This window comes from Coriobacteriia bacterium (genome assembly GCA_034370385.1).
Classification (GTDB): domain Bacteria; phylum Actinomycetota; class Coriobacteriia; order Anaerosomatales; family PHET01; genus JAXMKZ01.
Map to the genome: position 1 here is coordinate 1 of JAXMKZ010000005.1, position 54849 is coordinate 54849.

Here is a 54849-nt window from a genome sequence, read left to right on the forward strand (position 1 = left end):
GCCACGTCAGGCGGTCCATCTTGTCCTTGGTCACTGTCTCCTCCTTGGTTCGGGTCTTGGTCGACCTCAAGGATGGAGCAGTGGCCGCCTGTTTGTCAGGCGACCCTCGGGAACTCGTACACCACTACCGGGGACGTTAGCGGTGTACGGGACAACGAAATCCGGGCGGAACCCTCGCTGCTGAAGGGCTCGTCTAGCAACGGGGGGATCGTAGGTCTCGTTCTTCACGAGCAGACTGGGGGCCACCTGAGCCACCTCTGCTTCCGAGGCGCCGGAGAAGTAGAGGCGAATCCGCGACTCGAGTCTCGCGCGGTCGATGTCGACAAGTGCGTCGTCGCGCGCAGTAATGACACCGGAATACAGGGTTGGCATCAGTTCGGGTAGCCGCGGCCATGAGAAGTACTCCGCGTTAGCGGTCTGCGGCAACAGCGTCAGCCCTAGATCCACCGAGGGCTCGAGCGTCTGGTATTCAGGTCCGGGGGCTTCGGCCGCGTCATCGAGATTCCGCAGTTTGTCGATGCCCCAGAAGTCACGGTACTGAACGACTGCTTCGCTGTCATGGGGCGCGCCCCGCCTAGTCAGAAGCGAGATAGCTGTACCGACTTGGATGCCTTCGCGGTTCTTAGGCGTTGAGAAGATGCTCGGATCGGGAGCCCCCTCCGGAGTGACCTTACCGGGAGCTGGGCTGGTGCTGCCAGCGTCGGACTATTCGCTCGACCTCCTGCGCAGCTGCTTCAGCTTCCACGCCATGCGCGGACTCGCGATGGCGGCGTCCAAAGCCTCGGACGAATGCACCAAGAGCAGCTCCGGGCGGTAGATGTTCTCCTGGGATACGAGCCAGCTTCAGGGCATCTGAGGCCCATCTCGAGGCGTCAGCCCTTCCGCGCGATGCTCAATCTCACGAACTGAGAGTAGGCCCCCGAATCCTTGCGCGCTCCGTTCGCACACGGTGGTTTCCCCTCGTAGCAGGTCAGGGTATGTTCACCGTGTTCGACATCTCTCATGGGGGGAGATCATCATGAATCCTGAGTCCGAAATTCCCGTTCCCGAGCAACCTCTCCAAACTCCGCCTCAGTACCAGCAGCCCCTGCCCGCGCCCGCCAAGAAGCGTCCCGTCGGTCTCATCATCGGAATCGTGGTCGCGCTCGTGCTGCTCCTGGTCGGCGCAGGAATCGCGGTGGCGGTGGCCCGAAATGGCCTCGCCGCCCGCAGCTCCGCAGGCGAAGCAATCAAAGCCGCCGAGAAGACCTGGGACGAAGCCCAGATCGCCGTCGAGCCTGGCAGCCGAGAGGCCGACGAGAGCGAGCAGTCGAAAGCCGCCCTGTCGGAGGCCAAATCGCTCTACCGTACCGGCTTCTTCGTTCTGGCGTCGAAGTATGAGGCCGCCCAATCCGAAGCCCAACGTGCCGAGAAGTTGGCGCTCGCCATCTCGAACCGAGTGGCAGAGCTGACTGCCGAAGCCGAGAAGTCGAGCGGGAGCGAGGCCATCTCGCTGTACTTCGACATCCGCGAGCGCTACCCGCGCACTCCGGCGGGCGCCGAAGCGATCGACAAAGCGGCTGATGTGCTGGTCAACGGCTCTTTCAGCTCAGACCGAAACTGCCTAGACCGTGTGAGCACGTTCATGACCGGATGCCCGGATCAGGTCCCTGAATCGGTGAAGTCACTAGCCAAGACACGCGTGAAATCCGCTGCGAGCACCTCGTTGAACAGGCAGAACTCCCAAGTGAAGGACCATCTCAAGTGGGCCAAGGACATGCGTTCAGGCAAGAGGGTCAGCATGGCGCTGGTGCTCACCAGTGGAGCTTCCGCCTCCGATCTCGATGCCATCATCAAGCGCCTCGAGAGCGTCGAGTGCTCCGAGTATCGGACTGCATTGAACCACCTCCGAGCTGCGGCCAAAACCGACGAGAAGGTACGCAAGGCGGCCTCGTCCCCTTTCCGGAGATCGGGTGGCGTGAGCTACTTCAACAGCTCGCAGATCTCGAAGATCGAGAAGCTCTCCAAGGAGATGCAGTCAACACTGAAGAAGGCGAAGACGGCGCTGGACAAGACCTGATCCAGGGCTCTGTCGCCTTCAGATCGGGTCTTCCTGCGGCGCGAAGCCGATCGGGTTACGTGGTGGTGCGGGAACCATCATCAACTGGCGGATCGCGTCGAAAATCACACTGAACTGCGCCGCAGGAGTCGGCACCTAGAGACCGAAGATGTCCGCCGCAGTTATGGCGACGACGCCCTCCGGCACTCGCCTCAGGTGATCACGCGCGCACACGGCGTAAGCCCTGTTCGCTGCGGCGTTGGGAACGGCGTCCGCTTTGCGGGCCAGCCCGCCCAGAAGGGTCACGGCATCTGCTTCCCGGGCCCACTTCGCTTCGCCGAACAGTGTCGGGATACGGGACCTCCCCACGAGCCCAACGGCATCGATCTCGACCGAACTCGACTCATTCCACCAGGGGCCGAGCGCGCTGACCTCAGGCAGCTCGTCTCCCCTCCCGACCATGCGGACGAGGTGATGCCTGAACGCCTCCTCCCACGGCGTCCCCATGGCGTCATCAATCGCGGACTCGAGCAGTGCGGCGACCGGGCCTCCTAGGCCGCGTTCTATCTGCGAGCGATAGCGCTCAACATACCCCAGCCAAAACGCGAGGAAGTTGTCGGCGATGCGGTAGGTCTTGCGCCGGGTTCGCTGCGGAGACTCCGTAACCGGCACCAGCTGTTCCACCAGCCTGAGTTCGATGAGACGCTCAAGCAGCCGAGAAGGCTCAACTCCAACAGCATCCTTGATCTGGTTGTGCTTGGTGCGCTTGGCCGCGATAGCGTGCAGAGCGATGCCGGACAGACCCGTCAGATCGGCCTCGGTCGCGAGCACCAACTGACCTTCATTGAGCAGCGGTGCCGCCGGTGTGCAGAAGAGCTGCTCGATGTTGTCGCGAATCGAGGCGCCTTGGTCCCACCATTGCAGGTACAGCGGGATACCACCCACGATGCCCCATACGACGGCCCGATCCGAAGGACCCAGATCCGGCAGCATGAGCGCAGCTTCGTGCGGCTCGAACGGATGCACCTGCAGCGACAAGCCGAAGCGTCCGTACAGCGGAGCGCGTTCTTGCTGCACCGCCTCCATCGTCCTGACCGCTGAGCCGCACAGCAGGATTCTCAGCTGCGTGGCACCCGCCGCCCGATCGAGCAGGGCTCGCAAAACGCCCTCCAACTCCGGCGAGTTCGACTTGAGCTCGGGAAACTCATCGAACACAAGCAGCAGCGGCTCAGACGCTGCTGCGACTGCGAGGAACTCCAGCGCGTCATCCCATGTCGTGAACGGACGTGCCTCGAGGTCTCTTATCCCCGGTACCTGGGCCGCCGCGACCGACTGGGACAGAAGTGACAGCTCATCGGTGACCGGCCGTCCCGCTCCCGTGTGAAACACGACACGCTTGTCTGCCGAGAAGCGCTGGAGCAGCATCGTCTTGCCCACTCGGCGCCGACCCCACACTATCGCCAGCGAAGAGGCGTCGCCGGAGTACCAGCGCTCCAGCCGATGCAGTTCGTTGACTCTGTTGACGAAAGTAGGCACCCGCGTATCATACTCACACTTGATGTTACTAACAAGCCATGTTAGTAACGAGCGCCGTAGCCCACTGTCGAAACTGCATGCCGCGAGCTGAGCGGACGCGATACCCGACAGCAAGGATGGCATCGAAGCTGTAGTGCTCGATGGATCGGCTGACCGAGCGTGACCCCTCGGTTCGAACTGTCCGGAACTTCCGGACAGTTGCGTTTGAGTCGTGCTCGCCCTCGCCGCACACGTTCAACAGATGCTCGCTCACGGTCTTAACCGAGCTTGCGGCGCTCAGACTGCGGTGGCGCCTCGATTCGATTTCCCCGGCAGCTGAGTGCTTGGTCTCAATCGCATGCTGGCCCGTGCCCCGAACGGGAATAGCCTCACGAGACGCCCATTCGCGAGGAGGAACACCGTGGCTGACTTCATCGAACTCACGAGCACCGACGGCTTCGAGTCGGGCACCATGCACGAGGTCGAAGCCGAGGGCCACCACCTGCTGGTGTCTCGGGTCGGCGACGACTACTACGTCACCGATGCCCGCTGCCCACACCTCGGCGGACATCTCGCAAAGAACGCGCTCGAGGGCACCGTCGTCACCTGTCCGCTCCACCACTCGCAGTTCGACGTCGCTGATGGAAGCTGCCTGCGTTGGACCGACTGGAAGGGCGCGGTTCTCACGATCGCCGAACTCGCTCGCCATCCCCGCCCCCTGCGCGCCTATGAGAGCAAGGTCGAGGACGGCACGATCTTCGTCGGGCCACAGAAGCCGCCAGGCCGCGTGCCGGAGTAGACCCGGACGCGCGCGGAATCGTGATCGGGGCCTTTCGAGGCGATCGCGACACTATCGATTACTCATGCGCAGCGGTTGCAGCTGTCGTAGCGAACGGCCATCGAAGGCGGGAGTCGATGGTGGGCGATGCTATTCACATCAAACCTAATGACATTCACTATTTGACTTGGAATAACCTAAGGTTTACTTTGAATACATGAGACCCACGCACACGATAGAGACACTCTTGGGAAGCCGCAGCAAGTTGTCGGTCCTTAGAGTGCTGCACGGCGTCGCCGTCCCGCTCAACGCCTCGCAGCTCGCCCGTCGAACCGGGCTCAGCTGGACCGCCGTCTCGACCGTGCTGGACGAACTTGCTGGGATGGGCGTGATCAACAGCAGCTCCGCTGGCCGCGCAAACATCCACTCTCTCAACCGTGAGAACGTCTATGTCACCGACCTCATCGATCCGCTCTTTGCCGCCGAGGAGCGAATCCCCGACAGAATGCTTGCCGACCTCACCGGGACGTTCGAGTCACAGGCAGTGGCAATGGTGATCTTCGGCAGCTACGCGCGCGGCGAACAGGTTTCTGAAAGCGACATCGATGTAGTCATCGTGGCCGCTGACACCAAGGCGAAAGACCTCGCTGAGGAGACGGTGGACGGCTACCAGGCGCACTTCTTGTCAAGATATGGCGCGCCGCTTTCCGCAATCGTGTATGACGCAAGGGAGGCCTCGGCGCTCCCAAAGACGGCGCCATCATTCGCCGCCCAGCTTGTTGACGATGCGCTCGTCGTGTTCGGCCCGAATCCTCGCGACTGGAGTGACCTGTGGCAAGGTGAACGACGCTGCGAACGTGCCTCGCGGCGAGGCGCGGACGGCACTCGCTTGACGACGTAGCGCATGCACGCGCTCGATAGCTGGTCCGCATCTCGGATATCCGAGTTCTCGCACAAAGAGCCGGCTTGGAGCGAGACGAGCGATTGCGACACCATCGACTACTCATTTGCACAGCGGTTACAGCTCACGATCGCCGAGCTCGACCGCCAGGCCGCGTGCCGGAGTAGACCCGGACGCGCTGTCTACGACGTCGCGACCGCGCGGATCGTGTCCTCCGAGCAATTGCGCTCGCCAGCGTTAGTCGTTATCATGTGATTACGCTTACGAATAGGGAGGGGACGTGGTTGAACGTGACCAAGTCGCCTTGTTCTTGCGGCTTCTCCGAGATTGCGCTGCCTGCCAGTTCCGCTTCGAGAGGCGCCCCGAGAACATGGCGACGCTTGCTCGGTTGGGTCTCACCGTTCGCGATGCCAAGCAGCGCATTCTGGCACTGACGCCGGCGGACTATGTGTCTGGACCGACCCCTCGATCCGAGGGCTCATCCCAGGAGGCCTGGGTGTTCGGAATCACCGTGAACGGGGCGCTCGTATATGTGAAGGTCAGCGTCCGCACCGAGCCCGCACGCTGCCTATGTGTCTCGTTCCATGACGCGCAGCATCCGTTGCACCTGCCCTACCGCGATGCCAGACCAAAGGAGGACGACAAGCCGTGACGCACCTTGAATGCTTCGAGTGCGGCGCTACCGTCGAGCCGCGAATCGATGAACGCAACGAGATTCTCCCTGTGCGCGGAGAAGATACCGAGGTGCTCGCCAAGGTCGCAGTCTGCCCGAAGTGCGGCGCTGACATGTCAGTCGAGGAGTTGGACGACGCCACGCTGATCGCAGCGTTCAACATCTACCGCGAGCGACACGGGCTCATGAGCCCCGACGAGATGCGCGAGCTGCGCGGCCGATACGGTCTGGGCGTGAAGCCGTTCGCGCTCCTGCTCGGATGGGGCGAGATCACGCTACACCGATACGAATCGGGCTCGCTCCAGGATGCGGCACACGAGGCGACGCTGCGCCTGGCTCAGGACCCAGGGAACATCCCCACCCTACTTTCGGCAAACGGTCACAAGCTGACTGCTCGGCAGCGGGCACGCCTCGAGGTGAGTCTCGCGGACATCGAAGCCGGTACCCTCGTAGCCGAGGCAGATGAATTCCGAGATGCGTTCGTCGTGCGGGAGGAACCGGGCTCCTACGCGGACTACCATCGCGTCGTGCGTGTCCGAGGAACCGCCCGATATCCGGTCGAGCAGGCGATCGACTCCGTCACTGAAGCCATCCATGCTCGCATGGCGGAGCTGGGGCTCACCCGCACCGATCTTGCCGCGCGTCTTGACGTCCCGCCCGCTCGAATCACGAACCTCCTGCGCGGCCGCAGCGACTTTGCACTGGCATTGCTCACCGAAGTCGCGGCTGCTCTCGAGTGCGACTTGGTGGTCACCTTCGTGCCAGGCGCGGCAGACACGTCGGCCATTCAGGGGCAGCCGGGTGACGGACCCGTGAAGAGCTCGCCCTAGACTCGCGGCAGCGACCGTAGCCATCTCGATCTCGGCGTCGGTCGGCGTCGGTCGGCGCCCGCGGCCCACGGTGGCAATCGCACCCGGTGTGGTACGAACCCCACAAGGCGGCTCACGAAAGGGCACTTCATGCGGACATGGCCGAAGTGGCTCAAGGTGATCGGCTGGGTGGTGGGCGGACTGTCGGCCCTCGCTCTGCTGCTCGTGGCCGTCCTCGCAATCAGCGTCGCGGTCGATCGCCGTGGCGGCGACGAGCGGCTCGCCGAGGTCTCCAACGGCTCCATCCCCGGTCTTGCCGGCCCTGCCGTACCGGCCTACGTCGCCACTCCCGAAGGTGCCGGGCCGCACCCGGTGGTCATCATCGTCCACGAGTTCTGGGGGCTGAATCCCGACATCGTCAGCAAAGCGGACCTGCTCGCAGCCGGGGGTCGACCCCTCCCGTGTCGGCATCACCGGATTCTGCTTCGGGGGACGAACCTCACTGCTCTATAGCCTTCACAACCCGACCCTCCAGGCCACGTCCGTGTTCTACGGACAACCCGTGACCGATGCGGCTCGGCTCGGTACGCTCACAAGCCCTGTGCTGGGCATCTTCGGCGGTGCTGACCAGTCCATCCCGCTCGAGGACGTGCGTGCGTTCGAGGCGGGACTCAAGACCGCCGGCGTGGAATCGACGGTGACGGTCTATCCCGACCAGCCTCACGCCTTCGTGAAGAACGCCGAGGGCATCGCGACCGACCCCGTGCAACAGGCGGCCTGGGACCAGATGGTGGCGTTCTTCTCGGGCACACTCAGAGGAACCGTGGACGCGTCGACGGCGCCCGCATCGCTAGCGCCCGTCACCGACTTCTACGGCTGGGCACCCATCATGCGGTTGGGGCTGGGCCATCTGGGACACCCGAGCCCCTGGCAGTCGACGGACGCAGCCGCCCACCACTAGGCGCGTCGCTTTCGCGACTCGATCCAGGTCATGATCGCAGAGAGCAACAGCCCCGTCGCCCCCACCGCGATCGCAATGCCCCACTCGGCCGGCCCGAGCGGGTCGGTGCCGATGATCAGGTCGGTCGCAGGACTTGAGACGGCGACCCACTGCAGCGCGAGACCCGCGAGCAGCCCAACCACCAGACTTCGGTTGGTGAAGACGCCAAGCTTCGTGAGCGGCACGTTCCAGGAGCGGCAACCGATCGCTTGCGCCCACTCGAAGGCGACCAGCGTGGTGAACGCCATGGTCTGGGCGTGGACGACGCTGGAGTCCTGCAGGTAGTAGCCGAAGACGGCGAGCATACCGACTGCTTTGAGCACCGCGCCCGTCCCGATACGCCAGCTGGCGCGGCGATCGACGATGTCGGCTGCGGGGTCACGGGGCGGCTCGGCGAGGACGTTGTCGTGCTTCGGCTCGATGCCCAGCGGGATGGTCAGGGTGCTTGCTACCACCAGGTTCGCCCACAGCACCATCACCGGGGTGATGGGCAGCGGCCAGCCCAGCACCAGGCTTGCCGCAATCGCCATGACCTGCCCCAGCGCCACCATGACGAGAAACGCCACCACGCGCTGCAGGTTGCCGTAGATGACGCGCCCCTCTTCGACTGCTGAGACGATGGTCGCAAAGTCGTCGTCGGCAAGCACCATATCGGCGGCCTCCTTCGAGACCTCGGTTCCGGTGATGCCCATCGCCACGCCGATGTCGGCACGCTTGAGCGCGGGCGCGTCGTTCACCCCGTCACCCGTCATCGAGACGACTTCACCCAGTTGCTGAAGCGCCTCGACGATACGCATCTTGTGACGGGGCTCGACCCGCGAGAAGACCGCGATCTCGCGCACCCGCTTCTTGAGCGCGCTGTCGTCGAGCTGGTCGAGTTCGACTCCCGTGATCACCGCGCTCTCGGGTGCGTCCTCGGGCAGTATTCCTACGCGCTTCGCAATCGCCGAGCCGGTCAACACATGGTCGCCCGTGATCATCTTGACGGCGATGCCTGCCCGCTGGGCGGCCGCAACCGCCTGCGCGGCTTCGGCCCTCGGCGGGTCCATCAGTCCCCACAGGCCGGCGAAGATGCAGCCGTGCTCGGCGTCGGCACGCTCCGCCTTTGTGGCGCCCGTCGGCATCTCGCGATACGCAGCCGCAATCACGCGCAGGGCGTCAGCCGCGAAGTCGGCCTGGGCCTGACGCACCGCGGTTCGGAGCTCCTCGGTGAGCTCGACGACACGGCCGTCAAGAAGCATCCGATCGCAGTAGCCCAGCACGCGGTCGGGCGCGCCTTTCACGTGCAGTCGGCGCCCGCCTCCTTCGCGGCCATCGAGCGTAGCCATGTACTTGAACGAACTCGAGAAGGGAATCTCGTCGATGCGTGAGGCATCGCAGCGCGCACCGCTCGGGCGCATCCCGCCTTTCGACGCAGCCACGAGCACCGCACCGTCAGTGGGGTTGCCTTCGATGCGCCACTGGCCGGCCTCGTCCTCCTCAAGCAGTGCGTTGTTCGCAGTGCATCCCACCTCTAGCAGCAGCTCGACATCGGACCAGACCACCTCGGTCTGGCCGGGGTCGGGCACGATCTCGCCCTCAGGCGCATAGCCGTCCCCGGTCACGTCGAAGCGCTCGCCACCCGCCCACAGCCGCGTGACCGTCATCTCGTTTCGCGTCAACGTACCGGTCTTGTCGGTGCACACGACGGTGCAGCCGCCCAGCGTTTCGACGGCCGCGATCCGCCTCACGAGCGCCCGACGCTTAGCCATGCGCTGCACGCCGAGGGCAAGCGACACGCTGACCGCGGTGGGCAGGCCCTCCGGGATAGCCGAGACCGCGGCCGCCACGGCAAACAGCAACATGTCGATGACGGCCTCGCCGCGCGCCACACCCAACGCGAAGATGACCGTGGCTGCGACGACCGAGAGAATCCCGAGCCGCGTCGAGAGCCTGGCGAGCCGCCTCTGAAGCGGCGTCTCCTGGCGACCGGTCGCCCTGACCTCGCCGGCGATCTCGCCCACGATCGTGCTCATGCCGGTGGCGGTCACGACCGCCGTCGCTCGCCCTGCGACCACAGGCGTCGACGAGAAGACGAGACACGTGCGATCGGCAAGCACGGTGTCCGCCGGGAGTTCCGCCAGCTCCTTCTCGATCGGTTCGGACTCACCGGTGAGCGCCGACTCATCGATGCGCAGGTCAGACTCAGTGAGCAGACGCGCGTCGGCGGCCACCCTGTCACCGGTCTCGATCACGAGCACGTCGCCCACGACCACCTCGGTGGCGTCGATTACCCGCACATCGCCGTCGCGTAGAACGCGCGCGCGGGGGCTCGAGAGCCGCTTCAGCGCATCAAGGGCGCTTTCGGCGCGGTACTCCTGCGACACGCCGATGATGACGTTGGCGACCACGATGAGCGCGATTACGCCAGCGTCGAAGGGGCCTTTCGCTACGAGCGAAACGACAGCGGCCGCCGCCAGCAGGTAGACCATCGGGTTTGCAACCTGCTCGAGTATGAGTCTGCCGAGCGAGGTGCCGGCTTCGGCCTCAAGCGCGTTCGGACCGTTCTCGCTCAACCGACGAGCGGCGTCTTCAGACGTGAGTCCATTCGAAGCGGAGGTCTCGAGACGCTCGGCGGCGGACCCCGGTGACAGCGCGTGCCATGGCTCGGCAGCCTGTGCGGGCTGGTTGGCGAGAACGGCGGGGTCGCTCACGGTTGATTGGCCTCTCGGTAGGGTTCGAGAAGTAGATACCATACCCAAGGGCTGGCCAGAGCGATATGCCCGCCGCCGCGGCCGCCGCCTTCTTCCTTCACATCTTGAGGAAGTGCATCAGGTCATAGACCACGAATCCGGGCCAGAAGAACGCCTTGAAGAACCCGACCAGCCCGTCGAAGAAGCCGGTGGCCGTCTGTATGTAGTAGATGACCGCGCCGAACCAACCGAACGCGTATACCGCCCCGGCCCCTGCAGCTGCGCCGCTGTCACTTCTCGTCATGCCGCTCCCCTCGTCGTGGACTCCTTCGTACCGAGAGGCTTCTACCCGAAGTCGAAGCCTGTATCCTGTGTGCGAACTCCACACACTCTCGGCAGTGCCGTTTCGGCTTCTAAGCGAGGATGACGTGACACAGCAGCCAGATGACCGCGATGACGCCTCCCGTCTAGGCTTGGGTAACGACTCTCGCCTCGTGCGCTACGACAACCTCTTGGACGCATGCGGCGATGTCAACCACCCCACGCCCATCGTGCGACTCAACCGAGTGCTCTCGAACCCCGACATCGCGCTCTACGTGAAGTGCGAGTGGGTCAACCCCTTCGGGTCGATCAAGGACCGTACGGCGAAGTGGCTGATCAACGGGCTCATCGAGCGCGGCGAACTCGACGACAAGACGGTTCTCGAGGCGACATCGGGCAACACCGGCATCGCACTCGCAGCCATCACTGCACTTCTCGGCAAGAAGATGGTCGCAACCGCGCCGCACGTTCTGTCTCCCGAGAAGACCGCGCTGCTGCGCGCATTCGGGGCCGAGGTTCGGCTCACGTCACCTGACGACGACTCGGGCCTTCACCCCATGGACATCGCATTCAGGCTCGCTGAGCACACCAGCGCCGAGAACCCCGGCGAGTACGTGATGCCCAACCAGTACGACAACGCCGACAACGCACGGGCACACTACGAATCGACCGGCCCCGAGATATGGCGGCAGACCGAGGGCCGCGTGAAGTACTTCTTCGCTGGGCTGGGCACGTGCGGGACGGTGGTGGGCACGGGGCGCTACTTGAAGGAGATGAACCCGGAGATCCAGATCATCGGCATCGAACCGGTAGAGGGGCACCACATCTCGGGACTGAAGAACATGGTTGAAACAGCAGTGCCCGGCAACCTGGACCGTTCGGTCATCGATGAGATCGTGATGGTCGACGACGAGATGACCGACGAATGCGCCCGGCGGCTGTACCGGGAGGAAGCGCTCATGGTGGGGCCATCCGCTGCCGCAATCACCGCCGGCGCGCTCAAGTACCTGAGGGAGGCCGGCCGCCGGGGAATCGCGGTCTCCATTGCGCCCGACAGCGGGCAGAAGGCCACGACCTACCTGAACGAGATCCTGGGGTAAGCAGGTTCGATAACTTGCGCGCCATGTATATCTTCTACGTTATACTAGCGGCATGACATCTCCGCTCGATATCGGACAGCAGCTGGTTGCGACTCGCATCGCAACCGGCGTCACCCAGCGCGAACTCGCCCGGCGTGTGGGCGTGAAGCAACCGCAGATAGCGCGCTGGGAGGCAAACGCCTACCGTTCGGCAGCGCTCGAGCGTGTTGACGACGTGGCCCGCGCCCTGGGCGTGGACATCGGCGTGACGCTGCCGCTCGCTGCGGAAGCGCCCGCGACCTACAACGCGCCCTCTCTCGCCGATACGGGCGCCCGCGCGCTGGCTCGCCTGGGCGTCGCCCCCGAGACCGTCGCGGCGTTCTGCCGTCTGCATGGTGTTCGCGAACTCGCGCTCTTCGGCTCGAGCGTGCGCACGGATTTTGAGCCGGAGAGCGATGTCGATGTGCTGGTGACGTGGGCCGAGGACGCCGAACCCCTGGACTTTGGGACGCTCGACGATCTCAGCATCGAGCTTCGCGGCATCTTCCGCCGCGATGTCGACCTCGTCGACCGCGAGAGCGTAGAGCGGTCCGAGAACTACATCCGCAAGTCCCGGATCCTGGACGGTGCGCGGAGCGTCTATGTGGCGCGATGACGCGAGCCTTCTCGACATGCTCATCTGGGCGCGGCGGGCCCATGATTTCACGGCGCAGCTCAAGCAAGACGCGTTCGAAGCCGACCAACTCGTGCAGAGTGCGACCGTCCGCTGCCTTGAGGTGATCGGCGAAGCGGCGAGCCGCGTGTCCCCAGCCTTCCGAGAGGGCCATCCCGAGATCCCGTGGCGCGAGATCATGGGAATGCGCAAACGCCTCGCTCACGAGTATGGCCACGTGGATCTGGCCGAAGTCTGGCGCGCGGCCACACGCGACTGTCCGCAGCTCATCAGTCAGCTTGAGCCGCTGGTTCCCGCGGATTCGCTGCCGCTGCCCGATGAATGGGAGTTCCTCTAGGGCGCCCACCGTCCCGAGCCGTTTGCCTCGTTCTTCCGCACAAGTAGGGTCACACTCACGCAGGGCGCATAATCCCGTGTAGGCTACGTACTCCTCGGACTCCCGACTGAAAAGCGGTTCCCATGATCGACATCGACCTGAAGCGCCAGTTCGCCAAGCTCAACAAGCCAAGCCCCCTCGCGCCGTGCTTCGCTAAGGTGCCGAATACGCGCTTCCTGATGCTCGATGGGTTGGGTGACATCGGCGGGCCCACGTTTCAGGACGCCGTGAAGTCTCTCTACGGCCTGGCCTACCCGGTGAAGTTCGCAGCCAAGAAGCGGCTGTCCGTGCGCTATCCGGTCATGCCGCTCGAGGGGCTGTACTGGGACCCGGACGGAGAGGTCGAGTTCACGCCCGCCACAAGGGAGTCCTTCGCGTGGCGGCTCATGATCATGCTCCCGAACGAGGTCACCTCGGACTTCGTCGATGAGGTCAGGGAGTCAGTCGCGCAGAAGAAGGAGTTGGCGCGGCTCGCCGACATACGCGTGGCCACGTTCTCCGAGGGGCTGAGCATCCAGATCATGCACCTGGGCCCCTACGCCGACGAGAAGCCCGCCATCGAGAGCCTCTTCGCGTACGCGGACGAGACCGGCGTCGAGGTCACCGGCCGCCATCACGAGATCTACCTGGGCAAGCCCGACCGCGCGGACCAGAGCAAGCTCAAGACCGTCATCCGCTACGGAATCCGCAAGCCGAAGAAGGGGCCACAGCGATGAAGCGGATCGGTGTTCTGGGCGGCATGAGCTGGGAGTCCTCGGTCGAGTACGAGCGCACGATGAACACCGCCGTGCGAGAACGACTGGGCAGCGCGCACTCCGCCGACCTGCTCGTGCGCAGCTACGACTTCGCGACGATCGAGGCGCTTCAGAAGGCTGGCGACTGGGACACGCTCGCCGCGCTGCTGGCCGAGGATGCCCGCGTGCTCGAGGCTGGCGGCGCGCAGCTGCTGATCATCGCGACGAACACCATGCACCTGGTCGCGCCGCAGGTCGAGGCGGCGGTCACGATCCCGCTGATCCACATCGCCGACGCCGTGGCCGAGGCGGTCACCGCCGCGGGGCTCGACACCGTTGCGCTCCTCGGCTCGCGCTACACGATGGAGCTGCCGTTCCTGCGCGAACGCCTCGAAGGCCACGGCATCACCGTGCTTGTGCCAGGCGAGCCCGACCGCACGATGGTGAACGACGTCATCTACGACGAACTCGTGCGCGGAGTCGTGTCGGACCTGTCGCGGGAGCGTTACCTGCGCGCAATCGATACGCTGCTCGAGACGGGCGCCCAAGGCGTGATCGCGGGGTGCACGGAGATCGAACTGCTGATACGACCGCAGGACCTCGACTGCCCACTCTTCCCCACCGCTCGTCTGCACGCACTTGCGGCCGTCGATGCCGCCCTCTCGAAGGAGCCCCGATGATCTCTCCGGATGCGACCCCCGCCGAACTGCTTACCGCCTACCGCGAGGGCCCCGAGCTGCTGCGCCAGGCGATCGAGGGGCTCGACGCCGATGCCCTGCGGGCACGCCCCATCGCCAGGAAGATGAGTTCGCTTGAGGTGGTGTGCCACATCGTGGATTCGGACCAGTTCATGTGCGACCGCATCAAACGGACCATCGCCACCGACAAGCCTCTGATCATGGGTGTCGAATCGGCGGACTATCCGGGTCCGCTCGCCTACCACGAGCGCGACCTCGAACTGGACCTGCGCCTGCTCGAGATCCAGCGCGAGCAGTTGGCGGCCGACCTCGCGCGCCTCACCCCGGAGGCTTGGCAGCGCACCGCGGTCCACTCCGAGGGCGGCACCGTGACCGTCTACGACCTCTTCTACCACGCCGTCGAGCACCTCGAAGCACACCTTGCCGCAATCGCCGACAAGCGCGCGGCGCTGGGAATCTGAGGACGGTCTCGCTGCGTACTTTCGCCCCTCGGTGGAATGAACCCCTTATCGCGGCGTGCGCATAAGATGCCGCCGCTGTCTTCTGGGGAGGCACCACATGAGAGAAATGCTACGCGTCAACATGGCCAACCTGTCGGTTACGACGGAGCCGATTCCTGAAAAGTGGGCGAACTACGGCGGTCGGGCGCTCACTGACGCCATCATCTACAAGGAAGTCCCCGCGGACTCCGACGCGCTCGGTCCCGCGAACAAGCTCGTCTTCGCGCCTGGCACGCTCGGCGGAACCACCGCCCCCAACGGAGGCCGCCTCTCCGTCGGAGCGAAGAGTCCGCTCACGGGCGGCATCAAGGAGTCGAACTCCGGCGGCCAGGCCGCGCACGCGATGGCGCGCATCGGCTTCTCAGCCGTCGTCGTTGAGGGCATCCCATCCGACCCGGCCGCGCGCTACGTACTGGTGATCGAAGCGGACCGCTCGGCCAAGCTCGAGCGGGTCGACGACTGGGCCGGTCTGGGCAACTACGAGGTCGCGGACAAGATCGCCGCGATGCGCCCCAGCGGCGACAAGTTCGCAACGATCTCGATCGGGGCGGCCGGCGAGGCGCTCGCCAAGGCCGCGGGAATCGCCGTGTCAGATCCTAAGGGCTACCCGAACCGGTTCGCCGGTCGCGGCGGTCTGGGCGCGGTCATGGGAAGCAAGGGGCTCAAGGGCATCGTCATCTCGTACGCTGGCACATCGTCGCTTGAGCACGCTGACAAGGAAGCGTTCACAGCGGCCAGCAGGCGGTTCACCGCTGCGCTCAAAGAGCACGCGGTCTCTGGCACCGGACTTCCCACGTACGGCACGAACGTCCTCACGAACATCTTGAACGAGGCCGGCGGCCTGCCCACGCGCAACTTCTCAGCGGGCAGCTTCGAGTTCGCCGATGCCATCGGTGGCGAGACCCAGCGGGACACGATCCTGGCGCGCGGCGGCAACGCGAGCCACGGCTGCCACAGCGGGTGTGTCATCCAGTGCTCACGGTACTGGATGGACAAAGACGGCCATTACAAGACCAAGGGCCCGGAGTATGAAACCGCATGGGCGTTCGGTGCCGACTGTGGCATCGGTGACCTCGACGGGATCGCGGAGCTTGACCGCACGTGCGGCGACCTCGGTCTCGACACCATCGAGATGGGCGCGACCATGGGCGTCTACATGGCGTCAGGCGCGATTGAGTTCGGTGATGCTGAGGGTGCCCTCGTGGCGCTGAAAGCCGGCCTCGACCCCTCAAGCGAACTCCGCGTCCTGTGGGACGGCGCTGAGGCCACCGGCATCAAGTTCGGCGTGGCGAACATCCCGGTCGTGAAGCATCAGGCACTCCCTGCCTACGACCCGCGTCCAATCCAGGGGATCGGCGTCACCTACGCGACCTCGACCATGGGCGCCGACCACACCGCCGGCTACACGATCACGGCCAACATCCTCGCCGTCGGCGGCACCGTCGACCCGCTCGGAACCGAGGGCCAAGCCGAGCTCTCCAAGAACCTGCAGATCGCAACGGCGATGCTCGACTCGCTCGGGCTGTGCATCTTCGTCGCGTTCCCGGTCCTCGACATCCCGGACGCCTTCGTGGCCATTCACGACATGGTCCAAGCACACACCGGCGAGAAGTGGGACGCGAACGATCTGATGCAGCTTGGTCGCGAGACGCTCACCATGGAGCGGATGTACAACGCCAAGGCCGGCTTCACTGCAGCCGACGATCGGCTTCCCAAGTTCTTCTTGGAGGAGAAGCTCCCTCCGCACAACGTGGTGTTCACCGTCACGGACGCGGAACTCGACGCCGTCTTCGACTTCGTGGATGAGACCGCAGTTCAGATGGGGCTTTCGTAGCACTCGGGCCACCTCGCCCGCGCCACCGCCGCAATCCGGCGTGGCGCGGGCGATTCGGCTCGCGGATCCAGTCGCAAGGACAACCGGCATGAACGTCCACCTGGCACTCTTCGCGAACCTGTCGCAGTACCAACCTGATGGCCAGGGCGGGCGGAGTTCGCGCGTTCTCGCACTCGCGAACGGCTCCACGGTCGGAAGCGTGGTCGCGCTGCTCGGACTGCCGGACGATCCACGCATCATCTTCGTGAACGGGCGTCACGCCGAGGAGGACCGTGTCCTTGACGAAGGCGACCGGCTCGCGATCTTCCCGCCGGTCGCAGGGGGCTAGCATGACGGATGTCCGCAAGCCGGTCGGCCCAACCGACGACCCGGCGGTCCGAGCGCGATTGGCCGCATGTCACGTCGCGGTGGTGGGCTGCGGGGGGCTCGGCAGCAACGCCGCCCAGATGCTCGTCCGCGCAGGCGTGCGAGAGCTGACGCTCATCGATTTCGACGTGGTGGACGAGAGCAACCTGAACCGCCAGCTGTTCTTCCGCGACCAGCTGGGCAGGTTCAAGACCGAGGCGCTCGCGGAGACTCTGGGGAGAATAGCGGAGGACCTGACGTTGCACCTCCATACGCTGTGCGCCACCTCGGATTCGCTCGTCGGCTTGGTCTGCGGCTGCGACGTCATCATCGAGGCCGTGGACGGGGCCGAGACCAAAGCGATGATCGCCAACGTGGTCACGGGCGAGTTGCCCGACACGCCGCTCGTGGGGGCATCAGGCCTCGCGGGCTTCGGCTCGGCCAACGAAATCGTCACTGAGCGAATCGCCGACAACTACTACCTGGCGGGGGACTTCGAGAGCGACGTGCGCGACTGCCTGCCACTTCTCGCCTCGCGCGTCATGGTCGCGGCCGCACATCAGGCCCACGCCGCGATTCGAATTCTGCTCGGGCACCCGGAACCGTAGCGCTTCATCTTTGAGCGCCAAAGGCTAAGCGTCGTCGTCTCTGCCCGCGTTGAACAACCCCAGGAAGAAGCGGTGCGGACCCGGCGTGTCGTTCGGGCAGAACGCGATGCGGTCCCCCGGCATGATCCGGACACCCAGCCCGTGAACCACGTGGTTCACGAACACGCCTTCCGTGCGATCAAGGGGTAAGCCGAACTCGGTGACGAGCTGACGTGCAACCACGCCGTCGGCGGGCACAGCGTGCGAGAACTCGTAGGGCAGTCCACGGTCGGTGCGAAAGGGACGCAAGCTGCCCAAGACGCGGACATCCACCTGGGGAAGAGCACGATCACTCGGGTTCATCGCCAACCCATCTCCTTCACGCCCACTCGCCGAGACAGTGAGGTCACGCCCGCTGCAGATGGAACTGCGCCCTCGCCTGTATCTTCCCCGTTGACCTGGGTCAACGCGTCGCCCGGCCGCAAGCGCTACCTTATGTCCATGCGACACATCGCTCGACATCTTCTTCTGGCTTGCGGGTGGCTGGCCCTCGGGCTCGGGGTCGTGGGCATGTTCATCCCGGTGCTGCCCACCGCTCCGTTCATTCTGTTGGCTGCGGCTTGCTTCATGCGCAGCTCGAAGAGACTCCACGGCTGGCTCGTGACGCACCCGACCCTGGGGTGTCACATCGAGGACTACCAAGCGGGTCGCGGCCTGCAGGCGCGGACCAAGCTCGTCGCGCTGACGACGCTGTGGGCAAGCGTGCTGTTCAGCGCGTACTTCTTCGTCCCGCTACTGGCCGCCGACGTGGGCCTAGTCGTCATCGCCGGCGCGATGACCGTCTACATCCTGCGCCTGCCTACGTGCGCGGCACCCGGCAGCAAACGAGAAGGCCCGGGGTCCTGAGTGCGGGGGCACTCAGCAGTCGCAGCTCGGTTCCGAGCCGGTCAGCCAGCCGTTGATGATCGCAGCAGCGCACCCGACGCCGGGCTCAAGTGAGATCGCTCCCTGAGCACAGTTGCGCGAGCACGCTCCGCACTCCATGCAGCGGTTGCGGTCGACGACCGCGGCGCGCTTGTCTCGCATCCTGAACACCCCGTGGGGGCACACGAGCGTGCACTGGGTGCAGCCGTTGCAGCGCGAGACGTCGAGCTCGAGCGTGACGACGTCGTCGATGTAGCGCATCTCGGTCATCTCATCCCACCTGACCCATCACGAGGGACACCACGAACAGCGCGAACCCGACGGACGCCGCCGCGATCTGCAGGGGAATGGCGCGCCGCATCTCCCACTCGACGCCCGACGGCGAGGTGTACGTCGAGGACCCCGTGAAGTTCATGCCGACGAACGAGGCGAGTGCGGTGCCCACCGACAGCAGCCCCCACGCCCACAGCTCGAGAGGCGCACCAACCGTGACAGCGAGCAGCACCGCCAGCAGCAGGGCGCCTGCGATCGCACCCTTGAGCGCGAATGTGCGACCGGGAAGCCACGGCAGAAGCAGCGGCATCACGACGGCACCCGCGAGGACCGCGAGCACACCGACGGCCATGGTGAGCAGCCAGATCTCGCCGGACAGCGAGGTAAGGCGAGGCAGGATGAAGGCGGCGGCAACGAGCACGCCTATCGCGATGACCGACCTGCGGCTCCAGAGAACCGAGGCTTCCACGCCAACAAGCCGTGCGCGGTCCTTGAGCTCAAAGTGCACGCGGCGCATCGCCGGGGTCGCCTTCATTCCGGCGTCGAGGAAGGCGGGCAGGTCGCCCGCGCGAACGGGTCCCCAGACGGCCGAGAACCCGGTGGCGGCGCGGACCTCGTGGGCCGCAACGCCCGTCGCACCGAGCTGCGGCAGCACCACTCGCGTATGGCTCACTGTCTGCTCGAGCCTGGCGTCACGGATGCCGCGTACCACTTCGGCGGTCGAGAAGACGCCCTTGCCCGCGGCGCACCACACGTTCACCCCGCGCGAGTCGATGACAAGGAGCCACACATCACGCCCGCCGAGTTCGCCACGCAACGTGTCGAAGGTGAGCTTGTAGTTGCCGGTCACGAGCACCGGCGAGGTGTCGTCCGGCGCCCCGATGGCGTAGAGGGCCGGCCGGACGCGGTAGTCGTTGCGCGCGATAGCCAGGCGCACGCGCAGCGCTCCGAGTCGATCCTCTGAGGAGAGCTCTGTCGTGACTCGTTTGACCGGTCCGGCGAACGTGTCGACGGTACCGTCGACATAGGGCTCGGGCCCGTACTCGTACTCCAGTGCCGGAGTGCCACCGCAGCAGGGCTGGGAGGGTCCGCAACACTCACTCATCGGCTTCCCACTCCTTCGCAGTGCAGCAGGGACCCGCGACTGACTCGCTGCTGCGGTTCGCCAGCGCATTGAGCGAGCTCGCCAGCCCCGCGAGCTTGTCGGGGTCGAGCCGGCAGTGCAGCCATGCGCCCCGTCGATCCGTGAGCACCAGGCCCGCCGCCCGCAGCTTCTTCACGTGGTGCGAGGCAAGAGCGCTTGAGATGTCGAGCGCATCTGATACGTCGCACAGGCATTTCTCGCCGTCGGCTAGGAGCTCGACGATAGCCAGGCGACGTTCATCAGCAAGTGCCTCAAGGGTGATAACGTCCATGGTGTGCAGGTTACTCAAACGCACATTTGAGTGTCAAGTACTCGTTTGAATGCCGTACGCCCGACGTCGGGTTATCATCGGACTCAGGAATCGGGGCGATGGTGCAACCGGAGGCGTCGTGCGACTCGGAGTGACCAGTGCGAATCCCCTCATCTGGGCCCTGGCGGCCGTCGGCTGGCTGCCGTCACCACTGCTCGTCGCGTTCTGGGGCATGGAGTCGAGCCGCGCGCTGATCGTCGCGAGCGAGGTGGGGCTGTTCGACGCCCTCGCGAGCGGCCCGCGCACTGCGGACGAACTGGCGGCGGCTACCGAATGCGACCCCCACGGCGTCCAGACGCTCGCGAACGCGCTCACCGGCTTTGGCTACCTCAAGCGGCGCAACGGCTCCTACCGGCTTCGCCGCGGTGCGCGCCGCTGGCTGCTCTCAGACTCCCGCGTCTCGCTCAAGCGACCGATGGGGCTTCTCGACGTGATGTGGGACGAGCTGGGAGACCTCGAGACACGCGTGCGAGAGGGCGGGTCTCGTGACTTCCACCGTCCTGAACGCGACGCCGCTTTCTGGGCACGCTACCTTGAGGGCCTGGGTGCGGCTGCGGCGCTGACCGCCCCTTTGGTGGTCCGCTCGATCGACGTCGGCCGCGGCCGGCGTCTCCTCGACGTCGGCGGTGGCCACGGGGCGTTCTCGGTGGCGATGTGTCGGCGTCACCCGGGTCTGCACGCAACGGTGCTCGATCTCGAACCCGCCACCGTGGTCGGTCGACGTCTCGTCGCTGAAGCGGGGCTCACGGACCGCATCGACTTCTCAGCGGGCGACCTGACAGACGCCGAGTGGGGCGAGAACCACGACGTGGTGCTGCTGTTCAACCTGCTTCACATCTTCGACACCGCCACGGCAGCTGCGGTCGTACGGCGAGCCCACGACGCGCTCGCACCGGGCGGCACCGTTGCCATCCTCGACGCATCGCACAAGGAATCCCGCGGGGGTGTGAGCGCAGTCGGAGGCGGGAGCGAGCTGCTCTTCTTCGCCATCAATGACACCCAGGCCTACCCCGAGGCGACCCTCGTGCGCTGGGTCGAAGAGGCCGGATTCGCCGATGTGCGCGTGCGCCACACCCTGGGCATGCCTGAAGTGCTCATCACCGCACGCCGTTGCGTCATAAACACCTGAAGGTCGGCGAGTAGCCCGCAGCGGTCCGCCAGATGACGAACGCGGCGTCCCGGGCGGTCAGCCCCGGCGTAGTCTTCACCAGCCGCACGATGGCAGCATCGAGGAGCATGTCCGTCTCTTCTGCCGCCACCTGGCGCCCGAGCACTTCGGAGAAGTAGTCTGCCAGCCACGGTGCGCCTGCGGCGTCGAACTCCGCCACCGACTGCATGAGGCGCGCCTCTCCCGCTGCGGCGATACCGCGGGTGGCCTTCACTACCGCTGCGATCGCGTCACGCTTCTCCGGATCGCGCGCATCGGCTTTCGTCAGCACTCCCGCCTCGGCGAGTCCGCGGCACAGGTCGACAACGACCCGCGCTCTGGTGAGGTCGGGGCAACCGAGCGCCTTGGTGTCGCTGCCGAACACGTCGCTCGCAAGCTTCGCGTCCGTGACGCCCTTCAAGCCCGCGACGAGGTCTGTGGTGGTGAACTTCGCCGCGTATGCGGTGGGGCGCCATGACTTGGACGCACCGTATGCGGTGAGCGAACAGACCGGTCCGGTGGCCGTGAGGCGCCCCCGCTGCACGAAGACGGCGTCGACGACGCAGAGCACGAGGTTGGGGTAGCCGGCCTCGGGAAGCGGCACCGACGCGGATATCTTCTCCGCCTTCTTGCCAGCCTTATCGGACTTCGCGTCTTTGCCTTTCTTGTCCGACTTCGCGGCCTTCTTGCTCGCCTTGTCGGACTTCTTGCCCTTCGACTTCTTGCCCTTCGACTTCTTGCTGGGCTCCTCTCCCTTGTCCGCCTTCAGCTCCTTCGCATCGGTTGACGGCTTCGCGAGTGGTTTTGCGCCGAGTGCAGAGAGCCTCTCCGCGATGGCTTTTGTGTCGTTCGTGTCGGCCATGTTCGCCCCTTCCCTGTCGGGGGTCGTCAGATACGCTACTACTGGTTTACCACTCCTCGACGGATTGCGCGAGCATTGCCGCAGCTCAGGTGACATGTCTGTGAAGTGCGTGTGAAACTCAACACGGGCGCCACTACACGCTTGAGAGCTCCGGTGTCTGCTTTCCGCCAACGCCGCTGACAGCGTTGCCACCGGACGCGCAGTCGCCGGGACCCGTCGGCTCCTTCAGCTGCTCGAACACCTCATCCCACGAGTAGAGGAGGGCGTTCTCGCGCGCGGCCGCGCTCAGGCTACGGTGCGTTTCGCTACCTTCGCGCACGCCTTGAACGAGGCTTGCGATCGCCTCGGCCCAGGTCACCGCGCTCTGATCGCCCACGATGAAGCCGCTGCGTCCGGGCACGATGACCTGCTTGGGCCCGCCCGAGGCACTCACGAGCGCCGGCAGACCGCTCGCCTGGGCCTCGAGCACCGCCATGCCGAAGGTGTCGGTGACGCTAGGGAAGACAAGGAAGTCGACCGCCGCGTAGAGCCTCGCCAGTTCGGCCTGGTCGAGACGACCCGTCAGCACCACGCCGGGCGTACTCAGAGCGCGGTCCGCGAGGTGATCGGCGTGGGGTCCATCACCGGCCAACACGAGTGTCGCATCGGGCACTTCGCGTGCCACGAGCGCATGGGCGTCAACGAGGAGGTCAAGGTCCTTGTCCTTCGAGAGCCGGCCCGCGTACAGGTAGATCGGCCCGTCGCCGAGCCCGTGAAAGCGGCGCACCATCCGGCGCGCGTGCGGGCGCGGTGCGAAGCGTCGCGTGTCGACCCCGCGACGGAACAGCCCGATCCTCTCCGCCGGAATACCCCTGTCCCGCAGGAGGCTTGCGTACTCCGACGACGTGGCGAGCACCTCGTCGAACTGGTTGTAGAACCACGTCACATACGCGTCGACGAGTGCGACGGGGGCATCATCGCCACCGATGCGCGCGAGTTGGGCGCCGAAGTCGGTGTGGAACACCGCGCGGCAGGGCACGTCGAGAAGACGCGCGGCGAGCAGCCCCGTGAGGCCTACCGGCCCCGGCGTCGACACGACGATCTCATCCGGTTCGTACTCCTGGATCAGGCGCAACGCGCCCAGGACAGAGGGAACCCGCACCTTCTGGTGCTCGTAGAACGACAGGCCCGTCTCCATCATCCACGGAAGGGCGAGAACGCCGGCGTCATCGGCACCCGGGCCCAGGCAACCCACGAGCTCCAAGCTCCTGCCGCGCGACCGCGCTTGATGCGACAGTTGGCGCAGCGTCACCGAGACACCGTTGAGGTCGTCGAGCGTGTCCGAGAACCACAGCGTGCGACGGTCCCGCTGCAATCGCCCCACGGCGAACCGCTCGCGAATCGCGTCCGCCAGTGCCCGTCCTCGATGAAGCGCGTTCATCGTGGTCAGGAACGGCGCGGCGACGAACGCCGCCGGCAGAGCCGCAGAGACATCTCGGACCAAGGCAAGCACATCACCCTGCTCGATGTGCCGCTTCGCCGACTCCAGAAGCATGAGCACGAGCTCGTCGGCGACAAGAGCCATGCGGTCGTAGGCGAGATCGAGGCGCTCGTCGAGTGACGAGGCGCGCTGACTCCGAAGGGCCTCGATGAGGTCGGCCACGGCGGCACCCAGAGGCGTCGTGCGCATGCGCATCACCGCTACGCGCTCCTTGAGCGACAGCCCCGGAACCTTCGCGGGCGCCTCGGCGAAGAGCGTCTGGGAAACGGTCGACATGAGCGAACGCGCGGCAGGCGTGCGCCCCGCCTGCGAGAAGTCGCAAGCGATCTTGTAGACGGAGAAGGCGAGCGTCCGATAGTCGTTGTGTCGACCCTCGGCCCGGGTCTCGCGCGCCCCGACGCGGGCGAGGAACTCCTCGGGCGAGGACGCGGGAGCCTCGGTCCAGGTGCGGCCGATGAGGAGCCCCGCATGGTCGTCCGACCCGCCGGTGAACCCCTTGATCCACGGACGCTCGCCGAACGGCTCGATATGATGCTCACGCGCGAGGCGAGCCATGCTCTCGGGCGTGAGACTGCTCAGCGCGCGGCACCACAGATCGTTCTGGCGCTGCGTCCGCGCTCCGTTGACCACCTCGAAGCAGTCGAACAGCACGACGAGTTTCTCAAGATGGTGCACGGTGAGGCGCTCATTCACCGCGAAGGTGGCATGCGCGACCGAGTGTGCCAAGCTCTGCGCCCGCAGGTAGTCCCGCAGCGCATACGCATCCTCGCGCAGCTCTTGGACACGGTCGAACTGCGCCTCGTCGAGCCCCCAGATCAGCAGATGGAACTTGCAGCCGTCTTCGGGAAAGTAGACGGTCGACTCGACCCCCACGAATACGTCGTGAGGGTGTGCCCGTTTCAGCGCGACCGCCCCGTTGATGCTGTTGTGGTCAGTGAGGGTGACGAAGTCCATCCCCCGGGCCTTGGCGGCGGCGTACACCACCTCGGGCTCCGTGTAGGACTCGGCGGCGCCGATGCGCTTGAGGAACCACTCAGACGGGCGGTCCGAGTGCCGGGAGTGAACGTGCAGATCCGTTCTCGCCACGTGCCAGCCCCTTTCTCGCAGTCGAAAGAGGCGCATCGCGCCCACTCGTAGTACACACGAATCCACGGCAGCCGTGGTTGCACGGACATGAGGTGGCGGTTAGGAATCAGTGACACGCTCGTGAACGGTAGGTGAATCCGCTAACGCGGTGTATCAAATCGGCATCAGGATTGTTTCTTGTTCCGAAGAGGGGTTCCCCTTGGAGCCGTGGCGTTGAAGAATGCCCGTGAAGACGTTGCAGCATGAGACGCAGCCGTGGGAACCGAACGTCTATCGGCACCTTCGTCGAAGGAGAGCGCTCATGCTGACCGCCACCGCTGTCACCCCCGCACTCAGGCCACCCGTACTGCCCGAACATGCGGTCCCCCAACTGGCCATAGAGCTGTTCGAGCACCTGGCACCACTTCACGGTCTCGACCCGCGCCACGCCGCGACCGCTGAGCGCGCCGCATTCGGACTGCCCTGTATTCGCGCGTTCGACGTATGGGGCTCTTGCTCGCGGGTGCTGTTCTATGTCGGACTCGATGACAACGACCCGGAAGGGGGCATCGTTGCTGAAGCGGCGGCGTGGTACGCGTGCGACCTTGCGCCCGACCCCGCCATGTGGGAGATGCTCGATTCTGCCTCTCAGGCGCGTGTGATGTGGATCGCCGCCGTGCTTCGCGTCGCCGAAGCGGTCGTGCTGGCTGCCCGCGGTGCGGTCTCGGGCGTCCACGTGGCGTGGACCGACACGGTCCTCCACCTTGAGTTCGACGGCGTCGATCCCACCCGCGACGTAGCGCGCGCGATCAACCACGCGGCCGCACTCGAGATGGTCACGGGCCGCCAAGTGCTGCTTACCTCATCGGTCCGGCGCCGCAGCTGGTTCGCCGCCTAGGGATGATTCCGCGCAGGCTGAGCGCGCATCGCCCATGAGCGTCACAATGGGGCCACGAGCGAACATCGAGAGGATTTGAGCCTGTGGCCAAACGACCCGACTTGCCGATGCCCGAGGACATGCAGCAGGCCCTGGAGGCAGCGTCGCTGCTCAATGCCTTCGCCCTCAGGCCCGATAACCAACGCAACGGCTATGTCTCCTGGATACAGGAGTCCCGCCGCGAGATCACGCGCCGCAAGCGCATCCGCCAGATGCTTGAGGAGCTCTACGCGGGCGACGTGTACCGCGGCGCGGCGTGGGGCACGAGTTGCGCGCGCCCCAAAAAGCACTAGGCTCGGCGGAGCTGGGGCCCGACCACCCTCAGGAGGGGCGACCGTCGCGAGCAAGAGCGGCATTCTTGTAGCGCCCGTCATCGGTCACATCCGCGTCGAACCACCCCGGAGGCTCGAACGCGCGTGCCCTGTCGAGCGAGACGAACTCGACCTCAGCCACGGCAAGCCCGGCAAGCGGTCCATCGTACAGGTCGACTTCCGCAACCAGGTCCCCGGGCAGCGGCACCGCGTGACGCCGCTTCTCGATGCGGCGGCCCTCGGTCGCCGGCCACAACGATGCGAACTGCTCGCGCGAAAGAGCGATCTCGTACTCGCCGCGCCGGATGCCCGCGCCCGACTTGACCGTCAGGGTATACGCGTCATCGGCCTGACGGATCCGCGCCTCCTCCTGCGTGCCCACCACCAGATAGCCCTGGCGCACTGACACTCCAGGCGCGGCGAGCACCTCCTCGGGCACGTTTAACAGCAGGAACTTGCGCTCGATCTCCACGCCCGTGGGCGGCGATGCTGCATCGTGGCTGTTCATCATGGGCGCGGCCTCTTTCCCTTTCGTGGTCATGACTACGGTGTAGCACGCCTCCGACGTGCGCGCGAGCCCTGCAGCCTGCGTCGCACCCCTTTTGCCAGTGCCCGAAACGGTCCACAGACGCGCACGGGCTTGCGCTACAATCGAAACGGTTGGGTCACGCAGAGGGGGCGGCGAAGCATGGCGAAACAGGGAACGAGCACCAAAGAGGCCGCGGCGGCACTCGGCGTATCCACCAAGTGGATCCGGGCGCGCATCGCCGAGGGCGCCATCGCACCGAGCCGCGCAGGCGGCAAGCGAAGCGGCTACGTGCTGTCCGACGCGGATATCGAGACCCTGCGCGCGCTCCACGCAGTCAAGACCGCGGCCGCCGAACCGGCGGGGCTGCCGGAGTTGGCGCCCGAGGACGGCAACGTGCCGTCGAACGCCGTGCTCGCCCGAGTGAGTCGGCTCGAGGCCGACCGCGCCAACCTGCTCGCCCAAGTGGCATGGGAGCGCGCTATCGCCCAGGAGCAGCAGAAGACGCTTGAAGTCGAACGCGCTCGGGCCGACCGGTTGGCTGACGAGCTCGACTCACAGCGTACGCGGATCGAGCAACTGAAAGCGCTCAGCGCATGGGACCACGTGCGCGGGCGCCACAAGTCGATCTAGCGCCACGGCACCCTCCCCGCCCCCGGCTAGGGGATTCACCTGCAACACGGTGTTTCCCCAGAAGTACGCGGGGCCTTACGGGGTTGATACACGCCTTTCACCAACCGTCGTCGGGGAAGGCATAGGCTAGGCGCTCACGCTGATCATCAACGGCTTGGAGCGCGCATGGGAGCAATCATCGAGTTCATCCACACGTGGGAATGGACGCTGTTGGTGGCGGTCATCGTCCTCGAAATCAGCATCCTCGTGAATGCCGTTCGCGAAGGTAAGGAACGAAACCACCTCGTGCGCGAGATGGAAACGACACGGGTGGAGCTGGGCCGAGAGTCCTATGTGGCCATGAAGCGCAGTGCGCTACTGGAAGCCGGCCGTCGTCTCGACTTCATCAGCAGGACGGCCAACTCGGACCTTGAGACGATCGGCAACAACGGGACTGAACACCTCTACAAGCCCAGCGTGCGGTACCGGTGCATCACGGCCACCGACCCGAGTCTGCTGCGCGCTGTGTTCCAACTGCACCTGAACGGCGTCGAAGTGCGCGTGAGCTCTTCTGTCGTCCTGTCGACGTTTCGATTCCACACGTGGGATGACCGCGGCGCGGTGATGGGGCTTTCAGCGGAAGCCGAGGAGCACGAGGTTCGAGGAATCGAAGCCATCAACCCCCACTTCAGCCGGGTGCTTCGCCAACACTTCGACCGCATCTGGGAGAACTCCGTACCTTGGCAGGAATGGGCCGCTGCCCTCCTCATCGATGCCCAAGGGTTCGAGGATATGGAGCCCATCGCCGAGCTGGCAGCGCAGTGGTCGCTCAACGAATCAGACGCAAGCAGCCTCGAACGCGCACTGGCAGGGGCGAGCAACTAGCTCAAGGCCGCGACAACGATGCAGCATACGAGCATCACCGTGATCACGGGTACCCAGATTCGCCGCTCGCCTTTGCTCGGGGTGATGAGGTTCATCACGAGGCCAACCCCGAGCAGCGCTGCGACTGTCCAAGCGATCCACGTGGGCGTTGCGCCCCAGGGCGCTGCGTAGACCCCGGCAACCGAGAGGATCGCAAGCGCAGCGACCCCGAGAATGACCGCCTGGACCGCGGCCGCAACCCGCATGGCGGGCGGGAACCTGCCGGGGAACGCACCGCCCATCGCAAGAGCACCCCAGGGAGCGCCGAACGCCAGCGCCAGCTGAAAGGTCACAACAACTAAAGTGGCAAGCGCGAACACGATGGCGAAGATCTCTGTGCTACTCACTCCGTGCTCCTCACGAGTGTGACCCCTCAGCCCGGCTTCTCTCCCTACACCGGCACCTGCTCAGCCCACGCCTTGATCGCGTTCCAGTCGCGTCCATCGCCTTCGATATCCCCGCCGAACGTCCGGAACATCGTACGCGTGAACCAGTTCGATTCGGCGTCGTTCGGACCGACGCCGACGAAGTAGCCCTCGGCCACGGGCTTCACGGTCTCGCGCACCTTGTCGAGGTACGCCTGCCGGCGGGCGACCTTCTTCGCCTCCGGTCCGGTGTTCATCGCGTGGACGCAGAAAAGCGCGACAGGCACCTTGCCCAGAGGGTCGCCGTTGGCCACCACGAAGGCTTCAGCCTCGGGCAGCCAATGCCCCCCGTTGACCGCGCTACCCAGTATGACCGCCTCGTAGCCATCGAGCGATGGCTGATCCTTCATCGGCTTCACATCGACGTCGAACCCACGCTTGCCCAGCGTCTCGCCGATCATCTCCGCGACGCCCACGGTCGACCCGGTCCCTGTGGCGTACCCGACGAACACTCGCTTACTCACCGACAGACCTCCTCCGTAACTCGTTGATGGCGTAGGCACCAGCGCGCTGTCCTGCTCCACGCTCGCAGCGCAACCCGTCAGGCCACCCGCCGCAGCCGCCGCTCCCAGCACCGCAGTGGTGGTCACAAACTCTCTGCGAGTCATCTGTGTGGGCATCAGCAATCTCCTCCGCTGCCACCCTCGCGTTGGGGCGACTGTGTTAACCTAACGCCGTTAGACTAGCTGGATGCAGTATCACACCTAACACTGTTAGGGTCAAGTGCCGTACGGTGATTCCCCGCTCGCATCGCGATGCCGGGAGGGAGGCGTCGAACATGGTTGCTCCCCGGAAGCGGACCGTGCCGCTCACATCCGATGAGCTCTACGCGACCGCGCTCAGAATCGTCGATGCCGACGGTCTCGAAGCGCTCACGATGCGTCGGCTCGCTGGCGAAGTCGGTGTCGAAGCCGCGTCCCTCTACCACCACATCCCGAACAAGGACGCCCTCATCAGCGGGATGCTCGTGAAGATGCGTTCTGAGGTGCAGCTGCCCGACCCGTTGCCTGAGGACTGGACCGACCTCTTCGTAATGATCTTTGCCGAGTACCGCCGCGTCCTTTCGGCACACCCGAACCTGGTTATCTATGCCGGGCGTCGCGTGGAGTCCGACCCCTCCCCGGACGGGTTGCAGGGTCTGGTTCAGCTGGGGCTGAGCGAAGACGACGCGGTGGGTTTGTGGCAATCGATGATCGCGTTCGTGACCGGCTTCTCGCTCTTCAGCTCCCGCGCTGCCGAGACGGACACAAGTAACCAGCCTCCGGAACTTGACACTCGCCTTGCCGAGTGGCGCGACGAGACCGCGGACAAGACGATCCGGGCCATCATCGAGGGCTACGCTGGCGGCCGATAGCCGCGATCCGGCGGGGTTGCTCGTGCGGCCCCCGCACTACGCAAGAAGTTAACCGCCGATTCTCGGCTCGCGTCTTGACTCGGTCGTCCCGTGAACGTACGTTCTGAGCGAGTGATCCACCGAACCTGATGTGCACGCTGAGAATCAGCCGAACGACTTTGGAAGGGAAGGACGGGCAGCCGCCTTCGCATCCCCCGGCCCTCAACGCGAGATTGGTGAACTCCTCGCCGTGCCCTTCCGGGCGCTGTTCACTCCGCACCGCAGCGACGCTGCAGCCGTGGTTCTCTCTCCCTTCTGGAACCGCCCGAGTTCTGACAGCATCGGCGTGCTCGCGGGCAAGCTCGGCGCACACTGTGCCCACCACCGCTTCGGTCGCCTCGGCCACCTTCGGCACATCCAGCTCAACATCTGGCGCATCGGCGTCAAGGGCTCCGGACGCAATGTGCGCGTGCCCCTCGTGAGGCTCAGCAGCGTGACGCGACTCATGGCGTGGGCGCTTCAGTCTGCGTCACGCCGCCCAGAGGGTCCCTCCGCGCGAACGAGCGCGAGGCCGTCCGTTTTGGAGGTGCGGTGATCAGCCACTCCGTCCCCAAGCCACGCGCACGTTCACACCTCAAGGCGAAGCATCGCGCCGTTGCGCGCCCGCGGCGGGGCGGCCATCGCCCCCGGCGCGGCAGTCCCTGTGAACCGCTCGCTATCGATTACAGCGGACGGTAGCGCCCTAGTCCCTCGGATCAGTTCGGCACGTCACCAGCGCGTAGACCACCCTGTCGATGATCTCACCGTCCTTGAAGATGCTCGCGCGAGCCACTCCCTCGCGAGAGAACCCGCACTTCTCCAGCACGCGCATCGACCCGGGGTTCCAGGCGAAGACCGAGGCCTCAAGACGGCACCGGTCGAAACGCTGCATCGCGTAGGGAGCCACCTGGTGCACCGCAGCGGTGGTGATGCCTCGCCCCCAGAGGGGTTCAGCGAGCCAGTACCCGATGCCGGCCGTACGCACGGAGACGCCCTCGCCCAGCTCGAGCCCGATACCACCCACCGCCTGTCCCCCGACCTCGATCGCCCAGTGGGTGGGTTCACGCATGCCGGCGAGCAGGGCGAACCACGCATCAGCCTCAGGCTCGCCATAGGGGTGCGGGAACATGTCGGTCATGTTGCGCCAGATGCTGCGGTTGTCGGCGGCGCTGATGAGCGCGTCCTTGTCACTGGGTGACCAGTCGCGCACGACACACTGCGAACACTCGAGTCTCAACACTCCCAACCTCCCAGGATGTGGCTGCTCAACCCCTACTCTGCTTCGACGAGCGGTCGCGCTGTTTCGCTCAGCAGGCGATGACCCTGCATCGTCATAGTGGTGAGCGTGAGATTGGGAAGGGTGTGGCTCATCGCCTGCTGCCACGTCTCGCCTCGCAGCAGTCCGTGGAACTGAAGTAGGAACACCTCGTGCGAGACGATCAGCACCGTACGCCCCGCGAACTGAGACATCACGTACGCCCTGAAGCGTGCTGCCCGCTTCCTCAGCGCAGGCAGCGTCTCGCCACCCGGCGGGTTCAGGGAGTGGAAGTCACCGCCGATCCTGAAGTACTTGATCACGGGCCTGAGAGCCTCAGTCTCGCCCGACGCCAGACCCTGCATGGCGCCGAAGTCCCGCTCCTTGCACAGCTCGCTCGTGACGATATCTCGCGCACCGCCGGTAAGCAGGCGCGCGGTCTCTACGGCCCGGCACAGCGTCGAACTGACCACCACGTCGACCGATAGACCAAGCTGCTGTGACGCCCGCGCTGCGTCCGCTAGGCCCTCAGCGTTGAGAGGCACGTCCAAGAAGCCGGCGTAGCGTTTCTGTCGGTTGAAGTCAGTAGCACCGTGCCTGACGGTCACGAGGATGGTCGGCTCACCCATGCCCGACCCCCGTGAGTCTCAGAATGTGGTTGAGCCTGATCACGGACGAGTAGTCTGAGAACAGCGGACCGATCTTGATGTAGGGCACGTTTCGCTCGCACGTCACATCGCATACGAAGGTGGATTCGGTGCTGATCGAGCGGTGTGACGTGATCACCGTCAACCCTCCGGCTTGGGCCGTCTCGATCGCGCCGACCGTGGCCGACACCGTCCCGGCCTGATTCGGCTTGACGATCGCAGCCGTGCTGTGGCCTCCCCGTGCTCCGGCCGCTATCCGGTCAGCATCCGACGAGTACAGGTTGTCTCCCACGACCATGCAGCGATCCCCGCATTGATCGGTCAGGGCCGTCCAAGCGGCGAAGTCCTGCTCGTGGAACGGGTCCTCAAGCACGCCGATGGAGAACTCCTCCACGAGGTCAAGCCAGTAGGCGCACATCTCCTCCGAGGTGCGCGAGGATCCATCGGTGACCGGGAAGTGGTAACGATCCGAAGCCCACAGATCTCCCGCCGAAGCATCGACCATCACGTCGTACTCGCTTCTGAGCCCCAGCTCCTCAAGAACCTCGACCAAGAACCGGAACGGCGCCTTGTTGTCTCTCTTGGCGAACGCATTGACCTTGTGGTCGTTGACGACCACCTGGCTGCTCGTCAGAAGCCGGGCCGCGATCGCGTCCTGGATACGCCCGTGCTCGCTGAGCGAGCGGAGCAGGTCGTCGTGGGTCGGGACCACCAGGAACTCGGCAAAGTCGCTCAGCACGGGGTTGGTGTAGGCATGCAGCCCGCCGTTGAGCACGTTGAAGCAGATTCGGGGGGGCTTGAGCCCATCGCGGCGCTCGGTGCCCGCCGAGATGGCGCTCGCATCAGAAAACGCGAGCGAGAGGGCGAAGCAGGTGTTCCTTCCGAAATCGCCCATCCTGCTGTCCAGGTATCGGTCGAAGCCGGCCTGGTCCATCTCGCCACCGAGGATACCGTCGCGGACAACCGCTTCCACCACCCGATTCGGGTCCACCGCCGGACCGTGGTCCTCGTAGATGCTGATCGTCTCTCCCTGCGACGACGAGCCCGTGCCCAGTGAGCCACAGCCGAGTTCCACCATGAACTCAGTCGTTGGTCCCCCGTGCGAGTCCAAGATCACCCGGTGTTGAATCGAGCTTATGCTGTGTCGGCTCACGGCGACCAGCCCTCCAGAACGTTGCCGGCGAACTCTTCTGCTCGAGTCTAGCTGACCGAGGTGCTCTTCTGGCGCACTACGTCGATCAGGGGCCGCCATCGAACGCACTCAGCATCTGCCTTCCGTCCTCCAACACCAACCAGCCACCGCGACCTCGCTAGCCGATGCCGAGAATCGCGAACGCTGCAAGGGCCGCCGCCGGCGCGTAGATCACTTCCGAAAGCACCCCGAGCATGGCTTCCGACCAGCTCGATCGAGTCGACACGGCATCTCCGATCTCGCTCGCGGCGAACATGCCGAACCATATCAGCGAATAGGTCAGCCATCCGACACTGAACGCGGGCGAGCCCAGATGGAGGATGAGGACGAAGGCCACTGCCGTGCCGAGCTTGGTGATCAGCACGCCAAGAAGGAATCGCTGCGGCGAAACCTCAGCCGGGATCTCGGCCAAGCCGAGTGCGCTGGCACCCGCGTAGACGACGAACGGGACGACGTAGATGATCGCCAAGACCGCGGCGATGGCGAGCACTATCGACATGGCGAGCCCCCCTCACTCTCCGCCACTGAACGACGGTCCGGCACGCTTCATCAGTCTAGCGTCTATCGTCTTACCTCTGAAGGTAAACTGGTGCGACCACGGCGGGCAAGCAACTCCCTGGCGGCCACGTGCCTGTGCGAAAGAGGGGCTGATTTGAGCGCGTTCGTTCGTACCGTTCAGGATGCGGATTCCTCGGCGCTGAACGCCGACCGGATCGACACGCTCATGCTCAACGTCGGGCTGCGCTGTGACCAGTCCTGCGCGCACTGCCACCAGTCGAGTTCGCCCCAGCGCACGGAAGCCATGCCGCGCGACATCATGGATGCGTCGGCAGCCGTGGCCGACGAGGTGCGTCCGCTTCTCGTCGACATCACGGGGGGAGCTCCCGAACTCAACCCCGACATCCGCTACCTGCTTCATCTGCTCCGGGACGCCGGGCACCCTGTCCGCCTCCGCACGAACCTGACGGCCCTGCTTTCGCCTGAGGCTGAAGGGCTCGTGGAGCTGCTCGCACATCGAGAAGTGGCGGTGCTCGCATCGGTTGCGGGAACGACTCCGCATGAGACCGCTCCCCTACGAGGAGACGTGTTCGACCGCAGCCTCGTGGCCCTTCGCCAGCTCTCTGAGGCGGGCTATGGACGCGATCCTCGTTTGCGGCTCGACATCGCCGTCAATCCACCGTCCGACACCCTGCCAGAACCACCGCTTGCGGTGGAGGACCGATTCCGCGACGAACTCACGGGTCGCCTGGGAATCCCGTTCGACGATGTGCTGGTGATCACCAATACGCCCGTCGGACGCTTCCGGGAGCTCCTGGACCGCAGCGGTAGGCTGGGGTCGTATGCGCAGGAGCTGCGCGACGCGTTCAACCCGCAGACGCTCCCTCTGTTGGCGTGCCGCACCTGTCTCGTGATCGCGTGGGACGGCACGTTGTGGGACTGCGACTTCAACCTCGGGCGCGGCGTCGCGCTGACCCCCGGGTTGCCGATGCACGTCGCGCAGTTCGACGGCTCGCTCCTCGCGCGCCGTCCGGTTCACTTCGCCGAACACTGCTTCGCCTGCACCGCTTCCGCGGGCTCCGGTTGACAGGGCAGCCTGCTGTGACCCGGTCGGGCCACCAACTGAACTCTCGCCTGATCGTCATGACGCGCTTCCCGCGACCCGGGCACGTCAAGACGCGCCTCATCGGTGCACTCGGCGACGAGGGAGCCGCGGCGCTGCACACTGAGCTCGCGCGCCACTGCGTCCGCCGCATGCATGCAGCGGCGCTTGGCAGCGGCATCGAGCTCGTGGTGCGGGCGACGGGTGGTTCGGCAGGCAAGGTCAGACGCTGGCTCGAGCGAGGCGTGCGCGTGCGCGATCAGCGCGAGGGCGACTTGGGCACCCGCCTGGCGACCGCTGCGCGCGGCGCATTCGATGCCGGAGCCGGGGCGGCGGTCTTGGTGGGCTCCGACGCTCCCGGCGTTGGCGGAGTACATGTCCGAGCGGCACTCGACGCGCTGGCGCAGCACGATGTCGTGCTCGGTCCCGCGATGGACGGCGGGTACTACCTCGTGGCGCTCGCGCAGCGCTCGGCGACTCGATCCGTTCCTGCGCTTCTCGGCCCGCAGATCCCCTGGGGAACCTCGGGCGTCCTCGAAGCGAGTCTGGCCGCTGCGCGTTCTGCGGGCCTGTCCGCGCACCTGCTCGACCCGCTCGCCGATATCGACAGACCCGAGGACATCGCGATCTGGACGGCTATCCTCGACGATGAGGAGCGCACCCGCCGCGATCCTCGGCTGAGCGTGGTCATCCCCGCTCTGAACGAGGAGGACGGGATCGCCGCAGCGGTCGCCTGCTCGTGGGCCGCGGGCGCACACGAGGTCATCGTCGCCGACGGGGGCAGCACCGATCGGACCGCGGAGATCGCGCTGGCTGCCAACGCTCGCATCGTGCGCTCGGCACGCGGACGCGCGGTGCAGATGAACGCCGGTGCCACAGAAACGACCGGGGACATCTTGCTCTTCTTGCACGCCGACACGTCGATTCCGGCTGATTCCCTCGACTCGGTCCGCAGCGTGATGGCGCATGCGGACACCGCGCTGGGTGCCTTCCGGTTCGCCGCGGGCGACCCCGACAGCGCCGTCGATCGGCTCATCACCGCCGGCGGCGTGCTGCGGCACCGCGTCTTCAGGCTGCCCTACGGCGACCAGGCACTGTTCGTGCGGGCACGCGACTTCGCGGACCTAGGCGGCTTCCCGGTGCTGCCCGTGATGGAGGATCACGAGTTCGCGCGACGGTGTCGGCTGCTCGGGCGCCTCGAGACCGCCCCCTTGTCAGCCCGAAGCTCGGCTCGCGCCTGGCACCGGCACGGCCTGCTGGAAACGACCCTGACGAACGCAGCCGTCATCGCCGGCTACCGCGTGGGCGTACCCGCACAGCGTCTTGCGGCTTGGCGTTCGAGGATCGCGGAGCGTTTAGCCCGCTAGGATCTGCGGCGCGCGACCCCGCTGGGTCCGCCCAACGTGATTGCCCATCACCGACGGCACGCCTGCGAGCGCTTGCCGCCCGAACCTGCCTTGGGGGGCGTGCCGTCCGCGGAGCGCTTGTCAGGCGCGTCCAGCCGTGTCGGCCTTACGGGCCGTCGGCATCAAGAAGCCGAGGTGGTGCGCACAGTGCAACCGATGCAGGGCATCCAACTCCTGGGCGCCCAGCACCCCGACACTCGGCGAGGAACTGAAGGCACCGTCGTGGCCCTTGGTGCGAGCCACCCAGTCCCTGAGCGCATCCAGTCCATCGGCATCTACGACATCGCTCGAAGGCACCATCTCGGGGAAGGTTTCGATGCTGCCGGTAACCGTGCGGATCAGCATCTCTCTCCCGCCACCGAATCGCGCGAGCGTGTTGCGGGTCAGCCAAAGGGGAAAGCGCGCGGAAGACGGCGGCTCCGGGAAGCCCTCGATGAAGGCGCGCATCACGGATGACAAGTGTGTGCAGGTTTGGCCGAGACTCCACTCCCCCAGCGAGCTGTAGCCAGAGCGCTGCAACGCCTCTGCGTCCGCGATCACCTCGGACAAATCGTCGAACTGCACGACACGCGGCGAAATCTCCATCTCGACTCCCCCCGACCCCTAGGCGTTTCCCCCGACTGCTCCTAACGCATTGCTCATGACCTGCAAACCGACCACGCCCCGTTCCCTGTCGAGAGCACCTCACACGGCCGGTTTGTCTACGATGCGCTTGTGGGCGTCGGTCTGACATCGAGCGCCGCCTCGATGATGTCGGCAGCTTGGTCGGCAGCGTCCGAGAACGGCATCAGCGTGTCCACCACCCCGTCGCGCAGTCTGAGCCGTGCGGCATCCTCGTCGTCGTGTGCGGTCGCGATGAAAGAGCCGTCGAATCCCGCGACCTCAAGACCGTGCGCGACCGCTTCGTTCACGTCGAGCTGGGGGAGGGTGCTGACGACCATGCGGGCGGAGGAGAGGGGCAGCGCCAGCGCGAACTCCGGGTCGGCGACGTCCCCGTACTGAGTCACTAGGCCCGACTGCCGCGATTCCTGAAGTGCTTCCGGGTCGAAATCGACTCCGAGCACACCAAGTCCTCGCTGCGTGAGGCGTCTGGCGATACGGCCACCGTAGCGCCCCAGCCCCATGACGATGACATCCACGCGCACCGGACTCTCGTCGCGGTCGGTCAGCTCGCGATACGGCACGCTGCGCTCGAAGATGCGCAGGGGCTTCTGCAAGAGACCGTACAGCTGGGACGAGTAGATGATCAGGTAGGTGGACAGGCCTATGGTGACGATGCCCACCAGCGTCACCAGCCCAAGAGCATCTGCTCCCACGTGCCCCAAGGTCACGCCCAGCGTCATGAGGATCAACGAGAACTCGGATATCTGGGCCACTGTGAGGCCTGCAAGAAGTCCCGTGCGGCGCCGATAGCCCATGTACCCCATGATCACTATCACGATGAGAGGGTTGCCCACGAGCACGAACACCGACAGGACGGCGGCCGGCAGGATCTGATCGGCGATGCTCGTCATGTCGAGGCGAGACCCCAGCTCGATGAAGAAGAACAGCAGCAGGAAGTCGCGTAGGCTCGTCAGGCGCGAGGCGATGGCGTCCCGGTACTGTGTCGAAGCGATCGATACGCCGCCGAGAAAGGCACCCACCTCCTTGCTGAAGCCCAGGGCGTCGCCCACGGCAGCAAGCAGCACGGCCCAGGCAATCGCGAAGAGCACGAGCAGCTCTTGGGATCGGGCTAGGCGGTCGAGAAGTGCGGGCATCACCCAGCGCATCATCACGAAGGTTCCGCCCACGAATACAGTCCCTATGGCGAGGAGGCGGGCGACCTGTGCGAACAGCGGGCCCTCGCCGCCGCCGGCGAACGCCGGCAGAAGAATCATCGCGAGGATCACGCAGATATCCTGCACTATCAGGAACCCGACGGCGATACGCCCGTGCAAGGAGTCGATCTCACGCTTGTCGGACAGCAGCTTGACGATGATGATCGTGCTCGAGAAGGTCAGAGCGACGGCGACGTAGGCGGACGTGAGCGTGTCGAACCCGAGCGCCAGCGCCAGCCCGAACCCGATGATCGACGTGAACAGGATCTGCCCTATGCCGGTGCTGAGCGCCACCGGTCCCACCGACCTGATCAGCCCCACGTCGAGCTTGAGTCCCACGACGAACAGCAAGATCGCGATGCCGATCTGGGCAAGCGTCTCGATCTGGTCGCTCGCGCTGACCCATTGCACACCGGCGGGCCCAACAACCACCCCGACGATGATGAAGGCGATGATGAGAGGCTGCCTGAGCCTCAGCGCGATGATGCCGGCCACAGCGGCAAGCGCCAGAATCGCAGCGAGTTCGTAGAAGACGCTCTGGAACACGGTTGCTCCCCCCGGCGCTGGCACGGGCTGCACCCGCTCACGACCGCCACCCCGGAACTGCCAACGTATGCACAACGTGTGAGAAACGGGCGGCGGACGAGCGCCTCACTTCTGCAGTCTACCTGACGCCGTGCGCTCGCTCTTGGTTCGACACGCCGTCGCACTCATCGGTCGGCAAGGACCCCGGGCTAGTTCGCCCAGTCCAACGAGGGGTCCCGCTTGGACTCCTCGAACCCGAATCTAGCCGGCTGCGAAGCGGAACCGGCTTGAATGAATCGTCAGGTATCACTTGGCGAGCAAGAAGATGCTCAGCAACATAGCCAGTCCCGAGAGACCAAGTGCGCCAAGGAGCATCATCTTGTAGGTAGCGACTTGCTTCTTCGCGTCTTGCGCCGCCGCCTCGATGCCTTCTATGACTAGCTGGAGCTTGTCGGCCAGAACTTGAAGGGACTCTGCGTTGTGGGTGGCTGCTGCCTGCAGTTCCTCGATCTGCTTAGTGATGACGGGATCGCTCTTGGCAGCTTCTGCGGGCTTCGCGGTGAATGCAGGAACCGCCGCGGCGGCAATTTGCGCCACATACGGTGCGACTGCCTTGATGAATGGAAGAACTGGCACTGACATGAAGCCTCCCCGGTTGTGTTCCGCCTTACGTCTTACGCTTCACCCGCGAGCCCACAGCTTACAGCGCGAAGCGCGGAGACGCTTCTGTGAGTGGGACTGAAGCGATTGTTAGGACGACCCGTCGTTGACGTCCGCCCGATCCGCAAGACTAGCCGGAGATATCCTGTACGAAGGTGACCTTGTTCCCATCCGGGTCGACCGCATCGACCGTCTTGACGATACCCGGGTACTCAGTCAGTGCACCAAGTACCACGTTGGCTTCTGAGCAGGCCGCACGCTGCGCTTCAATGTCGCTCACAACAAGCACTACCGTCGTGCTGCCCGCCCGCTCCGGCTCGGTGGTCACTTGAAGCCAAGCTCCTGGGGCCAGTTCCCACTCGGCAACGTCTTCCGTCGGCACCACATCTGCGTCACGCCCCAGGAGTGCTTCGTACCAAGTGACGGCCGCGACCTGGTTCGTCACCGGCACCACCGCAACCACACTGTCCAAGCCTACTATCGGCATCTGCTCTCCTCTGCCGCGCGTTTCAGTTCGTCCTATCGTTGCTGCGCTTAACCTGCGCGCCGCGCGCTCTCAGGATAGCCGACGAGTTGTCGCGTCAAGTTGACTCGCTTGCTGGGTGCATCTCTACCACAGTTCTGGGTCACGAAGCGAGGCGACGCAGTCGAGCTGCAGCGGCGATTCCGGAATCCCTCTCTCACTCAGAAGCACGCCTTGCCATCCGAAGCTGTACTCGATGTCATAAGGGGGAATGCACCCCTCCGCTGCACCCACGGAGAATCCGAGCCTGCCGTAGTACGCAGGGTCCCCGTAGACAAGCAAGAGGTCCACGCCCATCTCCGCGAGGCGCCGCTTGCCGTCTTCGACGAGCCTTGACCCCGCGCCGCGCCTCTGATGCTCGGGGCTTACGGCCAAGGGCGCGAGGATGTAGATTCCATAGCCGTCCGCAGCATCGGTGGTCACCGGACTCAGGCCTATATGTCCAATGACATCGTCATCCACCTCAGCGACCAAGGCGATCGTCGGCGGCGAAGTGTCTTCCGAGAGCAGATCCACGGCTAGCTTCGCGACGATCTCCCGCTCGTCAGCGCCGAACGCCGACAAGTGGATTTCGCGTATCACATCTCCATCAGAGATGGTTGCCTCACGTATGCGCATGATTCCGCCTAACGTGTCAGGTTTGAGCGGCGGCCGAACCGCACTCAGGTGGATTCTATCTTGTGGCCGTCCGATACCTTTGTTGGGCCCGCCGAGACGTCGACTCTAGGTGAGCTCAAGCTGACGCCTGATGAGTCGATAGAACACCCGATTCCGCGTCTCATACACCTGTAGTCCGCGGCTCTCATACACCTCTTGCGCCTTGGCCATGATGGCGTCATCACCGGTGTAGAGCCGCAAGTACCTTGCGCCGGACTCCCTGGCCCTGTCGATCGCGAAATCGAGAAGACTTGCTCCCACTCCTTGTCCCCTTGCCTGAGGCGAAACGCAATACCAGCTGAGCCAAACCGCCTCATCCGAGTCCTTGCGGTATCGATACAGGCCGACGGTCCCGAGCACTGCTCCTTCGTCGTCAAGCGCAAGCCAGAAATCACCAATGTCGGTGACTCCAAGCAAACTCAGCCCGAAGCGCACCGCCAACTGGTCCTTTCGTTCCCATGCCCAGAAGAACAGCCGCTCTGTGGGCGCCTGATGCGGGAACACACTGTCCACCAGTGCCTTCGCCTTGTGCAGCGTCTCAGCATTCATCGGGACGATCTGCATACGCAGCTCCTCTGAGCTGGGGCTAACGATGAATCTACGGACTGCCGATCTCAATCATTCTGTCATCGGCACGTACACCTATGACAGCCCACCAGCTCCGCACGCTGCGTTTTCCGTGATTCGTACGGCATGCGATCCAGTCTGAATCGGCCCCGCTAGAACAGCCCGCCCGAGTCGGCCAGAACCTCGAGGGTAGCCACCCGGCCGAACGTCTCCTCAAACAGGTCCTTCTTCTTGTTGAAACCGTAGGACTCCGCGTGCAGATCACCCTCGCCGTGCACCAGAAAACGCGTTGTCGCGCCGTCGTCCTCGACGTTGACGCCCTCGATGCGCTCGCCGCGCCCGCGGTCCAGGCCATCGGCAATCCGCAGCAGGGACGCCAGCGCACGCACGGTAGCCCGATCCGCCAGCTCGACGGCCATCCATGCCTCGTGCCCCGCCTTGGGCAGCGCCTTGGTGTGATAGCGCGCTATCGCGGCCACCATCGAACGTTCGCGCTGGGTGAGTCCGGGCAGGGCGGAGTGGGCTATCAGGTGGTAGCTGTGCTTGTGGTGGCGGTCGTAGGCCACGTAGTACCCGACATCGTGCAGCAGCGCGGCCGATTCGAGCAGTGACCGGGTTGACCGATCCAGCGCGAGAGGGTCCTCCAGTTGGTCGAACAGCGACAGAGCCAGCCTCGAGACCTGATCGGCGTGCGCACGGTCGTAGCGGAAGCGGGCACCAAGGTCGCGCACGGCTCGGATCAGGTCGGGCCTTGGGTCCATCGCCCCCTCACTTGCAAGCGTGTCGATCACGATGCCGTCGCGAAAGCCCTTCGAGTTCACCAGAACGCTCGTCGCCCCGAACAACTTCATCACCTCGGCCAGCACCATCATGCCAGGCACGATGATGTCGACGCGGTCCTGAACCATCCCCGGCATGCGCGCTCGGTCAGCCGCGCTGCTATGACTCAACTGTGCGAGCAGCTGCATCAGCTCAGGACGTGCGATCTCGAGTCCGTGCACGGATTCGTAGCGCCGCCCTCTGGCCCCGGCGATGAGCGCGGCTATCGAGGTGACCGTCCCGCCCGAACCGGCGAGTCGAACGGCACTGGTGGCGATGGGGGCGACGCTGGCCCTCAGGGTCTTGCGCACGTGTCGCTTCAACCGCCTGAAGGCGACATCCGTGATGGGGTCTTCGGCGACGAAGCGCTCGGCCAACACCCGCACACCCAGGCGCATCGAGGCGATCGCCGCGGGGTCGCCCTCCACGGCCTGGACTACCTCGACCGAACCGCCGCCGATGTCCACAACCGCCGAGAAGGGCGCATCGGCAAGCAGGGGCGCCGCGCTCAGCCACACCAGCCGGCCCTCGTCCTGCGGCGAGATGATCTCGACTTCGACGCCTGCCTCCTCGGCCATGCGCCGAACGACCTCCTCGCCGTTGGAAGCGCGTCGCAGAGCCTCGGTGGCTACCGCTCGCACCTCGTCAACGCCCCGTGCGCGACCGATGTCCATCATCGCGCGCAGCGCCACGATCGTGCGCTCCACCGCCTCGGCGTCGAGCATGCCCGAGGCCTCGAGACCCTGACCGAGTCGCGTCATCGCCTTCTCGTCGTCCACTACGCGGTGACTACCCCCCACGGGGACTTCGACGATGATCGAGCGAACCGAGTTCGTCCCGATGTCTATGGCCTGCAGGAGCCTCACTGAGCAAGCCCGCCCCTCGTCCCTGGTTCGTCGGCCACATCGGTGCGGGCCCACGGCTCGGCGCCCACGACAACGGGTCCGACGATCGGCGTCTCGTCGCCAGGCACCGCCCCGTCGTCATCCGGCGAGACAAGGACGGCCTTCGTGGGCGCCTCGATCACGGGCTCCACGACATGTGCCTCCGCGATGATCGGCTCCGGCGCCTTGACTAGGGGCAACAGCAACGCGGGCAACAGCCGCTCGGCAGGATGTGCCTCCACAAGAGCCACGAATCGCAGGTAGTGGGCGTGTGCCCGCCTCTCCAGCAACTCGATGACCTCCGCGACGTCGGATTGCGAGACCCCGCCCCTTGACGCCGCCACGACGCGCTCCGGCAGGCGCAGCATGTCGAGGAAGATGTCCACATCATGCAGTTCGCCCAGCGTGTCCTGAAAAGCCGTGAGCGTCGCGTGCAGCTCGTCGAAGTCGTCGCCATAGCACGGCGCGAACGCCTCGACCGCGTAGCGCAGGCGCTTGTAGTCGATCCTGAGCGCGTGCTGCTCGAGCATGTTCTCCTCGGGCATGGCTGCGGGCTGCGCGCCGAACACCACGGCAGCACGCTGCGCTACGGCGGCGTGCGCGAAGTCCGCAAGCGGGCGTGCGGCGTCGGGGCCGTCTTCGACCGAGCGCACCAGCCGGCTCAAGTCGCGCTTGCTGCGCGCCAGATCCAGACGCGCCAGCTCGTGGTTGAGGGTCGCAAGCTCACCCTCGCGCTGGCCCATGCGATAGCCGACCATGAACGCCACGCATCGGCGTCCGCCTTCCCCAAGATCGGAGGACAGGCGCGAGAAGTCATCGATGAAGACATCGGAGTCGCGAACCGGCCCCAAGGCGCGCGTCACCCGCCGGACCCGCTTGAACCACGCGGCGAACTGCGGACCCGGATACAGCGGCTCCAGCAGGCGCATCACCTCGCGCAGCCGCCGTGACGCGACGCGCATGTCGTGCACCGCGTCCATGTCCGCGCCACCCGCGGCGGCCGCTTCGAGCTCAAACAGCGGCTTGGCCTTGGCGAGGATCATCGCGGGGGCAGCGACGCGGAGCGGGGTCTGCGCCTCAACGCCGTCGATCGCGAACTTCTGGTTCATCTCTCCCACGACCTTCCCTGAGCGTCCACGTCGGCCGCCGTCACCTACGCTACACGTCACCGGACCCCCGTGCCACTTCCGCACCTACCGATGTCGATAGCGCTCCACGAACACGCCGCGCCAGCGGGCACGCTCGAGTCCGCCGACCGTCTCGATGACGGCGCCCTCCCCCGCCCAGTCGAACTGCAGCACCACGTCGTCTCGCAACGGATGGTTGGGGTCGTAGATGCGAATGCGAACCTGTGCGTCGTCGTTGTCGATCCCCCAGGCAACGACCTGGTGATTCGTACCCAGGCCACTGAGCCGGTCGGCTGCGATCAGGCCCAGCGGCACCGGCAGTCCGGCCGCCATCGCGGCGAGCACCCGTCCGGCCTCGCGACGCGTGCGTCGGCCCACGCCTCCCTTGCCGCCCGCTGGCATGAACGTCCACGCTGCGAAGCGCACAAGGTTGGAGGAGCCCCCGCCGATGAGGCTGCCAAGCTGCCGCTGCCCGATGTAGCGCTCGAGCGGCGAGCCCTTCGGAGGCAGCTTCGAATCAGTGAGCTGTGCCGCAGGTGTGCCGGGGGTGTGGAAGAGGTCGAGGGCGGCAAACGCCATGCCGCCGCAGCGTCCTCGCAGTACAACGCGGAACACCCGTCCGCCCGGCAGCGTGACCTTCCAGGTGCCGTCATCCCACAGGTTCGAGAACGCGAAGCCGTGCAGCGAGGGCCGAAACTCGGTCAGGTGGGTCAACCGCACTAACGTTTCCCGCCCGTGATGGTGCCCAGTACGCCCCGCACGATCTGTCGGCCGACCTGGCTGCCCACGGCACGTACGGCGCTCTTTCCCATCGTCTCCAGCAGCCCTTCGCGCCGACCCCCGCGCGGTCCGGTCGAGCCGAACAGCGCGTCTGCGAGCGGGTTGCCCTGCTCCGCGGGCGCTGGTCCCGCCTGCCCGCCCGCGGTCGGGGCCGTGGTCTTCTCCGCCGCGGCCGCCGCCATGGCGTTGACCTTCGCCTGATCGGCGGCTGCAGCTGCCGCCTGCGCTCGCGCGAACAGCACCTCGTGCGCGCTCTCGCGGTCGATCTCGGCCTCGTAGTGCCCTGCGACGAGCGAAGCGGCGCGAATCGCAGCGCGCTGCTCCGGCGTTATCGCACCTATGCGCCCATGAGGCGGCACCACAAGCGCGCGGCGCACCGGCTCGGGGTTGCCGTCGGCCGACAGCACGCTGATGAGCGCCTCGCCCACCTTGAGATCGGTGACGGCCGTCTCGACGTCCACCTCCGGGTTGGGGCGGAACGTCTCCGCCATCGCCTCGACCGCCTTCTGCTCACGCGGGGTGAATGCCCGGAGCGCGTGCTGGATCTTGTTGCCAAGCTGGCCGAGTACCGTGTCGGGAATATCGACCGGGTTCTGCGTGACGAAGTACACGCCCACGCCCTTGCTGCGGATGAGGCGTACGACCTGCTCGATCTTGGTGAGCAGCGCCGGAGGGGTGTCGGTGAACAGCAGGTGCGCTTCGTCGAAGAAGAACACCAGCTTCGGCTTGGCCAGGTCGCCTGCTTCCGGCAGCCGCTCGAACAGTTCGGAGAGCAGCCACAGCAGCATCGTCGAGTACGCCCGCGGCGACTGCATGAGTCGGTCCGCGGCCAAGACGTTCACGTACCCTCGACCGGCCGAGTCAACCTGCATGAAGTCGAACAGGTCGAGTGCCGGCTCGCCGAAGAAGTCATCGCCACCCTCCTCTTCGAGGGCGAGCAATGCGCGCTGAATCGCCCCGATGCTGGCAGCCGAGACGTTGCCGTACGTCGTTCCGATCTCGCTCGCGTTGTCCGCGACGTACTTGAGCATCGCGCGCAGGTCCTTGATGTCAAGCAGAAGCAGTCCGTTGTCGTCGGCCACGCGAAACGCGACGGTCAGCACCGCCGACTGGATGTCGTTGAGGTTGAGCATCCGGCCCAGCAGCAGCGGCCCGACCTCAGTGACGGTCGTTCGCACCGGATGGCCCTGCTCGCCGAACACGTCCCAGAACATGACCGGCGTGCCGTCGAAGCCCCAGTCGCCCAGGCTGAGCTGCTCGATGCGCTCGGCGACCTTGGGGTTGTCGCCGCCCGGCTGCGATATCCCCGACAGATCCCCCTTGATGTCGGCCGCGAACACGGGGACACCGATGCGGCTGAACGCCTCAGCAAGGACCTGCAGCGTGACCGTCTTGCCGGTACCCGTGGCACCGGCTACGAGCCCGTGCCGGTTGGCCATGGCGGGCAGGAGCCGCACATCCGCGGCGTCCTTGGCGATGAGCATTCCTTCGAGCGGTTCGGTCATGGCGGACTCCCCGAGTCGGTGGCGATGCGACGATGAGCGCTGCTCAACAGATACCCTAAGCGGGCATCCGGCGAGCGCGCCGTATACTCAACGTCCACTATGAGCGAGCCGTCTGACATACACGTGATCGAACGAGGTGCCATCCGCACCCTGCGGATCGGCCGCATCGAACAGTCGTCGATGTACCTCGACTCGCCGTTCGAAACGGACTTCGACTACCCGGCCTACCTCCACATCACCGTAGCCATCGTGCCCGAGCCGCGCCGTGCGCTGGTCATCGGTCTGGGCGGCGGAACCGTGGTCAAGCAGCTGTGGCGCGATCACCGCGCGCTCTCCATCGACTCGGTAGAGCTCGAGCCGCGCGTGGCCGACCTGGCTCGCACGCAGTTCGCGCTTCCGACCGATGAACGCATCCGGGTCCACATCGGCGACGGGCGGGCGTTTGTCGAGGACACGAGTGAGACCTACGACATCGTGATCGTGGACGCATTCGACGACGACACGGTGCCGCTCCCGCTGCGCACCGAGCAGTTCGTCCGGCTCGCCCACGCACGGCTCGCCGAGGGCGGCGTGCTCGCGTACAACATGCACGGGTCGGTCGTGGGGGACCGGAGCAAGCCCTTCCGCGCGCTGCACCGCACGCTGTCCAACACGTTTCGCCGTGTCTGGACGTTCCCGGTCGGGCTGTCCGGCGGCGCTGCGGCGGGCGTGCACCGCGAGATCATCGTGCTCGCCAGCGATGCGGCTCTGACTGACAAAGCGCTCCTGGCGCGCATCGAGTCGCGCGTTGACGGGCGCGTGGGCGTGCTGGGCTTCGAGCGAACTGCCGCCGACCTGTATCGCGAGGGAGTCCGCTCCGGCGACGTGGCGGTGCTCACCGACCCGCCTGGGTAAACACCCTTTCAGGGGGGTGTTGAGCATGATCGATGTCGAGATCAAGACCACCGAGGCCGTGACTGTGGCCTACCTGCCTATGAGGGGTGCATACGCGCAGATGCCCGAGGCGATGGGTCGGCTCTACGGCTGGGTAGCACAGCATGGAATGCAGCCGACCGGGATGCCAACGGCGGTGTACTACACCGCGCCGGATGAGGGCCCGGAGGCTGAAGCGCTGTGGGAGCTGCAGGCGCCGATCGCGGGCGAGGTGGCCGAAGTGCAGCCCGACGAGGATGGCTGCGGCGTGAGGCGGCTTGAATCACAGCTGGTGGCGTCCACGGTGTACCGCGGCCCCTACGAGGGCATAGCGCCGACCTACGAGGAACTTGGGCGCTGGATCGTCGCCAACCGATACGCGCCGAGCGGTGCGCCATCGGAATCCTACCTCTCCGACCCGCAGGACACGCCACCCGAGGAGTACCTCACCGAGGTCCGCTTCCCGGTTGCTGCCGTCGGATCGTGAGGCCGCACGGGGCACGGCACTTCAGCCTGAGCCTCACTCCATCGTGACGTAGCGAGACAGATCCTCGCCGAGCACTTCGTCGAGCTCCGAGGTGTCTCCCGTGCGCACGTCCACGAAGGTGAACGCGAAGACGCCGTAGCGTCGAACGTCTGTGGGGCGCACCTCCAAGACGTGCGAGAACCTCGAGGTGAACCCCTCCAGATCCACCGCGGCGATGCGCGCACGGTCCACAGACGCCGGCAGGTCTGCCACGATCATCGCGGTGACTCGCCCGCCGCGCTCGCGAGCGATCGCATCCCAGTCCGGGCACGTCCCCTCCAGATAGCAGCGGTACGGGTTCACCCCGTAGGCGAAGTGCGCCAGATCGGTCGCGCACCACCCGCCGAACCGCATAGGATTGATCTCGATGGGGGCGACACTGCCGGCGGCGTCGATGCGCAGCTCCGCATGCACGGGGAAGTCACGCAGGTCGGCCCGCTTGCCCACCTCGGTCAGGAACTCCATCGCTGGTGCCCCGAGCCGCTCGATCACCTCCACGCTGGTGTAGTAGACGCGGTCGCTCACGTCATCAGCGGAGGCGAAACGGTGCGCGAGCACGTTGACAAGCACGGGCTTGCCCGCGCTATCGAAGTACGCGTCAACCGCGAACTCCTCGCCGTCTATGACCTCTTCGATCACGAAGCGGTCAAGGTCGAGCACCTGCTCCGGGTACATCTGGCGCTGTGCAGCGACCTCCCGTTCGACGCGCGTGAGCACCCCCGGCCACTCATCGTACGACCCGACCACGTGCACGCCGACGCTGAAGAAGCCGACTGCGGGCTTGATGACGAACGGCGCGCGCACCACCGACGGGTCGAACGAACGCAGCTCGGCGAAGGGCACCCCCGTGAAGCGGTACTCCGGGTACATGTCGGCCACGAGCTCACGGAAGGCGACCTTGTCCTTGAACAGCCGGATGCGCCGCGGCAGATCGGTTCCGCCAAGGTGCTCCGCGATCCAACCGATGGCGTTCTCGGAGTTCGCGTAGATTCGGGCCCCGGGGCGCGCGGCCGCCGCTGCGAAGGCGGCGTCATCGGACAGCGCCACACCACGACCGGCGAGCGCGAGGCGCGCCATGCGGGTATCGAGGACCGGCACACCCGACTCGGCGACGGTGGATGCGAGGAGTTCTGAGACGTAGGGCTCTTCCAAGATGAACACGGGACCTCCGAGGAGACGGGCGGTAAACTGCACGCGACTGAATCCCGATACTAACTCAGTCGGCACTTCTTTCGAGGGGGAACCAATGCCAGCGACCGTCAAGGGCTCCGTGGTCACCGCTGCGTACGACTACCTGCGCGCGACCTACGGCGAGGAGGTCTGGAAGCGGATGCTCCTGCGCCTGAGCTATGAGGACCAGGACCTCGTGAAAGCGTCGAGCCGCACTCTGGCGTACCCGGTGGCGGTGGACGGTCGCGTTCTTGCCGCGTTCGTGGCCGAGCAGTTCGAAGGAAACCGGATGCTCGCCGAGCGCGAGCTGCGGCGTGGGGGCTCCTCGCAGGCCGACACCATGCTCCACGGCGTCTTCAGCATCTTCGCCCGCCTGGCCTCGCCGAAAGCGGCCTTCAGCCGTGCGGGTTCGATCATCACCTCGGTGTACACAGAGGTCGACTCCGAGACCGAGGCGCACGCCGACGGAACCGGCGGCATCATCCGAATCCACGGTCTGGGAGAGAGCTCCTTCGTCGCTCCGTGGCAATGCGGCTGGATGGAGCGGGCGCTCGTGCACTTCGGGTCGAGTTCGCCGCGAGTCATCGAACGCGCGTGGCAGGCGGGGCGCGATGCCAGCGACGAGCTCGTCTACGAGGTCACGTTCTAGAGCGAGAGCACGAGCCCCACGGCGATTGCCCACATCACGACGCCGATGCCGATGTCGAGCACGCGCCACGTACCGGGCCGACGAAAGACCGGGGCCAGCAACCGCGCCCCGAAACCGAGCGCCGCGAACCACGCGAGCGACGCCGCAAAAGCACCCGCGAGAAACCACCAGCGCTCCGGAACCGGCTGGCTGGCGGCCACTCCGCCCAGCAGCACGACCGTGTCGAGATAGACGTGCGGATTGAGCAGACTGACCGCGAGCGTGGCCGCGATGGCCGCGTACGTGCTGGGCAGCGATGCGGGCCCGGCACCGTCCCCCTGAAGCGTCTCAGTCACGAGCGCCCTGCGAAAGGACAGGGCGCCGTAGACCGCGAGAAACGCGACCCCGCCCCACGTGGCGACGGCCGTGAACTGCGGAAAGGCCTCCACCACCACGCCGAAACCGAGCGTTCCTGCCAGGATGAGCAGCCAGTCACACAGCACGCACGTCGCTACGATCGCCAGGACGTGAGACCTGACGATGCCGTTGCGCAACACGAACGCATTCTGAGCGCCGATAGCGATGATGAGGCTCGCGCCGAGGCCGGCTCCGGCCAGGAACGCGGAGAGCGACGGGTCCAGCTTGACACTCCTTGGACGAGAAGGAACCAGCGCCCGAGTGTACCTGACGCGGCGGGGGCTCGTGCGCCCGGCATCTCGCGCAACTCGTCCTGAGCGAGCCGACCTGTGGCACTATGCATGGATGCCTTATGTACTTACAGCCGCCGGCTTCATCGCCCTGTTCGCAGGGGGCGAGTTCCTCGTGCGTGGGGCGGTCACGGTGTCACGACGGATGGGCATCTCACCCCTGCTCGTCGGTCTCACGGTGGTCGCGTTTTGTACGTCAGCTCCTGAGCTGCTCGTATCCCTCCAATCCGCTATCGCAGGCAGCCCCGGTATCGCGGTGGGCAACGTCGTGGGCTCCAACATCGCCAACATCGCGCTCATCCTCGGCCTCGCCGCGCTCGTGAAGCCGTTTGCCTTCGACGTCCCTGACATCCGGAATGATGCGCTCGTGGCCCTCGGGACTTCGGCGTTCCTCGTTCCACTCGGCTGGTTCGGCATCATCCCCCGATGGGTCGGTGCGCTCATGGTCGCGGCGCTCGCGATCTATATCGTGCAGTCCTACCGCAGGGAGGTAGGCGCAGGCGCCGAGTCATCCGACTGGCACGCCGAGGAGGCCGAGGTCTTCACTTCAGGAGCTCCGTGGAGTGTCGCCATAGCCCAACTCGCCGGGGGCCTTTTCGCGCTGGTGCTGGGCGCCGACTGGCTCATCACCGGCGCCCAGGAGATAGCGCTCACCTTCGGCGTGCCGGAAGACGTCGTCGGCCTGACGGTCGTTGCGCTCGGTACGTCGCTGCCCGAACTCGCGACCTCTGTGATGGCGGCGCGGCGCGGGCACGCCGACGTGGCAATCGGCAACGTGCTGGGCTCCAACACCTTCAACGTGCTGTCGATCCTGGGCATAACGATCATCGTCGCGCCGCTGTCGATTCCCGAAGGGATCTCATCGTTCGACGTCCCGGTGATGCTCGCGTTCTCAACGGTGGCAATCGGCGGCCTGCTGCTCCGCGGCAAGATCGGGCGGCTGTTCGGCGGCCTGCTGCTGGCTGGGTACTTGGGCTACGTGGCGTATCTCTACGCGCCCGTCGGCTGAGGCCGTTCGACGCTCAGGAAACGGCCTTCTGACGCCTCACCCGCATTCCGCCTAGCGAGCCCGCTGATTGACGCATATCACTACTTGTACGTTGTTTTTCACTACTCGTATGTTGTAATCTAGCTCTGACATGGGTGAGATTCTCGACATCGGGGCGGACTTGGTGAGGGCGCGGCGAGCGTCCGGCCTGTCTCAGCGCGAACTCGGGATACGCCTCGGCGTCCGTCAGCAGCAGGTGGCGCGCTGGGAGGCGACCGCCTACCGGACCGCGGACCTGCAGCGTGTGGACGAGGTCGCGCAGGCGCTGGGCATCGAGCGCACGATCGGTACCCTGCCGCTCGCGGCGGAGACGCCAGCCGTGTATGGCGAGCAGACCACGCGCATCACCCCCGTACGCGACCTCGGCGAAATCGTCGCGCGCATTCGAGCTCACGGCGACGAGTTTCGCGACCGGTTTCACATCGATCGCATCGGGGTGTTCGGCTCGTTCGTTCACGGAGAGCAGACGGCGGACAGCGACGTGGATCTGCTTGTTGAGACTGACGACCCCGGCGGCCTGCGCTATGTCGCAGCTGGCAACTTCGCCGAAGATATCCTCGGTCGCCCGGTCGACTTCATTCGGCCGCATCTACTCAAGGAGCGGTTGGCTCCTCGCGTACTGAGGGAGGCTGTCTATGTCTGGACCGCGTGACGACTCTCTCCTGCTCGATGATGTCGTCGACGCGGCGGAGCGACTAATCTCCTTGGGCTCGCGGGTCCCACGAGGGTGGTTGGGCCAAGACCGCGACGTGAACGAGATGATCCTGTGGAACGTTGTGGTTCTGGGCGAGGCCACCAAACGCATGCGCGAGCAGACGCGTCTCAGGTTCTCTGACGTTCCTTGGGAGTTGCTTGCTCGCACACGCGACCGGATCGTCCACCACTACGAGGGTGTGGACTGGCACATCATGACGCTGATTGCCTGCGACGAAATCCCCGGTCTGCTACCGCGCCTCATAGAGATCCGCGACACCGTCCGGACTGAGTTCGACGCCCAGGAACCAGCCCGCTGACGCCTCACCCTCTCATTCCGCGCCACGGGAGTGCGGTTCGCGCGTACTCGCGGGTGCTACCATCGTGCCTCCCCCTCCCGAAGGAGCCGCGTGAGTCGCCGCAAGCACAGCGCCAAGGCCGGAGTCATCGACGTCGCCCCGATTCTCATCGGGATAGTGCCGTTCGGCCTCGTGGCGGGCGCGGCGGTCATCCATGCCGGCATGGGAGTCACCGAGGCCATGGCCATGTCGCTCTTCGTGAACGCTGGCGCCTCACAGATCGTGGCGACGACCATCTTCGACGCGGGCGCCCCGCTATGGGTGGCGCTGGCGACAGCGCTCATCGTCAACGCGCGCATGTTCATCTACTCCACGTCGATCGCGCCGGTCTTTGCCGACACACCGGCGTGGCTTCGGCCGATTCTCGGCCACATGCTGGTGGACCAGAACTACGCCTCGACCATGACGAAGGGGCGCCTGCGTGACGACATCGATGCCGTGCCGTACTACGTCGGCGCGTGGATCGCGCTGGCCTCTGTTTGGCAGGTCTCGAACCTCGCAGGTGCGCTGCTCGGCCCGCTGGTGCCGCCGGAGTGGGGTCTGGAGTTCGCCGTGCCGCTCGTCTTCCTCGCCATGCTCGCGCCGGCGCTCAAGGACCGCACCTCGGTGGGCGTTGCCGTCGTGACGGCGGTCGCGGCCGCGGTCCTCGTGCCGCTCTTGCCGCTGCAGCTGGGACTTGTCGCAGCACTGCTCGCCGGGATGGGGTACGGCGCATGGCGCGACATCGTCAAGGACGGTGACGGCAAGTGACCGCGACCGCGCAGTTCTGGGTGCTGATCGTCGTGCTGGCCGTCGGCACTTGGGCGATGCGCAGCCTGCCGATCATGCTGCATGGCCGAGTGCCGCACCCGCCGTGGCTCGAGCGGCTGCTCAAGCACGTCCCGGTGGCCGCGCTGACGGCGCTCGTTGTGCCGGGCGCTCTGTACGTGAAGGATGCCGCAGGGGCGTACGCGTTTTCACCGGCTCGCACGGTGGCCGCCGTGGTGGCGCTACTGGTGGCGCTGAAGACCAAGAATGTGCTCGCCACTCTGGTCGTGGGGATGGGCGTCATGTGGGCGATGCAAGCGGCGCTGGGCGGCGGGTAGGGCCGCAGCGTCAGCGGTTCCACAATCCGCTGGTCGGCACAGCCCAGAGTCGATCCCCGAAAGGTACCAGCGCCTCTCCGTCGTGTAGCACGATGCCGCAGGCGAAGCGCGACCCCAGCGCATCTCGAAGTCGCCGGAGCCCGCGAAAGTCGCTGTCCCTCACGGTCCATGCCGCTTTGACCTCGACGCCAACCAGTCGCGCGCCGCGCTCTAGTACCACGTCCACCTCGTACCCGTCCTTGTCTCTCCAGTGAGAGAACCTAGTGGGCTCATCATCGAAGCTTGCCATACGCATCAGCTCATTGGCGACGAAGCTCTCGAGTATCCGCCCGTACCGGGATCGGTCATCCGCCAGCTCAGGGACTCCCATTCCCAGGGCCGAGGTCACGATACCGGTGTCGGCCACGTGAAGCTTCGGCGCCTTGATCAGTCGCTTCATCGTGCTGGAGTGCCATGCCGGGGTTTCGACCACTGCAAACACGCGCTCAAGAAGGGTGACATACTCGCGAATGGTCGGGCGGCTGACTGAGAACGGACCTGCCAACTCGGTGATGTTGAGCAGACAGGCCGTGTGTCCTGCGAGAAGCTCGATGAGTCTGGGCAGGACATCGAGGGAGCGAACGCGAGCCAGATCGCGAACATCTCGCTGCACGATCGCGTCGATGTACTCTCGGTACCATGCGGCGCGTCTCGGCGCAGACTTCCTGGCTAGCGCCGGTGGGAAGCCTCCGGCGACGATCAACTCCGGGAGCGACTCCCTCTCGACGCGCGGCACGGCCGCGAAGCCGTCATGGAAGGCCGCTGCCAAGAAGCCCGATCGAACACCGCGCAACTCGCACTGCGCAAGTGGATGAAGTCGAACCGTCTCCATCCTCCCCGCGAGTGACTCTGTCATCGTTGGCACCAAGAGGACATTGGCCGAACCCGTGAGCAGGAATCGCCCCTCCGTCCGCTCGCGGTCAATGGCGAACTTGAGCGCTGGAAACACCTGCGGTACCCGCTGAACCTCGTCGAGAATCACTCTGTCCGGCAGGCGGCTGACGAAGCCCATTGGGTCTGCGTCGGCAGCGCGGCGCACGGTGTCGTCATCAAAGGTGACGTACTCGTGCCCGAGATCAGCCCCGATCGCGCGCGCCAACGTCGTCTTGCCGCACTGGCGCGGACCATGAATCAGTACCGCGGGCGTGTCAGCAAGCGCATCCTGAACGCGGTCGCGGGCGAAACGCGGGTACAATGTTCCTTCGCTACTCACCGTCCGATTGTAGGTTCAAGCACCGGCTGATCGCAAGTTTGACTACCGGCTGATTGCAGGACAACAGCTCAGAGGCCTCGCGGCACCGCGGCTGGTTCCTCGCTACACGAGCCCCAAGCGGCGCCATACGCCGGCGGAGATGCCGAACGACGGCAGGTACCACACGAGCCCGCCGATGATGTAGATCACGAGATCCTTGCGAACGAGATCGGCGATCTCCCCAAGTCGTCCCACCTGAAACACGCTCACATAGACCACGACCGCCGCCAGTGCCAGCGCTGCCAGCATCGCGAGCGCCTGGAACATGGAACGAGCGTCGATAGGCCGGCGCAACCGCCTGACGATGCCCACAACCAGCGGCGAGACGAGCGCCACAAGAATCGCTCCGGCAACCGGCGTGGCGATGGCCCTGTGCTCCGGAGCCAAGAATGCGTTCACGGGCAGGAGCAGAAACGTGCTCAGAAACATCACGGTCACGCCGCTGATCACGATGAGGGGCGTGAGAATCAAGATACGCAGCGCAACCGTCTTGAACGGATCGCGGCTGTCGGTGAAGAACGTGAGCGCGATGCCCAACAAGAACGGGACGGTCACAAGCGAAACGTACGAGAACGTGTACGTGCGAAACGGCAGCTGGGCGATCGCGAGCACCCCGGGCAC

64 protein-coding genes and 1 pseudogene (1 of these 65 only partly in view) are annotated in these 54849 nt (G+C 65.6%); 34 read left to right on the forward strand and 31 right to left on the reverse strand.

Annotated features, from left to right (window positions below; genetic code table 11):
• Nucleotides 1-1018: 1018 nt before the first annotated feature.
• The gene (locus U1E26_00955; GenBank protein MDZ4168211.1) at nt 1019-2059 is read left to right on the forward strand and encodes a hypothetical protein; all 1041 of its coding nucleotides are present in this window, start codon (nt 1019-1021) and stop codon (nt 2057-2059) included.
• A gap of 135 nt (nt 2060-2194) precedes the next feature.
• Here the strand turns inward: U1E26_00955 and U1E26_00960 are convergent, their stop codons facing one another.
• Both U1E26_00960 and rhuM read right to left on the reverse strand, forming a co-directional pair.
• The gene (locus U1E26_00960; GenBank protein MDZ4168212.1) at nt 2195-3574 is read right to left on the reverse strand and encodes an ATP-binding protein; all 1380 of its coding nucleotides are present in this window, start codon (nt 3572-3574) and stop codon (nt 2195-2197) included.
• Between the two features lie 46 nt (nt 3575-3620).
• Nucleotides 3621-3836 (reverse strand): annotated as a pseudogene (rhuM, locus tag U1E26_00965) (RhuM family protein).
• Nucleotides 3837-3974: 138 nt separating this feature from the next.
• Here rhuM and U1E26_00970 point away from each other — a divergent pair.
• The 6 genes from U1E26_00970 to U1E26_00995 all read left to right on the forward strand — a co-directional run bounded on the left by U1E26_00970 (nt 3975) and on the right by U1E26_00995 (nt 7675).
• The gene (locus U1E26_00970; protein ID MDZ4168213.1) at nt 3975-4352 is read left to right on the forward strand and encodes a Rieske (2Fe-2S) protein; all 378 of its coding nucleotides are present in this window, start codon (nt 3975-3977) and stop codon (nt 4350-4352) included.
• Between the two features lie 196 nt (nt 4353-4548).
• On the forward strand, nt 4549-5232 hold the full coding sequence (locus U1E26_00975; GenBank protein MDZ4168214.1) for a nucleotidyltransferase domain-containing protein: 684 nt from the start codon (nt 4549-4551) through the stop codon (nt 5230-5232).
• Between the two features lie 280 nt (nt 5233-5512).
• Entirely contained in the window at nt 5513-5884 is a 372-nt protein-coding gene (locus U1E26_00980; GenBank protein ID MDZ4168215.1) for a hypothetical protein, read from the forward strand.
• A complete protein-coding gene (locus U1E26_00985) occupies nt 5881-6735 on the forward strand; it encodes a helix-turn-helix domain-containing protein (protein MDZ4168216.1) in 855 nt (284 codons plus the stop codon). The genes U1E26_00980 and U1E26_00985 overlap by 4 nt, the downstream gene beginning before the upstream one ends.
• A gap of 129 nt (nt 6736-6864) precedes the next feature.
• Nucleotides 6865-7227, forward strand: coding sequence for a dienelactone hydrolase family protein (locus U1E26_00990; protein ID MDZ4168217.1), 363 nt, complete (start codon nt 6865-6867; stop codon nt 7225-7227).
• Entirely contained in the window at nt 7184-7675 is a 492-nt protein-coding gene (locus U1E26_00995) for a dienelactone hydrolase family protein (protein ID MDZ4168218.1), read from the forward strand. The genes U1E26_00990 and U1E26_00995 overlap by 44 nt, the downstream gene beginning before the upstream one ends.
• Here U1E26_00995 and U1E26_01000 read toward each other — a convergent pair.
• Together U1E26_01000 and U1E26_01005 are read right to left on the reverse strand one after the other, a co-directional pair.
• On the reverse strand, nt 7672-10407 hold the full coding sequence (locus U1E26_01000; GenBank protein MDZ4168219.1) for an HAD-IC family P-type ATPase: 2736 nt from the start codon (nt 10405-10407) through the stop codon (nt 7672-7674). The two genes, U1E26_00995 and U1E26_01000, sit on opposite strands and share 4 nt — an antisense overlap.
• Nucleotides 10408-10504: 97 nt before the next feature.
• A complete protein-coding gene (locus U1E26_01005) occupies nt 10505-10690 on the reverse strand; it encodes a hypothetical protein (protein ID MDZ4168220.1) in 186 nt (61 codons plus the stop codon).
• A gap of 124 nt (nt 10691-10814) precedes the next feature.
• On the opposite strand from U1E26_01005, the gene U1E26_01010 reads away from it, so the two are divergent.
• The 9 genes from U1E26_01010 (at nt 10815) to thiF (ending at nt 17554) form a co-directional block, all read left to right on the forward strand.
• Nucleotides 10815-11807, forward strand: coding sequence for a cysteine synthase family protein (locus tag U1E26_01010; protein MDZ4168221.1), 993 nt, complete (start codon nt 10815-10817; stop codon nt 11805-11807).
• Nucleotides 11808-11859: 52 nt separating this feature from the next.
• Nucleotides 11860-12441: a helix-turn-helix domain-containing protein gene (locus tag U1E26_01015; GenBank protein ID MDZ4168222.1), complete on the forward strand. Its 582-nt coding sequence runs from the start codon at nt 11860-11862 to the stop codon at nt 12439-12441.
• Nucleotides 12428-12796 (forward strand): DUF86 domain-containing protein, encoded by a 369-nt coding sequence (locus tag U1E26_01020; GenBank protein ID MDZ4168223.1) that lies wholly within the window; start codon nt 12428-12430, stop codon nt 12794-12796. Before U1E26_01015 ends, U1E26_01020 begins: the two co-directional genes overlap by 14 nt.
• 122 nt (nt 12797-12918) lie before the next feature.
• Entirely contained in the window at nt 12919-13551 is a 633-nt protein-coding gene (locus U1E26_01025) for a GyrI-like domain-containing protein (protein ID MDZ4168224.1), read from the forward strand.
• Nucleotides 13548-14249: an aspartate/glutamate racemase family protein gene (locus U1E26_01030; protein MDZ4168225.1), complete on the forward strand. Its 702-nt coding sequence runs from the start codon at nt 13548-13550 to the stop codon at nt 14247-14249. The genes U1E26_01025 and U1E26_01030 overlap by 4 nt, the downstream gene beginning before the upstream one ends.
• Nucleotides 14246-14728 (forward strand): DinB family protein, encoded by a 483-nt coding sequence (locus U1E26_01035; GenBank protein MDZ4168226.1) that lies wholly within the window; start codon nt 14246-14248, stop codon nt 14726-14728. The genes U1E26_01030 and U1E26_01035 overlap by 4 nt, the downstream gene beginning before the upstream one ends.
• 97 nt (nt 14729-14825) lie before the next feature.
• Nucleotides 14826-16601 (forward strand): aldehyde ferredoxin oxidoreductase C-terminal domain-containing protein, encoded by a 1776-nt coding sequence (locus tag U1E26_01040; GenBank protein MDZ4168227.1) that lies wholly within the window; start codon nt 14826-14828, stop codon nt 16599-16601.
• A gap of 88 nt (nt 16602-16689) precedes the next feature.
• Nucleotides 16690-16929 carry a MoaD/ThiS family protein gene (locus U1E26_01045; GenBank protein ID MDZ4168228.1) on the forward strand — a complete coding sequence of 80 codons (240 nt, stop codon included), beginning with the start codon at nt 16690-16692 and terminating at the stop codon, nt 16927-16929.
• Nucleotide 16930: 1 nt separating this feature from the next.
• Nucleotides 16931-17554 carry a sulfur carrier protein ThiS adenylyltransferase ThiF gene (gene thiF, locus U1E26_01050; GenBank protein MDZ4168229.1) on the forward strand — a complete coding sequence of 208 codons (624 nt, stop codon included), beginning with the start codon at nt 16931-16933 and terminating at the stop codon, nt 17552-17554.
• 24 nt (nt 17555-17578) lie between these two features.
• Here thiF and U1E26_01055 read toward each other — a convergent pair whose 3' ends face one another.
• A complete protein-coding gene (locus tag U1E26_01055; protein ID MDZ4168230.1) occupies nt 17579-17896 on the reverse strand; it encodes a MoaD/ThiS family protein in 318 nt (105 codons plus the stop codon).
• Between the two features lie 132 nt (nt 17897-18028).
• Here U1E26_01055 and U1E26_01060 point away from each other — a divergent pair, with 132 nt between their 5' ends.
• On the forward strand, nt 18029-18439 hold the full coding sequence (locus U1E26_01060) for a YbaN family protein (GenBank protein MDZ4168231.1): 411 nt from the start codon (nt 18029-18031) through the stop codon (nt 18437-18439).
• A gap of 12 nt (nt 18440-18451) precedes the next feature.
• Here the strand turns inward: U1E26_01060 and hgcB are convergent, their stop codons facing one another.
• From hgcB to U1E26_01075, 3 genes are read right to left on the reverse strand one after another with little or no spacing between them, the layout of a single operon-like run.
• On the reverse strand, nt 18452-18727 hold the full coding sequence (gene hgcB / locus U1E26_01065) for a mercury methylation ferredoxin HgcB (GenBank protein MDZ4168232.1): 276 nt from the start codon (nt 18725-18727) through the stop codon (nt 18452-18454).
• Nucleotide 18728: 1 nt separating this feature from the next.
• Nucleotides 18729-19835: a mercury methylation corrinoid protein HgcA gene (gene hgcA / locus U1E26_01070; GenBank protein MDZ4168233.1), complete on the reverse strand. Its 1107-nt coding sequence runs from the start codon at nt 19833-19835 to the stop codon at nt 18729-18731.
• Nucleotides 19828-20145 carry a metalloregulator ArsR/SmtB family transcription factor gene (locus U1E26_01075; GenBank protein ID MDZ4168234.1) on the reverse strand — a complete coding sequence of 106 codons (318 nt, stop codon included), beginning with the start codon at nt 20143-20145 and terminating at the stop codon, nt 19828-19830. Before U1E26_01075 ends, hgcA begins: the two co-directional genes overlap by 8 nt.
• Before the next feature lie 118 nt (nt 20146-20263).
• On the opposite strand from U1E26_01075, the gene U1E26_01080 reads away from it, so the two are divergent.
• Nucleotides 20264-21313 (forward strand): class I SAM-dependent methyltransferase, encoded by a 1050-nt coding sequence (locus U1E26_01080; protein ID MDZ4168235.1) that lies wholly within the window; start codon nt 20264-20266, stop codon nt 21311-21313.
• Here the strand turns inward: U1E26_01080 and U1E26_01085 are convergent.
• Both U1E26_01085 and U1E26_01090 read right to left on the reverse strand, forming a co-directional pair.
• Nucleotides 21300-22193, reverse strand: a complete 894-nt coding sequence (locus tag U1E26_01085; GenBank protein MDZ4168236.1) for a hypothetical protein — start codon at nt 22191-22193, stop codon at nt 21300-21302. The genes U1E26_01080 and U1E26_01085 overlap by 14 nt on opposite strands.
• A 133-nt stretch (nt 22194-22326) precedes the next feature.
• Entirely contained in the window at nt 22327-24759 is a 2433-nt protein-coding gene (locus U1E26_01090) for a glycosyltransferase (protein ID MDZ4168237.1), read from the reverse strand.
• A gap of 301 nt (nt 24760-25060) precedes the next feature.
• Between U1E26_01090 and U1E26_01095 the strand changes: the two genes are divergently transcribed.
• Complete coding sequence (locus tag U1E26_01095; protein ID MDZ4168238.1) at nt 25061-25636, forward strand: hypothetical protein; 576 nt, start codon at nt 25061-25063, stop codon at nt 25634-25636.
• A gap of 83 nt (nt 25637-25719) precedes the next feature.
• On the forward strand, nt 25720-25968 hold the full coding sequence (locus tag U1E26_01100) for a YdeI/OmpD-associated family protein (GenBank protein MDZ4168239.1): 249 nt from the start codon (nt 25720-25722) through the stop codon (nt 25966-25968).
• A 28-nt stretch (nt 25969-25996) separates the two neighbouring features.
• Here the strand turns inward: U1E26_01100 and U1E26_01105 are convergent, their stop codons facing one another.
• Nucleotides 25997-26497, reverse strand: a complete 501-nt coding sequence (locus U1E26_01105; protein MDZ4168240.1) for a CYTH domain-containing protein — start codon at nt 26495-26497, stop codon at nt 25997-25999.
• Between the two features lie 177 nt (nt 26498-26674).
• Here U1E26_01105 and U1E26_01110 point away from each other — a divergent pair, with 177 nt between their 5' ends.
• Both U1E26_01110 and U1E26_01115 read left to right on the forward strand, forming a co-directional pair.
• Nucleotides 26675-27145, forward strand: coding sequence for a hypothetical protein (locus U1E26_01110; protein MDZ4168241.1), 471 nt, complete (start codon nt 26675-26677; stop codon nt 27143-27145).
• A gap of 165 nt (nt 27146-27310) precedes the next feature.
• Complete coding sequence (locus U1E26_01115) at nt 27311-28009, forward strand: hypothetical protein (GenBank protein ID MDZ4168242.1); 699 nt, start codon at nt 27311-27313, stop codon at nt 28007-28009.
• Here U1E26_01115 and U1E26_01120 read toward each other — a convergent pair.
• Both U1E26_01120 and U1E26_01125 read right to left on the reverse strand, forming a co-directional pair.
• A complete protein-coding gene (locus tag U1E26_01120) occupies nt 28006-28395 on the reverse strand; it encodes a hypothetical protein (protein MDZ4168243.1) in 390 nt (129 codons plus the stop codon). The genes U1E26_01115 and U1E26_01120 overlap by 4 nt on opposite strands.
• 44 nt (nt 28396-28439) lie before the next feature.
• The gene (locus tag U1E26_01125) at nt 28440-29093 is read right to left on the reverse strand and encodes a flavodoxin domain-containing protein (protein ID MDZ4168244.1); all 654 of its coding nucleotides are present in this window, start codon (nt 29091-29093) and stop codon (nt 28440-28442) included.
• A gap of 158 nt (nt 29094-29251) precedes the next feature.
• Here U1E26_01125 and U1E26_01130 point away from each other — a divergent pair, with 158 nt between their 5' ends.
• Complete coding sequence (locus U1E26_01130; GenBank protein MDZ4168245.1) at nt 29252-29827, forward strand: TetR family transcriptional regulator; 576 nt, start codon at nt 29252-29254, stop codon at nt 29825-29827.
• A 277-nt stretch (nt 29828-30104) separates the two neighbouring features.
• Nucleotides 30105-30401, forward strand: coding sequence for a hypothetical protein (locus tag U1E26_01135; GenBank protein ID MDZ4168246.1), 297 nt, complete (start codon nt 30105-30107; stop codon nt 30399-30401).
• Nucleotides 30402-30548: 147 nt separating this feature from the next.
• On the opposite strand, the gene U1E26_01140 is transcribed toward U1E26_01135, so the two are convergent.
• The 4 genes from U1E26_01140 to U1E26_01155 all read right to left on the reverse strand — a co-directional run bounded on the left by U1E26_01140 (nt 30549) and on the right by U1E26_01155 (nt 33438).
• Nucleotides 30549-31085, reverse strand: coding sequence for a GNAT family protein (locus U1E26_01140; GenBank protein ID MDZ4168247.1), 537 nt, complete (start codon nt 31083-31085; stop codon nt 30549-30551).
• 32 nt (nt 31086-31117) lie between these two features.
• Entirely contained in the window at nt 31118-31729 is a 612-nt protein-coding gene (locus U1E26_01145; protein ID MDZ4168248.1) for a histidine phosphatase family protein, read from the reverse strand.
• Nucleotides 31722-32825, reverse strand: a complete 1104-nt coding sequence (locus U1E26_01150; GenBank protein MDZ4168249.1) for a hypothetical protein — start codon at nt 32823-32825, stop codon at nt 31722-31724. Before U1E26_01150 ends, U1E26_01145 begins: the two co-directional genes overlap by 8 nt.
• Before the next feature lie 232 nt (nt 32826-33057).
• Nucleotides 33058-33438, reverse strand: a complete 381-nt coding sequence (locus tag U1E26_01155) for a hypothetical protein (protein ID MDZ4168250.1) — start codon at nt 33436-33438, stop codon at nt 33058-33060.
• A 153-nt stretch (nt 33439-33591) separates the two neighbouring features.
• Between U1E26_01155 and U1E26_01160 the strand changes: the two genes are divergently transcribed.
• Both U1E26_01160 and U1E26_01165 read left to right on the forward strand, forming a co-directional pair.
• A complete protein-coding gene (locus U1E26_01160; GenBank protein MDZ4168251.1) occupies nt 33592-34524 on the forward strand; it encodes a DUF3641 domain-containing protein in 933 nt (310 codons plus the stop codon).
• 14 nt (nt 34525-34538) lie between these two features.
• Nucleotides 34539-35906, forward strand: coding sequence for a TIGR04283 family arsenosugar biosynthesis glycosyltransferase (locus U1E26_01165; GenBank protein ID MDZ4168252.1), 1368 nt, complete (start codon nt 34539-34541; stop codon nt 35904-35906).
• Between the two features lie 120 nt (nt 35907-36026).
• Here U1E26_01165 and U1E26_01170 read toward each other — a convergent pair whose 3' ends face one another.
• The 10 genes from U1E26_01170 to U1E26_01215 form a co-directional block, all read right to left on the reverse strand.
• A complete protein-coding gene (locus U1E26_01170; protein MDZ4168253.1) occupies nt 36027-36530 on the reverse strand; it encodes a DUF1569 domain-containing protein in 504 nt (167 codons plus the stop codon).
• A 116-nt stretch (nt 36531-36646) separates the two neighbouring features.
• On the reverse strand, nt 36647-38308 hold the full coding sequence (locus U1E26_01175; GenBank protein ID MDZ4168254.1) for a cation:proton antiporter family protein: 1662 nt from the start codon (nt 38306-38308) through the stop codon (nt 36647-36649).
• Nucleotides 38309-38593: 285 nt separating this feature from the next.
• Nucleotides 38594-38929 carry a hypothetical protein gene (locus U1E26_01180; protein ID MDZ4168255.1) on the reverse strand — a complete coding sequence of 112 codons (336 nt, stop codon included), beginning with the start codon at nt 38927-38929 and terminating at the stop codon, nt 38594-38596.
• A 148-nt stretch (nt 38930-39077) separates the two neighbouring features.
• A complete protein-coding gene (locus U1E26_01185; GenBank protein MDZ4168256.1) occupies nt 39078-39434 on the reverse strand; it encodes a VOC family protein in 357 nt (118 codons plus the stop codon).
• Between the two features lie 123 nt (nt 39435-39557).
• The gene (locus U1E26_01190; protein MDZ4168257.1) at nt 39558-40088 is read right to left on the reverse strand and encodes an N-acetyltransferase; all 531 of its coding nucleotides are present in this window, start codon (nt 40086-40088) and stop codon (nt 39558-39560) included.
• Nucleotides 40089-40193: 105 nt separating this feature from the next.
• On the reverse strand, nt 40194-40691 hold the full coding sequence (locus U1E26_01195) for a GNAT family N-acetyltransferase (GenBank protein MDZ4168258.1): 498 nt from the start codon (nt 40689-40691) through the stop codon (nt 40194-40196).
• 155 nt (nt 40692-40846) lie between these two features.
• Nucleotides 40847-42379, reverse strand: a complete 1533-nt coding sequence (locus U1E26_01200) for a Ppx/GppA phosphatase family protein (GenBank protein MDZ4168259.1) — start codon at nt 42377-42379, stop codon at nt 40847-40849.
• Nucleotides 42376-43506 (reverse strand): CHAD domain-containing protein, encoded by a 1131-nt coding sequence (locus tag U1E26_01205; GenBank protein ID MDZ4168260.1) that lies wholly within the window; start codon nt 43504-43506, stop codon nt 42376-42378. Before U1E26_01205 ends, U1E26_01200 begins: the two co-directional genes overlap by 4 nt.
• Before the next feature lie 84 nt (nt 43507-43590).
• Complete coding sequence (locus U1E26_01210; protein MDZ4168261.1) at nt 43591-44244, reverse strand: hypothetical protein; 654 nt, start codon at nt 44242-44244, stop codon at nt 43591-43593.
• Nucleotides 44244-45809, reverse strand: a complete 1566-nt coding sequence (locus tag U1E26_01215) for a helicase HerA-like domain-containing protein (GenBank protein ID MDZ4168262.1) — start codon at nt 45807-45809, stop codon at nt 44244-44246. The genes U1E26_01210 and U1E26_01215 overlap by 1 nt, the downstream gene beginning before the upstream one ends.
• Nucleotides 45810-45908: 99 nt before the next feature.
• Between U1E26_01215 and U1E26_01220 the strand changes: the two genes are divergently transcribed.
• A complete protein-coding gene (locus U1E26_01220; GenBank protein MDZ4168263.1) occupies nt 45909-46703 on the forward strand; it encodes a fused MFS/spermidine synthase in 795 nt (264 codons plus the stop codon).
• A gap of 25 nt (nt 46704-46728) precedes the next feature.
• On the forward strand, nt 46729-47208 hold the full coding sequence (locus U1E26_01225) for a GyrI-like domain-containing protein (GenBank protein ID MDZ4168264.1): 480 nt from the start codon (nt 46729-46731) through the stop codon (nt 47206-47208).
• 33 nt (nt 47209-47241) lie between these two features.
• Here U1E26_01225 and U1E26_01230 read toward each other — a convergent pair whose 3' ends face one another.
• Nucleotides 47242-48408: an ATP-grasp domain-containing protein gene (locus U1E26_01230; protein ID MDZ4168265.1), complete on the reverse strand. Its 1167-nt coding sequence runs from the start codon at nt 48406-48408 to the stop codon at nt 47242-47244.
• 85 nt (nt 48409-48493) lie between these two features.
• Here U1E26_01230 and U1E26_01235 point away from each other — a divergent pair, with 85 nt between their 5' ends.
• Nucleotides 48494-49066, forward strand: coding sequence for a hypothetical protein (locus U1E26_01235; protein MDZ4168266.1), 573 nt, complete (start codon nt 48494-48496; stop codon nt 49064-49066).
• Here U1E26_01235 and U1E26_01240 read toward each other — a convergent pair.
• Nucleotides 49063-49716 (reverse strand): LysE/ArgO family amino acid transporter, encoded by a 654-nt coding sequence (locus tag U1E26_01240; protein MDZ4168267.1) that lies wholly within the window; start codon nt 49714-49716, stop codon nt 49063-49065. The two genes, U1E26_01235 and U1E26_01240, sit on opposite strands and share 4 nt — an antisense overlap.
• Nucleotides 49717-49723: 7 nt before the next feature.
• Here U1E26_01240 and U1E26_01245 point away from each other — a divergent pair, with 7 nt between their 5' ends.
• The 5 genes from U1E26_01245 to U1E26_01265 all read left to right on the forward strand — a co-directional run bounded on the left by U1E26_01245 (nt 49724) and on the right by U1E26_01265 (nt 52937).
• Nucleotides 49724-50761, forward strand: a complete 1038-nt coding sequence (locus U1E26_01245) for a calcium/sodium antiporter (protein MDZ4168268.1) — start codon at nt 49724-49726, stop codon at nt 50759-50761.
• A 130-nt stretch (nt 50762-50891) separates the two neighbouring features.
• Complete coding sequence (locus U1E26_01250) at nt 50892-51452, forward strand: nucleotidyltransferase domain-containing protein (protein ID MDZ4168269.1); 561 nt, start codon at nt 50892-50894, stop codon at nt 51450-51452.
• Entirely contained in the window at nt 51436-51813 is a 378-nt protein-coding gene (locus tag U1E26_01255) for a HepT-like ribonuclease domain-containing protein (GenBank protein ID MDZ4168270.1), read from the forward strand. The genes U1E26_01250 and U1E26_01255 overlap by 17 nt, the downstream gene beginning before the upstream one ends.
• 90 nt (nt 51814-51903) lie before the next feature.
• Nucleotides 51904-52602 carry an AzlC family ABC transporter permease gene (locus U1E26_01260; GenBank protein MDZ4168271.1) on the forward strand — a complete coding sequence of 233 codons (699 nt, stop codon included), beginning with the start codon at nt 51904-51906 and terminating at the stop codon, nt 52600-52602.
• Complete coding sequence (locus U1E26_01265; GenBank protein MDZ4168272.1) at nt 52599-52937, forward strand: AzlD domain-containing protein; 339 nt, start codon at nt 52599-52601, stop codon at nt 52935-52937. The genes U1E26_01260 and U1E26_01265 overlap by 4 nt, the downstream gene beginning before the upstream one ends.
• A gap of 10 nt (nt 52938-52947) precedes the next feature.
• Here the strand turns inward: U1E26_01265 and U1E26_01270 are convergent, their stop codons facing one another.
• Nucleotides 52948-54171, reverse strand: a complete 1224-nt coding sequence (locus U1E26_01270; protein MDZ4168273.1) for an ATP-binding protein — start codon at nt 54169-54171, stop codon at nt 52948-52950.
• A 120-nt stretch (nt 54172-54291) separates the two neighbouring features.
• Nucleotides 54292-54849: the 3' portion of a hypothetical protein gene (locus tag U1E26_01275; GenBank protein MDZ4168274.1), read on the reverse strand. The gene runs 96 nt beyond the window's last position; only the last 558 of its 654 coding nucleotides appear in the window; its start codon lies beyond the right edge, outside the window — the gene reads right to left on this strand; the stop codon is at nt 54292-54294.

What these genes read in the sequence shown, in the direction of transcription:
- U1E26_00955 (MDZ4168211.1), top strand. Translation starts at nt 1,019, where the DNA reads ATGAATCCTGAGTCCGAAATTCCCGTTCCCGAGCAACCTCTCCAAACT.
- U1E26_00975 (MDZ4168214.1), top strand. Translation starts at nt 4,549, where the DNA reads ATGAGACCCACGCACACGATAGAGACACTCTTGGGAAGCCGCAGCAAG.
- U1E26_00990 (MDZ4168217.1), top strand. Translation starts at nt 6,865, where the DNA reads ATGCGGACATGGCCGAAGTGGCTCAAGGTGATCGGCTGGGTGGTGGGC.
- U1E26_01005 (MDZ4168220.1), bottom strand. Translation starts at nt 10,690, where the DNA reads ATGACGAGAAGTGACAGCGGCGCAGCTGCAGGGGCCGGGGCGGTATAC.
- U1E26_01015 (MDZ4168222.1), top strand. Translation starts at nt 11,860, where the DNA reads ATGACATCTCCGCTCGATATCGGACAGCAGCTGGTTGCGACTCGCATC.
- U1E26_01020 (MDZ4168223.1), top strand. Translation starts at nt 12,428, where the DNA reads ATGTGGCGCGATGACGCGAGCCTTCTCGACATGCTCATCTGGGCGCGG.
- U1E26_01025 (MDZ4168224.1), top strand. Translation starts at nt 12,919, where the DNA reads ATGATCGACATCGACCTGAAGCGCCAGTTCGCCAAGCTCAACAAGCCA.
- U1E26_01030 (MDZ4168225.1), top strand. Translation starts at nt 13,548, where the DNA reads ATGAAGCGGATCGGTGTTCTGGGCGGCATGAGCTGGGAGTCCTCGGTC.
- U1E26_01035 (MDZ4168226.1), top strand. Translation starts at nt 14,246, where the DNA reads ATGATCTCTCCGGATGCGACCCCCGCCGAACTGCTTACCGCCTACCGC.
- U1E26_01040 (MDZ4168227.1), top strand. Translation starts at nt 14,826, where the DNA reads ATGAGAGAAATGCTACGCGTCAACATGGCCAACCTGTCGGTTACGACG.
- U1E26_01045 (MDZ4168228.1), top strand. Translation starts at nt 16,690, where the DNA reads ATGAACGTCCACCTGGCACTCTTCGCGAACCTGTCGCAGTACCAACCT.
- thiF (MDZ4168229.1), top strand. Translation starts at nt 16,931, where the DNA reads ATGACGGATGTCCGCAAGCCGGTCGGCCCAACCGACGACCCGGCGGTC.
- U1E26_01055 (MDZ4168230.1), bottom strand. Translation starts at nt 17,896, where the DNA reads ATGAACCCGAGTGATCGTGCTCTTCCCCAGGTGGATGTCCGCGTCTTG.
- U1E26_01060 (MDZ4168231.1), top strand. Translation starts at nt 18,029, where the DNA reads ATGTCCATGCGACACATCGCTCGACATCTTCTTCTGGCTTGCGGGTGG.
- hgcB (MDZ4168232.1), bottom strand. Translation starts at nt 18,727, where the DNA reads ATGACCGAGATGCGCTACATCGACGACGTCGTCACGCTCGAGCTCGAC.
- hgcA (MDZ4168233.1), bottom strand. Translation starts at nt 19,835, where the DNA reads ATGAGTGAGTGTTGCGGACCCTCCCAGCCCTGCTGCGGTGGCACTCCG.
- U1E26_01075 (MDZ4168234.1), bottom strand. Translation starts at nt 20,145, where the DNA reads ATGGACGTTATCACCCTTGAGGCACTTGCTGATGAACGTCGCCTGGCT.
- U1E26_01085 (MDZ4168236.1), bottom strand. Translation starts at nt 22,193, where the DNA reads ATGGCCGACACGAACGACACAAAAGCCATCGCGGAGAGGCTCTCTGCA.
- U1E26_01095 (MDZ4168238.1), top strand. Translation starts at nt 25,061, where the DNA reads ATGCTGACCGCCACCGCTGTCACCCCCGCACTCAGGCCACCCGTACTG.
- U1E26_01105 (MDZ4168240.1), bottom strand. Translation starts at nt 26,497, where the DNA reads ATGATGAACAGCCACGATGCAGCATCGCCGCCCACGGGCGTGGAGATC.
- U1E26_01110 (MDZ4168241.1), top strand. Translation starts at nt 26,675, where the DNA reads ATGGCGAAACAGGGAACGAGCACCAAAGAGGCCGCGGCGGCACTCGGC.
- U1E26_01115 (MDZ4168242.1), top strand. Translation starts at nt 27,311, where the DNA reads ATGGGAGCAATCATCGAGTTCATCCACACGTGGGAATGGACGCTGTTG.
- U1E26_01125 (MDZ4168244.1), bottom strand. Translation starts at nt 29,093, where the DNA reads ATGCCCACACAGATGACTCGCAGAGAGTTTGTGACCACCACTGCGGTG.
- U1E26_01130 (MDZ4168245.1), top strand. Translation starts at nt 29,252, where the DNA reads ATGGTTGCTCCCCGGAAGCGGACCGTGCCGCTCACATCCGATGAGCTC.
- U1E26_01145 (MDZ4168248.1), bottom strand. Translation starts at nt 31,729, where the DNA reads ATGGGTGAGCCGACCATCCTCGTGACCGTCAGGCACGGTGCTACTGAC.
- U1E26_01150 (MDZ4168249.1), bottom strand. Translation starts at nt 32,825, where the DNA reads ATGGTGGAACTCGGCTGTGGCTCACTGGGCACGGGCTCGTCGTCGCAG.
- U1E26_01155 (MDZ4168250.1), bottom strand. Translation starts at nt 33,438, where the DNA reads ATGTCGATAGTGCTCGCCATCGCCGCGGTCTTGGCGATCATCTACGTC.
- U1E26_01170 (MDZ4168253.1), bottom strand. Translation starts at nt 36,530, where the DNA reads ATGGAGATTTCGCCGCGTGTCGTGCAGTTCGACGATTTGTCCGAGGTG.
- U1E26_01180 (MDZ4168255.1), bottom strand. Translation starts at nt 38,929, where the DNA reads ATGTCAGTGCCAGTTCTTCCATTCATCAAGGCAGTCGCACCGTATGTG.
- U1E26_01185 (MDZ4168256.1), bottom strand. Translation starts at nt 39,434, where the DNA reads ATGCCGATAGTAGGCTTGGACAGTGTGGTTGCGGTGGTGCCGGTGACG.
- U1E26_01190 (MDZ4168257.1), bottom strand. Translation starts at nt 40,088, where the DNA reads ATGCGCATACGTGAGGCAACCATCTCTGATGGAGATGTGATACGCGAA.
- U1E26_01195 (MDZ4168258.1), bottom strand. Translation starts at nt 40,691, where the DNA reads ATGCAGATCGTCCCGATGAATGCTGAGACGCTGCACAAGGCGAAGGCA.
- U1E26_01205 (MDZ4168260.1), bottom strand. Translation starts at nt 43,506, where the DNA reads ATGAACCAGAAGTTCGCGATCGACGGCGTTGAGGCGCAGACCCCGCTC.
- U1E26_01215 (MDZ4168262.1), bottom strand. Translation starts at nt 45,809, where the DNA reads ATGACCGAACCGCTCGAAGGAATGCTCATCGCCAAGGACGCCGCGGAT.
- U1E26_01220 (MDZ4168263.1), top strand. Translation starts at nt 45,909, where the DNA reads ATGAGCGAGCCGTCTGACATACACGTGATCGAACGAGGTGCCATCCGC.
- U1E26_01225 (MDZ4168264.1), top strand. Translation starts at nt 46,729, where the DNA reads ATGATCGATGTCGAGATCAAGACCACCGAGGCCGTGACTGTGGCCTAC.
- U1E26_01235 (MDZ4168266.1), top strand. Translation starts at nt 48,494, where the DNA reads ATGCCAGCGACCGTCAAGGGCTCCGTGGTCACCGCTGCGTACGACTAC.
- U1E26_01250 (MDZ4168269.1), top strand. Translation starts at nt 50,892, where the DNA reads ATGGGTGAGATTCTCGACATCGGGGCGGACTTGGTGAGGGCGCGGCGA.
- U1E26_01255 (MDZ4168270.1), top strand. Translation starts at nt 51,436, where the DNA reads ATGTCTGGACCGCGTGACGACTCTCTCCTGCTCGATGATGTCGTCGAC.